This window comes from Bosea sp. 124, assembly GCF_003046175.1.
Lineage (GTDB): Bacteria > Pseudomonadota > Alphaproteobacteria > Rhizobiales > Beijerinckiaceae > Allobosea.
In genome coordinates, this window is the sequence record NZ_PZZM01000001.1 from 729,629 (window position 1) to 786,114 (window position 56,486).

Below are 56,486 nucleotides of genomic sequence, written 5' to 3' on the forward strand. Positions count from 1 at the left end.
CCGGCAAGCTCACCGGCAAGCCCGGCATCTGCTTCGTGACACGCGGCCCCGGCGCCACCAACGCCTCGCCCGGCGTCCATATCGCCGACCAGGATTCGACGCCGCTGATCCTCTTCGTCGGGCAGATCGAACGCGGCATGCGCGAACGCGAGGCCTTCCAGGAACTCGACTACCGCGCCGTCTTCGGCACCATGACGAAATGGGCGACCGAGATCGACGATGCCGCGCGCATCCCCGAGATCATCAGCCGCGCCTTCCATGTCGCGACCGCAGGCCGGCCGGGTCCGGTCGTGATCGCGCTGCCGGAGGACGTACTCACCGACCTCGCCGATGTCGCCGACGCCGAGCCCTATCAGGTCACAGAGACCCACCCCTCGCTGCTGCAGACCATCGACCTGCAGAAACGGCTCTGGGCGGCGAAGGCGCCGGTTGCGATCCTCGGCGGCTCGCGCTGGGACCCGCAGGCGATCGCGCGCTTCACCCGCTTCGCCGAGCGCTTCGACATGCCGGTGGCGGTGTCCTTCCGCCGGCAGATGCTGTTCCCGGCCGACCATCCGAACTTCGCCGGCGATCTCGGCATCGGCCCGAATCCGAAGCTGCTGAAGCGCATCCAGGACAGCGACCTCGTCTTGCTCGTCGGCGGCAGGCTTTCGGAAATGCCGAGCCAGTCCTACACGCTGTTCGGCATCCCCAATCCGGGCCGGCCGCTGGTGCATGTCCATCCCGATGCCGAGGAACTCGGCCGGGTCTACCGGCCTTCGCTCGCGATCAACGCCTCGCCGACCGCCTTCTGCGCCGCGCTCGAGACCGTGCATCCGCCGCAGGACATCCCCTGGGCCGGCGCTGCCGCCGAGGCGCATGAGAGCTATCTCGGCTGGAGCGGCCAGCCGGCCCCGGTCGCGGGCGATTTCCATCCCGGCGAGATGGTGACGTGGTTGCGCCGGCATCTGCCCGAGGACGCCATCATGTGCAACGGTGCCGGCAATTACGCGACCTGGGTGCACCGCTTCCACCGCTTCAACACCTTCGCGACCCAGCTCGCGCCGACCTCCGGCTCGATGGGCTATGGTGTGCCGGCGGCGATCGGCGCCAAGCGGCTGTTTCCGGAGCGGACCGTGATCGCCTTTGCCGGCGATGGCTGCTTCCTGATGAACGGACAGGATTTTGCCACCGCCGTGCAATACGACCTCGCCGTGATTGTCATCGTGGTCGACAACGGCATGTACGGCACGATTCGCATGCATCAGGAGAGGCACTACCCCGGTCGCGTTTCGGCGACGACGCTCAAGAACCCCGATTTCGCCGCCTATGCGAAGGCGTTCGGCGGGCATGGCGAGCGTGTCGAGACGACCGCTGCGTTCGGCCCCGCCTTCGAGCGCGCGGTCGCTTCGGGCAAGCCCGCGATCATCCACTGCCTGCTCGATCCGGAGGCGATCACGCCGGCAAAATCTCTGTCGACGATCAGGGCGGAAGCGCTGGCAGCGAAGGGCTGAGCCGCTCCGGAAGCAGCAGCTTAAAAAATCTTAACCGCGTCGGTGAACCTGCGCTGAACCTTTTGCGACCATCACTCGTTGAACTGACGGCAGGTCGGTGAGCAGAGGACGACGGTGATGGCTGCGCGGCGCGTGATGATGTTCGGGATGGTGGCGGCGATGGCCGTCGCCGGTGCCCCTGGCGCCCAGGCGGCGAACCTGTTCGAAGAACTGGGACGCGCGATCTTCGGCGGCGGCCCCCGCCTGCGCGCGACGCCGATCTACGAATATGAGGAGCCGACACAGCCGCGCATGCAGCGTCCGAAGGCAGCCGAGACTTCCACGAAACCCAAGCTGCCGGTCGTGCAGCTCGACCCGGCGACCGACCCGAGCTGGTATCTGCACGACCCGACTCTGCGGCGCGGCGACATCGTCGTCACGGCCAACGGCGTGATGGTCTACCAGGGTCGCGGCGGCGATACGCTTCGTCACGCCGATTTCGCCGCACTGGGCGGCAAGGACGCCAAGGGCTGGAAGCAGCAACTCGAGACGGCCGCGGCCGGTGGCCGGAGCTTCTTCGACCCGGTATCCGCTCCTCCGAAGCCCGCCGTCACGGCGCAGGCCGAGACAGCGCCGAAGCTCTGAGCCGCTATTCTGTTGTCAGGCGATCGGCCCGGCGCGTGAACCACATCCGGCGCGGCAGACCGTCACGCCAGACGAAGTGATGGACGGCGACGCCGCCAAGGTGGACCAGCACGAGCAGAGTCATGACGTCGAAGACCTGCTCGTGCAGGCGCAGCATCAGCTCATACGTACCCTTGTCAGGGCCGATCGGGTGAGGGATGCCGAACCAGCCGAAATAAAGCGTCGGAATCTGGATTGGAGCCGCTGACACCATCAGCAGCCCGGTCAGCGGCAGGGCAAGAAGGCAGGCGTAGAGTCCGAGATGGACCGCTCGCGCCAGGAAGCCCTGCCACGCGATATGGTCAGCGGGTGCAGGCGCCGGCGTGATCAGGCGCAGCGCAAGGCGCAAGGCGACAAGCCCCGCGACCGTCAGGCCGATCGACTTGTGCCATTGGTAGAGCGCAAAGCGGCCCAGCAGATCGCGTGTCTCATCCCGCATCAGGCGCGAAAGCCCGTACTGCCCCAGAACCAGCAGCGCGGTCGCCCAGTGCAGGATGACAAGCACAGGGTGCCAGCACGAAGGCTTCGTCAGGCTCACCGCGAGATCGTGCCCTTGATCGTGATCTCGACCTGATCGTCGACGACGTTGACGTCGCGGCCGACATCAAAGGCCGACCGTGAGAAACTCGCGGTGGCATGGAACGGCAAGCGTGCGCTGCGCTGCGCCGTTGCAGGCTCGTCGTCCAGAATCGCCGTTGCGGTGACGGGGAGTGTGATCGATCGAATGGTGAGTTGCCCGTGGATGACGAGGTTGCGCTCGTCGCTGCGCCTGACCTCCTCCGAAACGAAGCTGGCTATGGGGAAGCGGGCGGCATCGAGCATCGTTTCGCCCTTGATGAACCCGTCGACGAGCGCCGTGCCGGTTTCAAGCGATGCGGCCTCGATCCGGACGCGCACACGACTCCGCTCGGGCCGCTCGAAATCCAGGGCGACGACGCCCTCATAGCGTTGGAAACGCCCCGACGCGGCCGGCACGCCGAAGCGCCTCGCAACGAAAGCCAGCTCAGCCGCGCCGGGTCGAAACGACCAGGGGGTCTGTGCGAGCGCCGCGCCTCCGGCGAGCAGGGCAAGGCCGATGATCGATCCGCGTATCATGATGTGCAGGCTGCGCCTCGATGATGGCGCAGCGGCGGCGGGTTGCCACGCACACGCAAAGGTGAATGCCAGGCCTTCCACGCCAATGGATCAGGCAACGCCGTCGGCCAACTCGCCGCCCGAGCCCATAGCATTCAGACCAGCTTTCCAGCCACCAGCTTGCGCAGGCCGCGCAGATCCTTGACGAAGCCGCGAATGCCCTCGGCCAGCTTCTCCGTGCCCATCGCGTCCTCGTTCATGGCGAAGCGGAAGGCCTTCTCGTCGAGCGTGAGCCTGGCGGGGGCTTCGCCCGGCGCATCAGCGGTCAGTCGGCGCGGCAGATCGCCCTGCGCAGCCGCAAGCTCGTCCAGTAGCGCGGGACCGATGGTCAGCCGGTCGCAGCCGGCCAGCGCCTCGATCTCGCCGGTGTTGCGGAAGGATGCGCCCATCACCACCGTGTCGATGCCATAGGTCTTGTAATAGGCGTAGATCGCCTTGACCGAGACGACGCCTGGATCGGTCTCGGCGGTGTAGGGGCCACCGCCGGCCTTGACGTGCCAGTCGAGGATGCGACCGACGAAGGGCGAGATCAGGAAAGCCCCGGCATCGGCGCAGGCAACCGCCTGCGGAAGCGCGAACAGCAGCGTCAGATTGCAGTCGATGCCCTCCGCCTGCAGCACCTTCGCGGCCTGGATGCCCTCCCAGGTCGAGGCGATCTTGATCAGGATGCGCTCCTTCCCGATGCCGCGCTCCTTATAGGCGGCGATGATGGCCCGGGCCTTGTCGATCGTGGCCTTCGCGTCGAAGGAGAGGTCGGCATCGACTTCGGTCGAGACGCGGCCCGGCACGATCCGGGTCAGCTCTGCACCGAAGGTGACAGCGAGCCGGTCGCAGACCGCATGCACGGTCTTGTCGCCACCGCCGGCCTTCCTGCCCCAGGCGATCGCTTCATCGACGAGGCCGGCATAGGCCGGCGTCTCGACCGCCTTCAGGATCAGCGTCGGATTGGTGGTGCAGTCGACGGGTTTGAGCCGCCGGACCGCTTCGATATCACCCGTATCGGCGACGACCGTGGTCATCTTGCGGAGCTGGTCGAGCTTGGAAGCGGTCATGACGATCCTGTCGCGATCGGAGGCATGGAGAACCGGAAGGTGGGGCCCGGAGCCGGCAGGGTCAAGCCAGCCAAGGCAGGGCAGCCCCGCACGAACCCGTGCATTTTTCCCGCGCCGTGACCTCACAATCGATGATGCGGACTTCATCGATCTGTCATATGCGCAGACTACCGCCAGCGCGGACCCCGATCCGGGCATCCGCACAGGAGATCCACATGCGTACCAAGGCGTCGATCGCATTCATCGCTGCCGCCCTCACCCTGGGTTCGCTCCCGGCCGTGGCGGCCGAGGGAAAGCTGGTGCTCTATACGAGCCAGCCGAACACCGACGCGCAGCAGACGATCGATGCCTTCAAGGCGAAATATCCCAAGGTCGAGATCAGCTTCGTGCGTGACGGCACGCCGCGCGTCATGGCCAAGCTGCGGGCCGAGTTCGAGGCCGGCGCGCCGCAGGCCGACCTGCTGCTGATCGCCGATGCGGTGACGATGGAAGGCCTCAAGAAGGAGGACCGGCTGCTGGCGCATGACAAGGCCGAGACCTCCGCCTATCCGGCCGGCGTGCATGATCCTGCCAAATTCTGGTTCGCCACCAAGCTGATCACCACCGGAATCGTCTACAACACCAAGGCTGCGCTCAAGCCGACGAGCTGGCTTGACCTGACCAAGCCCGAGGCCAAGAACCTGCTGGCGATGCCGAGCCCGCTGAACTCGGGCGCCGCGATGATCCACACGATCACGCTGACCGGAACCCTGCCCGGCGGCTGGAGCTATTACGAGGCGCTGAAGGCCAATGGCGCGCTCGCCGCCGGCGCCAATGGCGACATCCTGCGCCAGGTCGCGACCGGCGAGAAACTCTACGGCATGATCGTCGACTTCATGCCGATCCGCGAGAAGGCCAAGGGCGCGCCGGTGGAGTTCGTCTTCCCGAGCGAGGGCGTCTCGGCGGTCAGCGAGCCCGTCGCGATCCTCAAGACCACGAAGAACCCGGAAGCCGCCAAGGCCTTTGTCGACTTCCTGCTCTCCAAGGACGGTCAGGCGCTGGCGCTGAAGCAGGGCTATGTCGCAGCCCATCCCGACGTCGCCCTGCCGGCCGGCTATCCCGACCGCGCCGCGATCAAGCTGATGCCGTTCGATGCCGCCAAGGCGCTGGCCGACGAGGCCGCCTCGCGCAAGCGCTTCAGCGCGATCTTCGAGTGACGCTGGCTGCCGGCAGCGCTTGGCAAGAGACCAGGCCCCGCCAGCCGTGGCGGGGCCTGAGCCTTCCTGCGGGCTTCGGCCTGCCGGTTCTGGTGGCGGCCTGCGCGCTGCTGTTCGGCGGCCTGCCCTTCCTGCGGCTGGCCGCCGCGGCCTTCGCTCCGGGCTGGCAGTTCGCGCCCGAGGCGGCGCTGGCCGAGATCGGCAGCCGCGCGGCGGTCAACGCGACCCTGCACACGCTCGAGACGGCCGGTCTGTCGGCGCTGGGCGCGCTGCTGATCGGCGGGACGGCCTCGCTCCTGCTCGGCATCACCGATGTCCGCGGCAAGCGGCCGATCGCCTTCGGGCTGATCTTCTCCATGATGATTGCGCCGCAGGTCGCCGCACTCGCCTTCCTCAGCCTGTTCGCGCCGCACTCACCCATTCTCGGATTGCTCGGCCTGTCGCCCGAGCCTGGAACGCCGAACCCGCTGCTGGGGCGCGGCGGCATCGTGCTGGTGATGGCGTTGCACCACGCGCCGCTGGTCGCGATCACGCTCTGGACGGGCCTGCGCAGCGTGCCGCAATCCCTGATCGAAGCCGCCCAGATGGAAGGCGCCGGGGCCGGCACCATCGTCGCGCGCATCCTGCTGCCGGTGCTCCGGCCGCAGATCGTCGCGGCGGCCTTGCTCGCCTTCGTCGCGGGCATCGGCAATTTCGGGATTCCGGCGCTGCTCGGCCTGCCGGTGAACTACCTGACGCTGCCGACGCTGATCTATCGACGCCTGTCGAGTTTCGGGCCGGCCGGACTGCCCGACGCCGCTGCGCTGTCGATCCTGGTCGCGCTGGTGGCAGGGCTCGGCATCACCGCCGGCATGCTGGCGACGCGGCGAACCGGCGGCAAGGTCGAGATCGAGCGGCCTCTGCAGCCCTTCTGGCAGCTCGGGCGGGCGCGACCCTTCGTCACGGCCGGGCTCTGGCTGCTGCTTGCGATCAAGCTCGGCCTGCCCTTCCTCGCACTGCTCGGCGAGGCGCTGACGCCGGCCCTCGGTGTCGCGCTGAGCTGGCAGAGCCTGACCTTCGACAAATTCGCCGAGGTGCTGCTGCGGCAGGACGTGACCATGCGCGCCTTCCGCAACTCTTTCCTGTTCGCCGGCAGCGCCGCGTTGATCCTCGCCCTCGTCTCGATCGCCTTCGCCTATGCGCTGGAACGGCGCATGAGCAAGTTCAGGCGCGTCGTCGAGGTGGTGATCGAGCTGCCTTACGCCTTGCCCGGCGTGGTGCTCGCGATCGCCTGCATCCTGATGTTCCTGAAGCCGCTGCCGCTGCTGGGCGTCAGCATCTATGCGACGCCCTTCATCATTCTGTTCGCCTATATCGCCCGTTTCCTGCCGCTCGCGCTCAAGGCTCCGGTCGCCGCGATGGCGCAGATCGAGGCGCATCACGAGGAGGCGGCGCGGCTCGACGGGGTCACCCTCTGGCAGATGCTGCGTTTCATCGTCGCGCCGATCCTCGCGCCGGCCGCGACGGTCAGCGCGCTGATGGTCTTCCTCGTCGCCTTCAACGAGCTCACCGTTTCCGCACTGCTCTGGTCGTCGGGGACGGAGACGCTCGGCGTCGTCCTGTTCTCGCTGAAGGAAGCGGGGCTTGCCGGCGAGGCCGCCGCGGTCGCGATCAGCGCCTCGGCGGTGATCCTGCTGGCCATGCTGACGCTGGACCTGCTGGCGAAGCGGCTGCCCCAGAACGTCCTGCCCTGGCGCATCTGACGCATGGCCGCCCGGCGTCCCGCAAGGGCTGGCTGTCTCGGTTAGCACAAGCTAGCGTTAAGAATATCGAGGTTAGAGCACTGTGACGTGACAGTGCAGCGATGGCTGAACGCGGCTGGCGCGTCTGGACCCTGGCGCGGACGCGCCTTGCAGGACGGACCCATGACTCAACGTACTGCGGAACGACAGCCGCTCTTCCGCCCCCAGGACAGACGCAGGGTTCTCGTCGTCGAGGATTCGAAGACCTTTTCGATCGCCCTGCGTCAGATGATCGAGGCGGAGACCGGTCTCAAGGTCACGAGTTGCGGGTGCCTGAAGGATCTCAGCAGCGCCATCCTGCGCGACCAGGAGGGCTATGCGATCGCCGTCGTCGACCTCAACCTGCCCGACGCGCCCAATGGCGAGGCTCTCGACTGGACTGTCAGCCACGGCATCCCGAGCATCGTCTTCACCGGCACCTTCGACACTGCGACGCGCGCCCGCATCATGGAGCGCGAGGTCTTCGACTATGTGCTCAAGGATTCCGAGTTCGCGCTCGGCAACCTCGTCAACTCGGTCAAGCGGGCGCTGACCAATCGCGAGACGCGTATCCTCGTCGTCGACGACATGACGACGACGCGCCGGCTGCTCGGCCAGATGCTGACGAGCCAGCAATACACGGTGGTCGAAGTCGGCTCCGGCGCCGATGCGCTGGCGATGTTGGAAAAGGACCAGGAGATCAGGCTCGTCGTCTCCGACTACAACATGCCGGACATGGACGGTTTCGAGCTGGCCCGCCGTATCCGCCGCCGCTATCCGGCCGAGCAGGTGCGCGTGATCGGCATCTCCTCCTCGACCGACCGTACGACCTCGGCGGGCTTTCTGAAAGCCGGCGCACACGACTTCATCGCGCGGCCCTTCGTGCTCGAGGAGCTGCAGTGCCGGATCGCTTCGAATGCCGAGACGCTGCTGCGGATGCGCCAGCTCCACGACCTCGCCTGGCGCGACTACCTCACCGGGCTGTTCAATCGCCGCTATTTCTTCGAGCGCGGGCCGAAGCTCGTCGCCGAGGCGCGGCGGGCGAGCCAGCCGACCTCCGTCGCCATCCTCGACATCGACCATTTCAAGCTGCTGAACGACGAGCACGGCCATGATGCCGGCGACGACGCGCTGCGCATCTTCGCCGGCCATCTCGGCGAATCGCTCGGCGGGCTGCCTCATCTCCTCGCCCGGCTGGGCGGCGAGGAATTCGCGCTTTTGCTGCCGAATATCGGCGAACCGGAGGCCGCCAGGCTGATCGAAGAGATCCGGATCGGGGTGGCGGGCCGGAGCATGGCGGTCGGTCATCTGAAGCTGGGCCTGACAGTCTCGATCGGGCTGGCCGAAATGGCGCCGAGCGACAGCCTCGACCTGGCGCTGCGCAAGGCCGACCGGGCGCTCTATGCTGCCAAGCAGGCCGGGCGGAACCGCGTTCAGGCCTGAAGACCGGCCACGGCCGAGGTCTCGCCCATCAGCAGCGGGCGGCTCGCCTTCGCCTCGCGCACGATGAAATCGACGATCGCGCGAACGCGGGCAACGTCCTTTAGATCGGCGTGGACCAGAAGCCAGAACGAACGCGTGATCGAGACGGTGTCGGGCAGAACCGGCACCAGACGCGGCTCGCCCTCCGCCATGAAATGGTGGATGACGCCGATGCCGGCACCGCCGACGACCGCATTCATCTGCGCCAGCACGCTCGAACTCTGCACCTGCGCGCGCAGGCCCTTGGCGACCTCATCGAGATAGTCGAGCTCGGGCGTGAAGATCAGGTCGTCGATATAGCCAACGACGCGATGGGCGAAGAGATCCTCCGGCTTCGTCACGGTCGGCATCGAATCCAGATAAGTCTGCGCGGCGTAGAGGCCGAGGCGGTAGTCGGAGAGCTTGCGCGCCACGACCTTGCCCTCCTTCGGCGGGGCGAGCGTAATCGCGACATCGGCCTCACGCTTCGACAGCGAAAGCAGGCGCGGCATGGCAATGAGCTGGATTTCGAGCCCGGGATAGGCTTGGCCGAGCTTCGCCAGCCGCGGCGCGAGGAAGGTCGTGCCGAAGCCGTCCGGCGCGCCGATCCGGACCGTACCGGCCAGCGCCATATCGGCGCCGCCGATATCGCTCTGGATCGCCAGCGCCTCGGTTTCCATGCTTTCGGCCTTGGCCAAAAGCCGCTCGCCATGGGCCGTTAGCGTGTAGCCCTGGGGGCGGCGCTCGAAGAGCTTGGCCTTGAGCGAGTCCTCCAGTGAGGTGACACGGCGCGAAACGGTGGCATGATCGGCGCCGAGGCGGCGCGCGGCGGCTGTCAACCGGCCGGAACGGGCCACCGCAAGGAAGAACCGCAGATCGTCCCAGTCGAACCTCTCCAAGGCCGCCGCCTCCCCTGTTTCCGTTCACCGCTGTTTGCTTCGATCGATATTTGCATTTCTGCACGGCGCTCGATCCAAGGTCGCTATAGCCGTGCGCAAACGTGAATGGTAGGGGAGAGCGCAGTTTCGAGACATCACCATTGGTAGGGAGGGCGCGATGCGTCAGGTTGGGCATTTCATCGGCGGCAAGCATGTCGCGGGAACCTCGGGCCGCACGGCCGACATCTACCAGCCGATGGACGGCAGCGTGATCGGCAAGGTCGCGCTGGCCTCGGCCGCCGAAATGCGCGCCGCCGTCGAGAACGCCGCCGCAGCCCAGCCGAAATGGGCCGCCGTCAACCCGCAGCGCCGCGCCCGCGTGCTGATGAAGTTCCTCGACCTGATCGCGCAGAACAACGACGAGCTGGCCGAGCTGCTCGCCCGCGAGCATGGCAAGACCATCCCCGATGCCAAGGGCGACATCCAGCGCGGCGTCGAGGTCGTCGAGTTCTCGCTCGGCATACCGAACCTGATGAAGGGCGAGTTCACGGACGGCGCCGGCCCGGGCATCGACATCTATTCGCTGCGCCAGGCGCTCGGCGTCTGCGCTGGCATCACGCCGTTCAACTTCCCGGCGATGATCCCGCTCTGGAAGCTCGGCCCCGCGATCGCCTGCGGCAACGCCTTCATTCTCAAGCCTTCCGAGCGCGATCCGGGCGTGCCGATGCGCCTTGCCGAACTCTTCATCGAGGCCGGCGGCCCTCCCGGCATCCTCAACGTCGTCAACGGCGACAAGGTCGCGGTCGACGCCATCCTCGACGATCCCGACATCAAGGCGGTCGGCTTCGTCGGCTCGACCCCGATCGCGGAATACATCTACGCCCGCGGCTGCGCGGCCGGTAAGCGCGTGCAGTGCTTCGGTGGCGCGAAGAACCACATGGTCATCATGCCCGACGCCGATATGGACCAGGCCGTCGATGCGCTGATCGGCGCGGGCTACGGCTCGGCCGGCGAGCGCTGCATGGCGATCTCGGTTGCCGTTCCGGTCGGCAAGGCGACCGCCGACGAGCTGGTGAAGCGCCTGATCCCGCGCGTCGAGGCCCTCAAGATCGGCCCCTCGACCGACATGGCCGCCGATTACGGCCCGGTTGTCACCAAGGCGGCCGAAGAGAAGATCCGGTCCTATATCGAGCTCGGCGTCCAGGAAGGTGCAACGCTCGCGGTCGACGGCCGCGACTTCAAGATGCAGGGCTACGAGAACGGCTTCTATGTCGGCGGCTGCCTGTTCGACAACGTCACCAAGGACATGCGCATCTACAAGGAGGAGATCTTCGGACCCGTCCTCTCCGTGCTGCGCGCGGAGAGCTATGACGAGGCGCTGAAGCTGACCAACGACCACGAATACGGCAACGGCACCGCGATCTTCACGCGAGACGGCGACGCGGCCCGCGACTTCGCCTCCAAGGTGCAGGTCGGCATGGTCGGCATCAACGTGCCGATCCCGGTGCCGCTGGCCTATTACACCTTCGGCGGCTGGAAGCGTTCCTCCTTCGGCGATCTGAACCAGCACGGACCCGACTCGATCCGCTTCTACACCAAGACCAAGACCGTGACGGCGCGCTGGCCCAGCGGTATCAAGGACGGTGCGAGCTTCGTCATCCCGACGATGAGCTGACACGGCGCAGACCGGAGGAGGCATGAGGCGGCGGCTGCGAATGATGGCGCCGATACTGAGCCTCCTCTGCTGTGCCAGCGCGGCGCAGGCGGAAACCGACGCCGCGCTGCGCGTGGCGCCGGAGACGGTCTGCGAGACAGGCACGGTCGAGCTGCTGATCCTGACCGAGGCCGAGAAGGTGCAGTGCCAGCGTCTCTGGCGCGATCAGATCGCGGAAAAGCAAAAGCTTAGCCGCGACCTCGCCCAGCGGATTCGCGAGGAGAACCGGCAGCGGCAGGAGCAGGCGGCAAGCCTGCCTCGCCCCCCGCCACCGCCGGTCACCGTCGAGACGTTTCTGTCATCGGGCGACGTCGCCTATGGCGACGTCGTGGTGACCGATCGCGGCCCGCGGGTCTTCGTCGGCCGCCCCAACGAGGCAGCAGGGCCAGAGGATTTCGTGACACTGGATTCGCCGCGATCCCCGCACCGCACCAACAGCAGCCCCTATGCCGGGGCCTTCCCCGAGCTTCGCACGACGCGACCAGCCGCGCCGCAGCGCGCCCACCAACGTCAGGAGCGCCGACCGTGACGCCGTTTTCCCTGAGCGAGGACCAGATCGCGATCCGCGACATGGCCCAGGAGTTCGCAACCGAGACGCTTGCCCCCCATGCGATGCGCTGGGACGAGGACAAGCATTTTCCGGTCGAGGAGATGCGTGCGGCCGCCGCACTCGGCATGGGCGGTATCTATATCAGCGAGGATGTCGGCGGTTCGGGTCTGACCCGGCTGGATGCGGCACTGATCTTCGAGGCGCTCTCGACCGGCTGCCCGACGGTCGCTGCCTATATCTCGATCCACAACATGTGCGCGTGGATGATCGACCGCTACGGCTCCGAGGACCAGCGCAAGGCCTTCCTGCCGAAACTCTGCACGATGGAGCATCTGGCGAGCTACTGCCTGACCGAGCCCGGCGCGGGCTCGGATGCCGCCGCGCTGAAGACGAAGGCGGTGCTCGACGGCGACCATTACGTGCTCGACGGGCAGAAGCAGTTCATCTCGGGCGCCGGCGTTTCCGACATCTATGTCGTGATGGTCCGCACAGGCGAGGCCGGCCCGTCCGGCATCTCGACCCTCGTCGTCGAAAAGGGCACGGCGGGCCTCTCCTTCGGGGCGAACGAGAAGAAGATGGGCTGGAACGCCCAGCCGACGCGCGCTGTGATCTTCGAGAACTGCCGGGTGCCCGTGGCCAACCGGCTGGGCCCCGAGGGTATCGGCTTCAAGATCGCCATGGCCGGGCTCGATGGCGGGCGGCTCAATATCGGCGCCTGCTCGCTCGGCGGGGCACAGGGCGCGCTCGACAAATCGATCGCCTATGCCCAGGAGCGCAAGGCCTTCGGCGCACGCATCGCCGATTTCCAGGCGCTGCAGTTCAAGCTCGCAGACATGGCGACGGAGCTGGAGGCGGCGCGCAGCTTCCTGTGGCGGGCGGCGGCTGCGCTCGACGCCAAGGCGCCGGATGCGACGAAGCTCTGTGCCATGGCCAAGCGTGTCGCGACCGACACCGGCTTCGAGGTCGCCAACCAGGCGCTGCAGATCCATGGCGGCTATGGCTATCTCGCCGATTACGGCATCGAAAAGATCGTCCGCGACCTGCGCGTCCACCAGATCCTCGAAGGCACCAACGAGGTGATGCGGATGATCGTGGCGCGCGGGCTGGTCGGCCGGGCGAAGGGGAATTGAGCGTTATCATTCTCGGGCCTGCGCTGCGCTTCGCCCGAGAATCGCAAGCAAGAGAGGGTCGGCTCAAGACCGACCATGACGGCTGAACAAAACGAGAGGATACGACCATGAGCAGCATCGCCTTCATCGGCCTCGGCAATATGGGCGGCCCCATGGCCGGCAATCTCGTCAAGGCCGGGCATGAGGTCCGCGCCTTCGATCTCGTGCAGGCATCGAAGGATGGCGCCGCCGCGCTCGGGGTCGGCATCGCAGGTTCGGCGAAAGAGGCCGTCGCCGGGGCGGATGTCGTGGTCACGATGCTGCCGGCCGGCAAGCATGTGCTCTCCGTCTGGGCCGACATCCTGCCCGATATGAAGAAGGGTGCGCTCCTGATCGATTCCTCGACCATCGACGTCGAGAGCGCCCGCAAGGCGCATGGGATGGCGGAGCAGCATGGCTGCCTGTCGCTCGACGCGCCGGTCTCGGGCGGCGTCGGCGGGGCCACGGGCGGCACGCTGACCTTCATGGCCGGCGGCTCCGACGAGGCCTTCGCGCTGGGCGAGCCGATCCTGAAGGCGATGGGGCGGCGAATCGTCCATTGCGGCGCGGCCGGCAACGGCCAGGCGGCCAAGATCTGCAACAACATGATTCTCGGCATCTCGATGATCGGCGTCTCGGAGGCCTTCGTGCTGGCCGAGAAGCTCGGCCTCTCGCATCAGTCGCTGTTCGACGTCGCCTCGACCTCGTCGGGACAATGCTGGTCGCTGACGACCTATTGCCCGGTGCCGGGCCCGGTGCCGACCTCGCCGGCCAACAACGACTACAAGCCCGGTTTCGCCTCCGCACTGATGCTGAAGGACCTCAAACTCTCGCAGGAAGCCGCCCAGGCGGCCGGTGCCTCGACGCCGCTCGGAGCGGCCGCGACGCAGCTCTACGGGCTTCACAATGCCTGGGGCGAAGGCGGAGCGGACTTCTCGGCGATCGTCCATCTGCTGCGCGGCCGGGGCGCCTCGTGAAGCGCGCTTGCGTGAAAGCCTAGCGCGGGTTTAGGACGGTTGGCATGAACGACGCCTCCCGCCCTCGCGAACGCTCGGCCCTCACCGGCTTCGCGGTCAACAAGCTCGATCGCCGCGAGGATCTGCGCAACAAGCCAGACGCCGTCAGTGCGCTGCGCCATCGCTCCGATACGCGGATCGCTGTCGTCGCCGGCGAGACGCCGATCCTGAAGCGGCTCGACGGCGAGGCGCTGTCGGTCTGGTTCAGCCATGGCGAGACGCAGTTGCTGGGCGACGGGCTGGAGGAGGCTTTCCTCGGCCTCTCCCCTGACGGCGCCCCGCGCTTCGCCAGGCTGCTCGACCGGGCCCAGGCCGAACCGCTGCGGGAGCGGCCGGAGCTGTTCGTCACCGACCTGCGCTCGGTGGCGCTGAAGCGCCTCGTGCCCGAAGACGAACTCGGCCCGCTCGGCGAAGGCAAGGCGCTGCTCGACTGGCATGCGCGCCACCGCTTCTGCGCCCAGTGCGGCCAGCCGACCACGCTCGGCGCCTCGGGCTGGAAGCGCGAATGCAGCGCCTGCGGTGCCCAGCACTTCCCACGGACCGATCCGGTCGTGATCATGCTGGTGACGCGCGGCGACAACTGCCTGCTGGCGCGGCAGGCCCGTTTCGCGCCGGGGATGTATTCCTGCATCGCCGGCTTCATCGAGCCCGGCGAGACTTTCGAAGATGCCGTGCGCCGCGAGAGCTGGGAGGAAGCGGGTCTGCGCGTCGGCACCGTCCGCTACATCGCCTCGCAGCCCTGGCCGTTCCCGTCCTCGCTGATGATCGGCTGCATCGCAGCGGCGCTCAACGAAGACATCGTGCTCGACATGACGGAGCTCGAGGCGGGCCGCTGGTTCTCACGCGACGAGGCTCTCCAGATGCTGGAGGGCGCCCATCCGGACGGCTTCACCAGCCCGCAGCACCTCGCCATCGCCAACACGCTGCTGAGGGCCTGGGCGGTCGAAGGCGAAACCGTCTAGGTCAATTCCTTCAGGCCTGCGGGCGTTTCGATCCGCGCCCGATAACGCAGGCTCGGCCCCGTCACGATGTCAGGCGGACGGTCGATGGTCAGTTCCCGATACAACCGCGAGACAGCCGCCGGCTCGGGATGCTCCAGCACCAGAGACCGCAACCTTGCGCCAAGATCGGCCATCGTCGCCATCGCGCGCGGCTTGCCGCGCCGGTCGATGAGCGAGGGCAGCGCTCCGTCGAGCGGCAGCGAGCCATCTTCGGGGATCGAGAAGTCGAAAGACGGATTAAGGACGGGGAGCGCGACCTTCCTGCCGAAGACGGTTTCGCGGCCGGCCAGGACCGCGTCGATGCCGTCGACCCGCGCGACCCAGCCGCGCAGGCGCCGCCCCTCATCCCAGGCTGCCCTCACATTCGCCCGATCGTCCAGACCGAACCAGCGCGAACGGCCGGGGGCGCGACCGTCGGGGTCGAGGGCAACGATCTCCAGATAGACCGAGCCCCCAAGCTGCAACAGGTGGTTGTGGGTGCCCATATAGCCGTGGTGCTGTCCGAACGGGACATCCAGATCCAGGCAGGCCCTGACATGCGACACGCCCTCGGCCAGGGTCGGCGCGACGACGCTGATGTGGTCGAGCTGCAGCAGCAGGCTTGCCTCGCCGGCACGGGGCGTCGCTTGCGGCATGACCCCGGGCTCCGCCGCTACTCCCCCGTCTCGGCGAAGCTCTCGCGGAAGGGGTTGGCCGGATAGACGCCGAGGATCTTCACTTCCTTCGAGAAGAAGGCGAGCTCGTCGAGCGCGCGGCGGAGCGCCGGATCGTCCGGATGCCCTTCGACATCGGCATAGAACATCGTCGCCGAGAAATGGCCGTCGACCATGTAGCTCTCGAGCTTGGTCATGTTGATGCCGTTCGTCGCAAATCCGCCCATGGCCTTGTAGAGCGCAGCCGGCAGGTTGCGGACCTGGAAGATCAGCGTCGTCACCGTCTTGGCGGCGCCCTGGCGCACGAATTCCGGGTATTTCGACAGGATCACGAAGCGGGTGGTGTTGTGCTTCTCGTCCTCGATGTCCTCCATCAGGATCTCGAGCCCGTAGACCTCGGCTGCGATGCGGGGCGCGATGGCCGCGCGGCTGAGATCGGCGGCCTCGGCGACCTGACGGGCCGAGCCTGCCGTATCGGCGGCGACCTCGGCCTTGAGGCCGAGCTTGCGGATGATCTTGCGGCACTGTCCGAGCGCATGGATGTGGCTCTGCACGGTCTGCAGCGTCGCCAACGTCGCGCCCTTCACCGCCATCAGGTGGAAGCGGATCGGCAGGAAATGCTCGCCGATGATGTGCAGACCCGAGCGTGGCAGCAGATGATGGATGTCGGCGACGCGGCCGGCGATCGAGTTGTCGATCGGGATCATGCCGTAACGCGCCGTGCCGTCGGAGACCGCGGCCAGCGCATCCTCGAAGGTCGCGCAAGGCAGAAGCTCGCAATCCGGGAAGACCTGCAGCGCGGCCTGCGACGAGAAGGCGCCGGGCTCGCCCTGGTAGGACACGATCACTGACATGGGCTTCAGGCTCCGGCGCGGGCTTCGAGGACCGCGCGGGCGCGGTCGAGATCGGGAGGGGTGTCGACGCCGCGAGGTACGTGGTCGATGATCATCGCGTCGATGCGCATGCCGTCCTCGAGGGCGCGCAATTGCTCGAGGCTCTCGCGCTTTTCGAGCTCCGACTGGGGCAGACTGACGAAACGGTCGAGCGCCGGGCGACGGTAGGCATAGATTCCGACATGGTGGTACAGCGGGCCCTCGCCGTAAGGCGCGGTCGCGCGCGTGAAATAGAGCGCCCGGAGCCGGTCCGGCGCGACATGGCTGCCGACCAGCTTGACCACGCTCGGCGCAGCCTTCTCCTCGTCATCGGTAATGAGGCCGACGAGCGTGGCAATGTCGACCTCGGCATCGGCGAGTGGGGTGATGGCTGCCGCGATCGCCACAGGTTCGAGCGTCGGGAAATCGCCCTGGACGTTGACGATGACGTCGTGGCGCCCCTCCGGATCGAGGATGTCGGCAGCCTCCTTGATGCGATCCGAGCCCGAGGGGTGGTCGGTGCGCGTCATCACGGCACGGCCCCCGGCCGCCTCGACGACGGCGCAGATGTCGGCCGAATCCGTCGCGACCGCGACGGGGCCGATATCGGCCGCGACGGCGCGCCGCCAGACCCGGACGATCATCGGCTCGCCATGAATGTCGGCCAGTGGCTTGCCGGGAAAGCGCGTGGCCTTCATGCGAGCGGGGATCAGGATCAGCGGGTCTGACATCGGAATCGGCGAAACTCGTCGGTGAACGGCTGCAGCGTGGGTCTTGCGCGCGCAGCGCCGTAGCAAGCGTCAAAAGGTCTCAAAGCGGAGCGTGCTTATACGAGTTGCAATGAAGCGCGCAAAGCGGTTAAGCAACGCTCGGGTGTCGGCGCTTCCAGGCCCGGCCTAAAGCTGTCTTGCTTCCTGCGCCAAGGGCGTCGGCGGCCGAGGGTTCGGATACGATGGATATCGAAACCAACAAGATCGCCGGTGCGGCTCTCTCCACGCTGCTGGTGGTGATGGGCCTGAACATGATCGCCGGCATCGTCTTCGCACCGCACAAGCCGGCCGTGCCGGGCTTCGATCTGCCGACTCCCGAGCTCGCGGCAGCTGGCGGCGCTGCGGCGGCCCCCGTCGCCGACGAGCCGATCGCGGTGCGTCTCGCCAAGGCCGATCCGGCCAAGGGCGAAAAGGCCGTCGGCGCCTGCAAGGCCTGTCACACCTTCGAGAAGGGCGGCGCCAACAAGATCGGCCCGCATCTCTTCGACGTCTATGCCCGGCCCAAGGCCAGCGTCGACGGTTTCGCCTATTCGGCCGCGATGAAGGCCAAGTCGGGCGAGAAGTGGGAGGCCGAACAGCTCGACGGCTTCCTGAAGAACCCCAAGGCCTACATGCCCGGCACGATCATGGCCTTCGCCGGCCTCGGCAAGCCCGATACCCGCGCCGATGTCGTCGCCTATCTCAACACGCTGGCCGACGCTCCCAAGCCCTTGCCCAAGCCCTGAGCCCTGGCCCAAGCCCTGAGCGGCATTTTCGACAGCGCTGATGAATTCGTGAAGCCGGGCCTTGTGCCCGGCTTTTGCTTTGTCGGGGTTTCGCTTGCGTGCGCCACGGTGTTGCCGCCACCATGACGTCGAGTGGCATGGTTGCGCCCGCTCGCCGGGCGAGTCAGATGACGCAGGGCGATTCGCTGAAAGCCCGACCGACGAGGAGACGCGACACGATGACGACCCGCATCACCCGCCGCAGAGTTCTGGAAGCCGGCGTGCTGGCGGCAGCGGGAGCGGCATTGCCGGGTCTGGGCGGGCGTGCCTTCGCGCAGGCCGGCGAAGTCCACGGACTCTCGACCTTCGGCGAGCTGGGGCTGCCGCCGGACTTCTCGCATTTCCCCTATGTGAACCCCAAGGCGCCCAGGGGCGGCACGCTGACCGTCCAGATCAAGCGCGGCAGCGGCAACCAGAGCTTCGACACCTTCAACACACTGAACACCTTCGTGCTGCAGGGCGACGGCGCGGCGGGCATGGATGCCTGCTTCGACAGTCTGATGGCGGGCTCGGGCGACGAACCCGGCACGCTTTACGGGCTGCTGGCGAAGAGCGTCACCGTCTCACCGGACAAGCTGAGCTACCGCTTCCGGCTCCGGCAAGAGGCGCGCTTCCATGACGGAAGCCGGCTGACGGCCGCCGATGTCGCCTTCAGCATGAACCTGCTCAAGGCCAAGGGGCACCCTTCCTACCGGCTGATGCTGAACGAGCTGGCTTCGGCGACGGCGGAAAGCGCCGACATCTTCGTCGCGCAACTCTCGCCGAAACGCAGCCGGGACCTGCATCTGATCGTCGCGGGCCTGCCGGTCTTCTCCGAGAAATTCTGGTCGACCCGGACTTTCGAGGCCTCGACGCTGGAGCCACCGCTGGGCTCAGGCCCCTACAAGGTCGGTCGGCTGGAGCAGGGCCGCTTCATCGAATTCGAGCGTGTGGCCGATTACTGGGCCAAGGATCTGCCGGTGAATATCGGCATCAACAATTTCGACCGGGTACGCTGGGAGTACTTCCGCGACCGACAGGTCGCATTCGAAGCCTTCAAGAGCGGCGTCATCACTTTCCAGGAGGAGTTCACCTCACGCATCTGGGCGACGGGATACGATTTTCCGGCTATCCATGAAGGCAAGGTCCGGAAGGAGGGGCTGCCGAAGACGGACCCGACCGGCTCGCAGGGCTGGATCTTCAATCTGCGCCGCGAGAAATTCGCCGATCCGCGCATCCGCGAGGCGCTCGGGCTGTGCTTCGACTTCGAGTGGACCAACCGGAACATCATGTTCTCGTCCTTCTCGCGGATGACATCCTATTTCGAGAACTCCGATTCCAAGGCGCTCGGCCGGCCCTCCCCCGAGGAATTGGCGCTGCTGGAGCCATTTCGCGGGCAGGTCCCCGACGAAGTCTTCGGCGAGCCCTTCCTGCCGCCGGTCTCGGATGGCTCCGGCAGCGACCGGGCGCTGTTGCGCCGCGCCGACGAGATGTTCCGTGCCGCCGGCTGCAAGCGCGACGGCCATGTGCTGAAGCTGCCCAACGGCCAGCCTTTCGAGATCGAATTCCTCGACTCGCAGCCGGCCCTGCAACCGCACACCCAGCCCTTCCAGGCCAATCTCAAGCGGCTCGGCATCACCGCGACCTCCCGCATCGTCGATGCGGCGCAGTATCAGCGCCGGCTCGACGAGTTCGATTTCGACATCATCAGCCGGGCGCTGGGCGGCAGCTCGATCCCGAGCGACTCGCTTCGCATCGTCTATGGCTCGGAGGCTGCCCGGACGCGCGGCTCGCGCAATGTCGGCGGCGTGAGCCACCCCGCCATCGACGCCCTGATCGAGCGGATCGGTCAGGCCGAAAGCTATGCCGAGGTCGTGGTCGCGGCCAAATGCCTCGACCGCGTGCTGCGGGCCGGGCGCTACTGGATTCCGATGTGGTGGAACCCGACCGAATGGCTGGCCTATTGGGACATGTTCGACCGGCCGCAGACAAAGCCGAAATTCGGCTCGGGCGCGCCTTCGATCTGGTGGTACGACGCCGAGAAGGCGAAGCGGATCGGAAAGGCGTAAGGCGGCATGCTGAGCTACATCGCCCGGCGTCTCGCCCTGATGGTGCCGACGCTGTTCGGCATCCTGCTGATCTCCTTCGTCATCGTGCAGTTCGCGCCGGGCGGGCCGGTCGAGCGCGTGATCTCGCAGCTCCAGAACCCCAATAGCGGCGCCTCCGACCGGGTCGGCGGCGGCTCGGGCGGCGATGCCGGGGCCCAGGCGGCCGGGGATGCCGGTTCGGCCTATCGCGGCGCGCAAGGGCTGGACCCCGCCTTCATCAAGGAGCTGGAAAAGCAGTTCGGCTTCGACAAGCCTGCGCATGAGCGCTTCCTCAAGATGCTCGGCGACTATGCCCGCTTCGATTTCGGCCGCAGCTATTTCCGCGACGCGCCGGTGCTGCAACTGATCAAGGAGAAGTTGCCGGTCTCGATCTCGCTCGGCCTGTGGATGACGCTTTTGTCCTATGCGATCTCGATCCCGCTCGGCATCCGCAAGGCGGTGAAGGACGGCTCGCGTTTCGACACCTGGACCAGCGCGGTCGTCATCGTCGGCTATGCGATCCCGGGCTTCCTGTTCGCGATCCTGCTGATTGTGCTCTTCGCCGGCGGCTCGTTCTGGCAGATCTTCCCGCTGCGCGGGCTCCATTCCGACAATTTCGAGCAGCTGAGCTTCTTCGGAAAGATCGCCGATTACCTCTGGCATATCACCCTGCCGGTCACGGCGATGGCACTCGGCGCCTTCGCCACCTCGACGCTGCTGACCAAGAACTCGTTCCTCGACGAGATCCGCAAGCAATACGTCCTGACCGCGCGGATGAAGGGCCTGTCCGAGCGCAGCGTGCTCTACGGCCATGTCTTTCGCAACGCCATGCTGATCGTGATCGCGGGCTTCCCCGGCGCCTTCGTGCATGCGCTGTTTGCCGGCTCGCTTCTGATCGAGACGATCTTCTCGCTCGACGGGCTCGGGTTGTTGTCGTTCGAGGCCATCGTCAACCGCGACTACCCGGTCGTCTTCGCCAATCTCTACATCTTTTCGCTGATCGGCCTCGTCGTCCATCTCGTCACCGACCTGACCTACACCTGGGTCGATCCCCGCATCGATTTCGAGACGCGGGAGACCTGAGATGAGCGATACGCTGATTGCCCCACCGCCGGCCGCCCTGCGCAGCGACGCACCACTCGCCCCGATCGAGGCCGAACAGGGCTGGCTCAAGCTGTCACCGATCAACCGGCGCCGGCTCAACAACTTCAAGGCGAACCGGCGCGGCTGGTGGTCGCTCTGGATCTTCCTGACGCTGTTTGCGCTGACGCTGTTCGCGGAATTCCTCGCCAACGACCGGCCGCTGATCGTCCGCTACAAGGGCGAGTGGCTGTTTCCCGTCGCCATGAACTATCCGGAGGAGAAGTTCGGCGGCTTCCTCGCAACGACCGACTATCGCGACCCCGTCATCGCCAAGGAGATCGCCGAGAACGGCTTTTCGATCTGGCCGCCGATCCGCTATTCCTACCGCACCCACAACCTCGACCTGCCCGTGCCGGCGCCGGCGCCGCCGACCTGGATGCTCAAGGACGAGCAGTGCCGCGGCATCGCCGAGCGAATCGGCGGCACGGGCTGCCGCGACCTGGAATGGAACTGGCTCGGCACCGACGACCAGGGCCGCGACGTGGTGGCGCGGCTGATCTACGGCTTCCGAATCTCGATCCTGTTCGGGCTGATCCTGTGCGGCATCTCCTCGGTGATCGGGATCGCGGCCGGCGCGATCCAGGGCTATTTCGGCGGCTGGACCGACCTGATCTTCCAGCGCGTGATCGAGATCTGGACCTCGATTCCGGCGCTCTACCTGCTGATCATCGTCGCGGCGATCATCACGCCGAGCTTCTTCGTGCTGCTCGGCATCCTGCTCTTGTTCTCATGGGTCGCGCTGGTCGGTGTGGTGCGGGCCGAATTCCTGCGGGCGCGAAACTTCGAATATGTCCGCGCGGCGCGCGCGCTCGGCCTGACCAACCGCGCCATCATGGTCAAGCACCTGCTGCCGAACGCCATGGTCGCGACGCTGACCTTCCTGCCGTTCATCCTGAACGGCTCGATCACCACCCTGACCTCGCTCGATTTTCTCGGCTTCGGCCTGCCGCCTGGCTCGCCCTCGCTGGGAGAACTGCTGGCGCAGGGCAAATCGAACCTGCAGGCGCCCTGGCTCGGCCTCTCGGGCTTCGTCGTGATCGCGCTGATGCTGTCGCTGCTGATCTTCATCGGCGAGGCGGTCCGGGATGCGTTCGACCCGCGGAAGACGTTCTCGTGACGCTCTTTCCCAGCTTGGTGACAGCTATTGTCGGCCAGTGCAGCAACGTCGAGGGAGTTGGCTGATGCGCGAACCGTTCCAACGACGTGTTGTTCACGGATATCCGTCCGACAAATTCGAGACGGATATTTCCAGGAATTTTCCGAATGGAACTCCGGTGATGGTCACGCTCGAAAGCTTCGAGGGGATTGCCGCCGGCGACACAATCATCGAAACACACTTTGAATACGTCAGCGAGCGACTGGTGAAGGTCGCAGAGAAGTCCGTCATCCATCAATGACCCCCTCCCCCCTCCTCTCCGTCCAGGATCTCTCCGTCGCTTTCCGCCAGGGCGGACGCGAGACGTTGGCTGTCGACCACGTCTCGTTCCAGATCGCCAAGGGCGAGACGCTGGCGATCGTCGGCGAGTCCGGCTCCGGCAAGTCGGTTTCGGCGCTCTCGATCCTCAAGCTGCTGAACTACCCCTCGGCCTACCATCCGTCCGGCAAGGTCATGTTCGAGGGACAGGACCTGATTGCAGCCGACGAGGACGCGATGCGCAAGGTACGCGGCAACGACATCACCATGGTGTTCCAGGAACCGATGACCTCGCTCAACCCGCTGCATACGATCGCGCGGCAGATCGGCGAGATCCTCGAACTGCACAAGGGGCTGCGCGGCGACGGGGCGCGGGCGCGCACCCTCGAACTGCTCGACCTCGTCGGAATCCGCGATGCGGCCAGCCGCCTCGACGCCTACCCCCACCAGCTCTCGGGCGGACAGCGCCAGCGCGTCATGATCGCGATGGCGCTCGCCAACGAGCCGCATCTGCTGATCGCCGACGAACCGACCACGGCCCTCGACGTCACTGTGCAGGCGCAGATCCTGAAGCTGCTCAAGGAGCTGCAGAACCGACTCGGCATGGCGATGCTGTTCATCACGCATGATCTCGGCATCGTCCGGCGGATCGCCGACCGGGTCGGCGTCATGCTCAAGGGGCAGATCGTCGAGCAGGGTCCGGTCTCCGAGATCTTCGGCAATCCGCAGCACGAATACACGAAGCGCCTGCTCGCCGCCGAGCCCAAGGGCCGCCCGGCTCCCGTGCCGGCCGACGCCACGACGCTGGTCGAGGCCGGGCCGATCAAGGTCTGGTTCCCGATCAAGAGTGGCTTCCTGCGCAAGACAACCGGGCATGTGAAGGCGGTCGACGGCATCGCGGTGAAGGTCCGGGAGGGCGAGACGCTGGGCGTCGTCGGCGAATCCGGCTCGGGCAAGACGACACTCGGGCTCGCCATCCTGCGGCTGATCTCTTCGGAAGGGCCTATCGTCTTTCTCGGCGACCGCATCGACGGGCTGACGAGTTCGGCCGTGCGGCCGAAGCGCAAGGACCTGCAGGTCGTGTTCCAGGACCCTTACGGCTCGCTCTCGCCGCGCATGTCGGTGGCGGAGATCGTCGCCGAGGGGCTGACCGTCCAGGCGGCGCAGCAGAGCTATGCCGAGCGCCGGGAGGTCGTGGCGCAGGCGCTGAGCGATGTTGGGCTCGACCCTTCCGCCATGGACCGCTATCCGCACGAGTTCTCGGGCGGCCAGCGCCAGCGCATCGCGATCGCGCGCGCCATGGCGCTCGATCCGAAATTCGTCGTGCTGGACGAGCCGACCTCGGCGCTCGACATGTCGGTCCAGGTCCAGATCGTCGAATTGCTGCGCGACCTCCAGGCGCGGCGCAGGCTCGGCTACCTCTTCATCAGCCATGACCTCAAGGTCGTGCGGGCCATGGCCCACCGGGTCCTGGTGATGCAGAACGGCAAGGTCGTCGAGGAAGGCCCGGCCGAGGCAATCTTCTCGCAGCCGCGCGAGGCCTATACGCAGGCGCTGCTGGCGGCAGCGCTCAACCTCGAACCGGCGGGAACCGCCGCGGTGAGAGACTGAGCATGGCCCGCGCGATCCTGATCGTGCTCGATTCGGTCGGCTGCGGCGGAGCCGAGGATGCACATCTGTACGGCGATGCCGGCGCCGACACGCTCGGCCATATCGCACAGGCTTGCGCCGATGGCCGCGGCGATCGTGAAGGGCTGCGCAAGGGGCCGCTCGCCCTGCCCAATCTCGTCCGGCTCGGCCTTGCCCATGCCTATGAAGCCTCCACGGGCCAGCCCCTCGCCGCCGCCGTGAAGCCGGCAGTGCCGGGCGGGCGGCCGGGCTATGGCGTCGAAAGGAGCCAGGGCAAGGATACGCCTTCGGGCCATTGGGAGATCGCAGGCTGCCCGGTGTCGTTCAAATGGGGCTATTTCACCGCGCTGGAGAACTCGTTTCCGCCCGATCTGATCGCCGCGATCATCAAGGCCGGCGCACTGCCCGGCATCCTCGGCAACAGGCACGCCTCGGGCACCGCGATCATCGACGAGCTGGCCTCGGAGCACATCGCGACGGGCAAGCCGATCTGCTACACCTCGGTCGATTCCGTGCTGCAGATCGCCGCGCATGAGGAGCATTTCGGGCTGGAGCGGCTTTATGCGCTGTGCCGCAAGGTGCGGGTTCTGGTCGATCCGCTGAGGATCGGGCGCGTCATCGCGCGGCCCTTCATCGGCACGGCGGAGACCGGCTACACCCGCACCGGCAACCGCAAGGACTTCGCCATTCCGCCACCGGACGAGACGCTCCTTGATCGGCTGGCGGCGCGCGGACGCAAGATCGTCACCGTCGGCAAGATCGGCGACATCTTCGCGCATCGCGCCACGGCCGAGGAGATCAAACCCTTCGGCAACGCCGCGATGTTCGATGCCGCGCTCGGCGCCTGGGAGCGGCTGCCGGATGGCGGCTTCTGCTTCGTCAATCTGGTCGATTTCGATACGGAATACGGCCATCGTCGCGATGTGCCGGGCTATGCGGCGGCGCTCGAGGCGTTCGATGCGATGCTGCCGCGGCTGGAGGCGGCGCTGCGGCCGGGCGATCTCGCGGTCCTCACCGCCGACCATGGCAACGACCCGACCTGGCCCGGAACGGACCATACCCGCGAGCATGTCCCGATCCTCGCCTTCGGGCCGGGCCTCGCCACGACGCCGCTCGGCCGGCGGGACAGCTTCGCCGACATCGCCGCGACGCTCGCGGCCTGGCTCAGCATCGGCGCGGTGGGGCCTGGCCGGGGCTGGTAGCCGTCAGGCCGCCGCGACACGCTCGCAGAACGCCGCGACCTCGTGCCGGATTCCCCGCGCCTGTGCCGCGAGTTCGTCGGCCGAGCCCTGTACCTGGCGCGCGGCCTGATGGGCGCTTTCACCCATCGCCTCGAAGCTGCCGACCATGTCGGCACCGCGCCGGGCGCCGTCGAAGGACAGCCGCACCTGATGCGCGATCTCGGAGGTCGCCTGGCCCTGCTGCTGCACGGCGATCTCGATCGCCTCCGCCACCCGCTCGACGTCGCCGATCGACGCCACGATGTCGCGGATCGCCTTCAGCGAGCGCTGGGAGGCATCCTGCATCGCGCCGATCTGGGCCGAGACATCGTCGGTCGCCTTCGCTGTCTGGGCCGAGAGGATCTTGACCTCGCTCGCCACGACGGCGAAACCGCGCCCCATGTCACCGGCGCGGGCCGCCTCGATCGTGGCGTTCAGGGCCAGCAGGCTGGTCTGCGCAGCGATGCTGCGGATCAATTCGACAACGGCTCCGACATTCTCGCTGTTGCGGGCGAGCACCTCGATCTCGCTGCTGGCCTTGCGCGCCAGATCGGCAGCGACCGTGGTGCCCGAAGCGGCATGGGCGACGTTGCGGCCGATCTCGCTGATCGAGCCCGCCAGTTCGTCGCTCGCGGCCGAGAGGTGATCGATTCCCATCATTGTCTCGTCTGTCGCGCCGGATACTAGCACGGTTTGGCGCCGTGCCTGATCCGAGGTCCCGATCAGGGCCACGGCCTCGCCCTGCATGATGTCGGCCGAGCGATCGAGCACCGCCATCTCCAGCTCCATCTTGGCCCGGAACCCGGCGACGATTTCGCGCAGCACCTGCGCGCGCCGGCTCTGCTCCTCGGCCAGGCGCTTCTCGCCCTCGCCGGCGATGCGCTCGCGCTCGGCGGTCTGGCGCGCCAAAGCGAGGCTCTCGGCGTTCATCCGGAACATGCGCTCCATGATCACGGCGATGGTCGCGAGGAAGGCCGTCTCCATGATGACGACGACGGCATGCAGCAACACCCGCAAAAGGCTTCCGCCCTGGTAGAAGACGGCGGAGGGCAGCACATATTGCAGCACGAGATGGTGGACCGCCGTCAGCGCCGCGCCCATGACGATGGGGCGCCAGTCGCAGAAGCCGGCGAGCAGCGCCAGCACCGCGAAGTAATACATGTGCATGTCCGGCTGCCAGGGATGACCGGCGAAGCTGAACACCATGATCGAGACCTGACCGATCAACACCAAGGCCATGAAGAGCTGCGTGACCGTGGCGGCACCCCGGCTGGCGTAGAGCAGCAAGGCGCCCGCCGCCAGCATGAACGTCAGTGCGACCGGCAGCGAGCCGTCCTCGCCCCGCAACCAGTACGACAAGGCCAGCAGCGGCACATGGAGGAAGGCCAACCCCAGCAGCACGCAGGCCACGCGCTGGCGGACGACATCGAGGGTCCAGATCATGAGGCCGCCTGGTCAGCCGTGGCCGCGTCGAGGCAGCCCGCCAATCCGGCCAGCGCCAGCACCATGACGGCACCCTGCGGCCTGGCGGCCGGAGCCGCATCCGTCCGGGCCGGCGCGGCGATCACCACGAAGGGCGAGCGCCCGGAGCGCAGGACCGGATAGCCGGCGGAGAGACTGCGGGCGACAGCCTCGTCGCGCGACACCCAGGGTGGAAAGACGATCGCCACCGGCTCTCGCCGCGCCGACGTTTCGCCCGGCAAGGCGACCAGTGCGACGAGGACACTGACGATGGACATGAAACACAGCGCGGCACAGTCGCGGCCGGAAAGCGCCCGGCTGCGAGGCGCCCCCATCGTCATTCTCGATTCCATGGATTGCCCGAACGCTAGACGACCGCCCGCAAGCCCCCCAGCAGACAGGCCCACCTAAATCGACGGGAGTTAATGCTCCCCTTACGAACGCTGGCCAAACGAGGACGTGATCGACACGCGCCAGTCGGCGCGAGACCTGCCGCAGGCGATGCCAGTTCAGCCCGTGAGCCGATCCTTGATCCGCCGCATCAGCCCGTCGCGTACCTCGCGATAGGCGTCGAGCATCTGCTCGCGCGAGCCCTGGACTGCGGTCGGGTCGACCGTCGGCCAGTATTCGACCTCGGCGGCAACCGTGCGCGTCAGGTCGAGAGCCTTGTGGTGGGCCTCCGGCGAGAGCGAGATGATCAGGTCGAAGTTCAACCCTTCCCACTCCTCGAGATCCTCGATCGATTTCGGCCTGTGCTTGTGGGCGTCGATGCCGATCTCGTCGAGAACCGCGAGCGCGAAGGCGTCGACCTCGCCACGCCGCGCTCCGGCGGACTGGACATAGACCGACTTGCCGAAGAAATGCTTGGCCATCGCCTCGGCCATCGGCGAGCGCACCGCGTTGTGCGCGCACATGAAGAGCACGCTCTGGACCTTGCGCGCGGCGGGCGGCTCCAAGCGCTCAGCCCTTCCAGTGCAGCGCGTAGATCAGGGTGAAGAGCCGCCTGGCGGTGTCGAAGTCGATCTCGACCTTGCTCGCAAGACGATCCACCAGAATGCCGGCCGCCTCGTCGTGGAGGCCGCGGCGGCCCATGTCGATCGCCTCGATCTGCGAGGGGGTCGCCGTGCGGATGGCCGCGTAATAGCTTTCGCAGACCATCGCATAGTCCTTGACGATGCGGCGGAAGGGCGTGAGCGAGAGGTGGTGGGTGACGACGGGGGCGCCATCGTCCTGCCTGATCTCGAAGACCAGCCGGCGCTCGACCAAAGCGAGGTGGGCGAGATAGGGCCCGCCATCATGGCCCGGCAGTGCGAAGTGGTTGCGCTCGATCAGGTCGTAGATCGCGACCGCGCGCTCATGCTCCTGATCGGGCGAGCCGCCGCCGAGCGAGGACGGGTCTAGCGTGACGCCGACCAGGCACTGCTTCGCGGGTGTATCGGTCTTGGGCATCACACCTCCGGTCCCTGTCGCTGCGGCGATGCGGCTCCAGGAGATTTGCCGCTCCATGAGATTTGCCGCGCTCCGAGGTCTGCCGCGCTCAGAGATTGAGCCTGATCGTCACGGAACGGCCATGCGCCTGCAAGCCCTCGGCTTCCGCCAATTGCGTCGCGGCCGGCGCCAGGGCGCGCAGGGATTGCGGGCTGCATTTCAGCAGCGAGGTCCGCTTCATGAAGTCGAGCACGCCAAGGCCCGAGGAGAAGCGGGCCGAACGGGCCGTCGGCAGCACGTGGTTGGGTCCGCCGACATAGTCGCCGATCGCCTCGGGCGTATGCCCGCCGAGGAAAATCGCACCGGCATTGCGGATCAGGCCGGCGAGACGGTCGGGATCGGTCGTCATGATCTCGAGATGCTCCGGCGCCAGCCGGTCGACCAGCGGAACCGCGGCCTCAAGATCCGACACCAGCAGGATCGCACCATAATCGGCCCAGCTCTTTGCGGCGATCTCCGCGCGCGGCAGCGTCTGCAACTGCGCCCGCAGCGCCTTCTCGACTTCCGCAGCGAGGCCGGCGTCGTCGGTCATCAGGATCGACTGGGCGGAGACGTCATGCTCGGCCTGAGCGAGGAGATCGGCGGCGATCCAGTCCGGATTGGCGGTGCCGTCGGCGATGATCAGGACCTCGGAGGGACCGGCGATCATGTCGATGCCGACCTGGCCGAAGACCCGGCGCTTGGCGGCAGCGACCCAGGCGTTGCCTGGGCCGACGATCTTGGCGACCGGAGGAATGCTGGCCGTGCCATAGGCGAGCGCCGCCACGGCCTGCGCCCCGCCGATGCGGTAGATCTCGTCGACACCGGCGAGCCGCGCCGCCGCGAGCACGAGCGGGTTCGTCTCGCCGCGCGGCGTCGGGGCGACCATCACGACGCGGTCCACACCCGCGACCTTCGCAGGCACGGCGTTCATCAGCACGGAGGACGGGTAGCTCGCCGTGCCGCCCGGCACATAAAGTCCGACAGCCTCGATGGCGCTCCAGCGCCAGCCGCTTTCGACGCCGGCAGCGTCGGTGAACCAGGCATCCTGCGGCTTCTGGCGGATGTGATAGGCTTCGATGCGGTCGCGCGCCGTCTCCAGCGCGGCCATCTGCGCCGGCGGACAAGCGGCAACCGCGGCATCGATTTCCGCGGCCGAGACGCGCAGCGTCTGCGGGCTCAGACCCAGATGATCGAAGCGCTGCGTGCAGGCGATGACCGCCGCATCGCCACGCTCGCGCACATCGGCGATGATGTCGGCGACGACGCGGTCGACCTCCTCCGAGACCTCGCGCTTGGCCGAGAGCAGGTCACGGAATTCGCGCTCGAAAGCGGCGCTGCTGTCGTCGAGCCTGATCGGCATCGCAATCCCCGGATCTCTTGTCGCAGAAACGGTTCAGGGACCGTCTGGATGCCCCGGCGTCGCCAGCGCTTCCCAGACCGGACCGAGATCCTTCATCTGGGCCTCGATGCATTCGACCTCGAGCCGGATCGCAGCCCCGTCCGAGAAATGCAGCGTGATGTCGCCATCGGGACCGTCGCGTCCGGCAAAGCCGATCGCCAGCAGGCTCAGCACCTGATCGGGCGCAGCCTTGTCGATCTTCGTGCTGCGAACGGCGAGGACGCGGTCGAAATGCAGGGCGGTCAGGCGCCGGCGGCGCTGGCCGCGCGACACGCCTTCCCAGTCGAAGCGGCGCGCGGCCAGCGCGAAGCGCTTTTCGGCCGGCAGCCAGACGATATCGGCCAACTTCAGGACGGCGTCCTGGAGGTGGGCCGACACGATCTCCAGATCATCCGCGTCGAGCGCGATGAGTTTCAGCGGGTCTGCGGCATCATCCGACATGCGGCTGTTCTGGCGGGGCCGCCTGCGAACGTCAACCGCTGATGCGCTCGACCAGAGCGCCGCAGCGCGTCAATTTCGCCTCCAGCGCCTCGAAGCCGCGATCGAGATGGTAGACGCGGTTGATCATGGTTTCACCCTCGGCCGCGAGGCCGGCGATGACGAGCGAAACCGAGGCGCGCAGATCGGTCGCCATGACGGGGGCGCCGGTGAGCTTGGCGACGCCCTCGACATGGGCGGCGTCGCCCTCCAGCCGGATCTTCGCGCCGAGCCGCGCCAGTTCCTGCACATGCATGAATCGGTTCTCGAAGATGGTCTCGCGGATGCGCGAGGTGCCCTTGGCCTTCGTCATCAGCGCCATGAACTGCGCCTGGAGATCGGTCGGGAAGCCGGGGAACGGATCGGTATCGATATCGACGGATTCGAGCGCCTGGCCATTGCGGCGCACGCGGATGCCCTCATTGGTCGAGGAGACCTCGACGCCCGCCTTGATCAGCACGTCGAGGGCCGCCTGCAGCAGATCGGGCCGCGCGCCTTCCAGCAGTACGTCGCCGCCCGTCATCGCGACCGCCATGGCGTAGGTGCCGGTCTCGATGCGGTCCGGCAGAACGGCATGATGCGCGCCGCCGAGGCGCGAGACGCCGGTGACGACTATCCGGCTCGTGCCGGCGCCCTCGATCTTGGCGCCCATCTTGGACAGGCAGGCGGCGAGATCGACGACCTCGGGCTCGCGCGCCGCGTTCTCGATTACCGTCGTGCCCTGGGCCAGCACGGCAGCCATCAGCGCCGTGTGGGTGCCGCCGACCGTCACCTTGGGGAAGGCGATCTCGGCACCCCTCAGGCCCTTTGGCGCGCGGGCAAGCGCATAGCCGTTCTCGATCTCGATCTCGGCGCCGAGCTTCTCCAGCGCCATCAGCAGGAGATCGACCGGGCGCGTGCCGATGGCGCAGCCGCCCGGCAGCGAGACCTTGGCCTCGCCCATGCGCGCCAGGATCGGCGCGATCACCCAGAAACTGGCGCGCATTGTCGAGACGAGCTCATAGGGCGCGCAGACATCGACGATCTGGCGTGCCGTCAGCGCGATCGTCTGGCCGGTCTCGGCGGACTGGCCGATGCGCTTGCCCGCGATGGAGCGGTCGACGCCATGGTTGGAGAGGATGCGCGAAAGCGCGCTGACATCGGAGAGGCGCGGCACATTGGCGAGCGTCAGCGTCTCGTCTGTGAGCAGGCTCGCGATCATCAGCGGCAATGCGGCATTCTTCGCGCCCGAGATCGGAATTGAGCCATTGAGGCGCTGGCCGCCGGTGATGCGGATCTTGTCCATCGTCAGGTCCTGCTAAGCCGCCGGGGCCGAAGGCCGGCGGCGCATGGGAAACGTCATCGGTCAGGACCGGGTGGATTCGGCCTGGGCTTGCGGCGCCGGCTCCTGCGCGGGCGCCTCGTCCGTGCGGCGAGCCCGGGCCTGTGCCTTGCGGCGCTTCAGGTTTTCCCGGAGGGCGGCCGCGAGGCGCGCCTTCTTCTCGTCGTCTGCGGCTGTCTGGCTGTTCACGGCATCAACTCGGTACCGGGGTTCAACGCTCGGATCGCGGCGAATTCGCGGCGCATGGTTAGCCGCATGTGAGAATTTGGACAAGCACGGCTCGATCCGGCGGAAACCGGCCATGAAGGGCCGTGCCGCCACGGAGCAGGCGACCGCTCCCGGCCGCTGTCGCCGCTTGCGAAACGGCGCCTGCGACAGATCCCGGGGGAAGCCCCTCGCGCAGATCGGCAACCCGGGATGAACCGGCAGCGGCGGCATCTCGCTTGCTCTCCAAAGCCACAGAATTCTCCGCTGATCAGCGCCGGCACAAGTCCGGGCGCCGCCATGACGTTAGGGAATAAAGATTAATGTAATTAACCATTTCGAAGGGATTTCGTTTACAGTTTGTTAACTTTGCCTACCGTGTCCCCATCGCTTTCGACGGGCGACAACACGGGATCAGCGGCATGTTTCAGTCATCTGCTTCGGTCATGGACGCCATCCCAGCGGCAGTGCTGGAAAGCTGCGAGGTGATCGATGCGATCCGGCACAGGGCGGGGTTCCTGCCCGAGACGCAGCTCTCCTACGAACCCGAGATCAAGACGCTCTGGGTGACGATCCGCCCCGAGCTGAAGCCCGTCTTCACGCTTCAGCTGCTCGACAGCCTCGTCAAAATCCAGAGTGCGATTTCGGCGCTCTGGGGCGCGCCCGACCAGTATCACCGCGCGCCGGTGCGTTTCCTCGCCTTCCGCGGGGCCGGCCCGTTCTTCACGCTCGGCGGCGATCTCGACTTCTATCTCGACTGCCTGGCCAAGAACGACCGCGCCGCCCTGGCCGAATATGCCCGCCTGTCGAGTGCAGGCGCGGTGCTGAACGCGAGCGGCCTGAACGGCCTGGTGGTGACGCTGTCGACGATCCATGCCAAGGCCATCGGCGGCGGCATCGATGCGCCACGTTCCTGCAACGTCATGATCGCCGAGGAGCAGGCCTCCTTCGTCTACCCGGAAATCAAGTTCAATCATTTCCCGATCACGGCCGTCGCGATCCTGTCTCGCCGCATGGGTGAACGCGCCGCCGAGCAGATGCTGCTCTCAGGCGAGGAGATGAGCGCCCAGGAGTTCATGGCTGCCGGCGGGCTGGAAGCCGTCGTGCCGACGGGAACGGGCGAGGCCTGGATCCGCAAATATGCGCATGACTCGCTGCCCCTGCATGCCGCGAAGACCGCGCTGTTCTCGGCCTTCAACCGGCGGGCGGGCAATCTGCAGGAGGAACTCGAACATCTCGGCCAGATCTGGACCGACTGCATGCTGAGGCTCAACCCGAGCGCGATCTCCAAGCTGCAGCGGATCGCCCAGACCCAGGACCGCATGCTCGCGCGGGTGTATCAGCGCAGCGCCCCCGCCCCTCTGGCGCTGGGCCGTTGAGGCGACGAAGCCCCCCTTTCCGACCGGGAAGCGCCTCCAAACACGAAACATTTACCTCTGGCACCCTAAATCGTCCAAGCGGCGGAGAATGCGAGCACGGTCAGTGCGCCTTCTCGACGGCCGCGAGGGCAGGATCGGATGGCGGGCACGCTCAAGCGAATGTGGAACGCCAGAACACGTGGTCCGGGCGAGGGTTTCGACCTGCCCAGCTACGTGCTGCTGGTCAATTCGCTGTTTTCGTCACCCGCCTCGATCATCCCGGGCGGGGTGGCCGGCATCCTGACGCCGTTTCTGTGCTGGGTCTCCACGGGCCTCGACCTGTTCCTGGATCTCACGGTGCTGGTCGCGATCGTCGTCGTCCTGCGGCTGCTGACCTTCATCTCCTATCACCGGAGCGACCGCTCGAAGGATGGCTACGAAGAGACGCGGCGCTGGGACCGGGATTACTTCCTGGGAGCAACGGCATTCAGCGCGGTGCTGGGCTATAGCTGCTATGCGGCGCTGACCCATACGGACGATCCCGCGGCCCATATCACCTCGGTCGCCTCGACGATCGCGATCGCCTCCGGCTACGTCTCGCGCAATGCGGGCCGGCCGAAATTCGTCGCGGTGCAGTTGCTGACCTTCTGCGTGCCGATGGCGATCGGCCTGATCCAGGCCCACAATGTCTATTACCAGTACATCGGCTATTTCGCGTTTCTCTATGTGGCGGCGAACATCGCCATCACGAACTCGCTGCATCGCAATCTTCTCGCGCTGAGCGACGCGACCAAGCAGTCGAAGGCTCTGGCTTCTGCCCTGCATTCGCAAAACCTCACGCTCGACGCCGCGCTCAACACCATGATCCACGGGCTGGCGATGTTCGACCGCGACCTCAAGCTCGCGGTCAGCAACGCGCCGCACCGAGCGCTCTATGGGCTGCCGGAGACCCTCGCCCTGCCCGGGACCCCGATCACCGCGATCGGCCGCTTTCTGGTGGAACGACAGGTCGTCGCCGCCGGTCAGCTCCGCGATCTGAGAGAGGCGCTGGCCGAGATCCAGAGCACGCAGCAGACCACGAGCCGCGAGATCCAGACTCGCGGCGGCCGGGTCCTCGTCGTGACCTTCGCCCCGGCCGCCGAGGGCGGCGTGCTGATGTCGACGGAGGATGCGACCGAGCGCAAGGCGACCGAGGCGCGCATCGAACAGATGGCGCGTTTCGACGAACTGACGGGGCTCGCCAACCGCTTCGAGTACAACCGCAACATCGCGGATTCCTTCGGCCGGATGGAGCGCACCGGCGAAGCCTTCGCCCTGCTCTATGTCGATCTCGACGGCTTCAAGCAGGTCAACGACAATCTCGGCCACGACATTGGCGACCGCGTTCTGACGGAGACCGGCAACCGTCTGCGGGCCGCCATCCGCGGCAGCGATCTGCTGGCCCGCTTCGGCGGCGACGAGTTCCTGCTGATCCTGCCGGGGGCGAACCACGCCATCGTCACCGTCATCGCGCAACGCATGATCGACGCGATGTCCAAGGCCTTCATTCTTGACAACAAGACGGTCTACGTCACCGCCAGCATCGGCATCGCGATGGCGCCCTCCGACGGCGCGACGCCGGCCGACCTGCTGCGCCATGCCGATACGGCGCTCTACAAGGCCAAAGCCGCGGGCCGCAACACGCTGATGTTCTTCAACCCGGCCATGGCCGAGGAGATGCTCGAGCGGCACGAGATCGAGGTCGATCTGCGCAAGGCCTGCGAGAGCGGCTCGCTGGAGCTCTACTACCAGCCGATCATCGACCTGCGGACCGGCGAAACCGTCTCGCGCGAGGCGCTGATGCGCTGGCGCCACCCGACACGCGGCATGGTGCCCGCGGGCCTGTTCATCCCGGTCGCGGAACAGTCCGGCCTGATCGCCGCCATCGGCGACTGGGCGATCCGGCAGGCCTGCAAGGACGCAGCCGCCTGGGAAGAGCATGTCGGCGTCTCGGTCAACGTCTCGCCGCTGCAGTTCCGCGAGCCCCGCCGCATCGTCGAGACGGTGAAGGACGCGCTGATCGCCTCCAATCTCGGCTCCCGCCGGCTCACGCTGGAAGTGACGGAATCGCTGCTGATCGAGGACAACAAGACGACGCTCGGCGTGATCGACGAATTGCGGACGCTGGGCGTCACCTTCGCGCTCGACGATTTCGGCACCGGCTATTCCTCGCTGGCCTATCTCTCGACCTATCCCTTCGCGCAGGTGAAGATCGACCAGAGCTTCACCCGGACCGTGCATTCCAGCGAAGCCTCGAAGGCGATCATCGAGGCGGTCTGCCAGCTCGCCCGCCGCCTTTCGATGAATGTCGTCGTCGAAGGCATCGAGACGGAACAGCAGCGCATCGCCGTGCAGCTTCTCGGCGCGCAGCGCGCGCAGGGCTACCTCTTCGGCAGGCCGGAGCCGCTGACGAACTCCCAGCCGCGCAAAGACCGCAACGTCGCCTGAGCCCGCGCGGCAAGCGGCATGCGGGGCTCTCCGCAGCGGAAACATCCGGCCGGCCGGGCGCTTCCAATCCATGATAGGGCTGATGCGGTCTTGATTCCGCTGATCCGGCAACGCATCAGCAGCATTGGAATTCGTCACGGACCGGCGGGGCGGGAGGAGCAGCGTGAGCCCGAATACGGCATCGACCCCGAAACCCGCAGCACTGACGCCGGATCTCTGCGTGATCGGCGCGGGAGCGGCCGGGCTTGCATTGGCGACGGCGGCAGCCGCCTTCGGAGTCTCGGTCGTCATCGTCGAGCGCGAAAGGATGGGCGGTCCGGCCGGCGGCTCCGCGGTATTGGCGCTGGCCGCCGCCGGCGCCCGGGCCCAGGCTGTTCGGGAGGCCCATCGCCTCGGCATCGCCGCCAGCGAGCCCGAGGTGAACTACGCCCGGGTCCACGATCATATCCAGCGCGTCCTGTCTGCGGCTGCGCCCAATGTCTCGGCCGAGCGCATGACGGCCCTGGGCGCGACTGTGTTGCGGGGCGAGGCCCGTTTCGTCAGCCGCAGCACCGTCGCGGTCGGCGACCAGGCGGTGAAGGCCCGCCGCTTCGTCATCGCCACCGGAGCCGAGAGCGTCGCCCCGGCCATCCCGGGGCTGGAAGAGATCTCCTGCCTCACCGATGAGAGCCTGCTGACGCTGACGCGGCGGCCCGACCGCCTCGTCGTGCTGGGCGGCGGTGCGACCGGCGTTGCCGTGTCACAGGCGATGCGGCGGCTCGGAAGCGAGGTCACGCTCGTCGAATCCGCGAGCCTGCTCGGCCGTGACGATCCGGAGGCGGTCGCGCTCCTGCGGCGGGCGCTGCTGCGCGACGGCGTCGTCCTGCATGAAGGGGCGCAAGTGCTGCGGGCGCAGTCCGTCCGGGGCGGCGTGCGGCTCGTCCTCGCCGGAGGCGAGGACAGCTCCGAGCAGATCGTCGAAGGCACGCATCTGCTGGTCGCCACCGGCCGGAGGCCCGCCATCGAGAGGCTCGACCTCGAGCTCGCCGGAATCGCGAGTGATGCGGATGGAATCCGCGTCGACCGGGGCCTGCGCAGCACGAACCGGCGCGTCTATGCCATCGGCGACTGTGCCGGCGGCGCGGCCGGCAGGCATGGTGGCGGGCAGGTTGCCGAAGAACATGCCAGGCTCGTGCTGCGCAACGCCCTGTTCCGGCAGCCCGGCCGATTCGACGCCGGGCTCGTGCCCGGCGTCACGCAGACCCAGCCGGAGCTCGCCAGCGTCGGCCTGTCGGAGGACGAGGCGCGCGCCAAGGCGGGCGCCATCCGCGTGCTGCGCTGGCCTTATGCCGAGAGCGCGCGCGCCCAGGCCGAGCGCGAGACCGAAGGCTTCGTCAAGCTCGTGACGGACGCCAGGGGACGCCTGCTCGGCGTCACCATCGTCGGCGCACGGGCTGGCGAGCTGATCGCGACATGGGCGCTGGCGCTGAAGACCGGCATGAGTGCGGCGGACATGGCCGAGCTCGTGATGCCCTATCCTGCCCTGTCCGAGATTTCGAAGCGGGCGGCGACCTCGTTCCTCGCGCCTCTGGCCGCCAGGCCCGGCCTGCGCCGCCTCATCGGCTTTCTGCGCCGTTTCGGGTAGGATCGGCGTCGATGCAGCCTCACGACCCCGACAGGGACCAGCTCTCGATCAGCCTGCCGCGTGGCCTGACCCGGCTTGGCCTCTCGGCCAAGCTGCTCGTCCTGACGGTTCTGTTCGTGATGCTGGCGGAAGTGCTGATCTATCTGCCTTCGGTCGCCAATTTCCGGCGCAACTGGCTGAACGACCGGCTGGCGGCGGCGCAGATCGCCGTGCTCGTGCTCGAGGGCGCACCGCAGGACGGCCTGCCAGAGGGCAGCGAGAACCGCCTGCTGATGGGCGTCGGCGCCCGCGCCATCGCGGCGCGTGTCGGTGGGGCGCGCCGCCTCCTCAGCCTCGATTCGATGCCGCCCGCCGCCGTCGCCCGGACGGTCGACCTGCGCAACCTCGGCTGGGTCGCAGCCATCGGCGAGGCCCTCGAGACCTTGGTGATGCCGCCCGCCCAGATGCCGATCCGGGTCATCGGCGAGGCCGTCGGCGGGGCGGATTTCGTCGAGCTCGTCATCGACGAGGCGCCGCTGCGGCGCGCCATGCTGAAATTCTCGACCAATCTGCTGCTACTCTCGCTGCTGATCTCCGGGCTGACAGCGGTCGCGGTCTATGTCGCGCTCAACTGGATGATCGTCGGGCCGATCCGCCAGCTCGCCGCCAACGTCATGGAATTCGAGGTCGACCCGGAAAACCCGCATCGGATCATCGAGCCGACGCAGCGGGCCGACGAGATCGGCGAGGCCCAGCGCGCGCTCGGCCGGATGCAGATGACGCTCGCCGGCGAATTGCGGACCAAGAAACATCTCGCCGAACTCGGCCTCGCAGTCAGCAAGATCAACCACGACCTGCGCAACATGCTGGCGGCGGCGCAATTGATGTCGGACAGGCTCGTCGAGACGCGCGATGCCAAGATCAAGCGCTTCGCGCCGCGGCTGATCGCGACGCTCGGCCGCGCCATCGATTTCTGCCAGGCGACGCTGGCCTACGGCCGGGCGGCCGAGGCGACGCCCGTCCTGAGGGATGTGGCGCTGCGCCAGCTCGTCGCCGAACAGGCCGACATGCTCGGCCTGTCGGAGACGGCGCAGTTGAGCTTCAGCAACGAGATCCCGGCCGACCTGATCGCCCCTGCGGACCCGGATCAGATGGCGCGTGTGCTGCTCAATCTGATGCGGAACTCGGTGCAGGCCCTGACCCAGGCCGGGGCGGAGGACGGTGGACGGCCGACGCTCACGGTCAAGGCCGAGGGGGACAACGGCTCGGTCATCCTTCGCGTCGCCGATAACGGCCCCGGCGTGCCCGAGCGGGCGCGGGCGAACCTGTTCCAGGCCTTTCGCGGCTCGGTCACTCCCGGCGGCACCGGGCTCGGCCTTGCCGTAGCGGCGGAGCTGGTCCGGCTGCATGGCGGAACGATCGCGCTCGAACCGTCGGAGACCGGCGCGGTGTTCAAGGTGACGCTGCCGAGACGACGGCAGACTGCGGCCTGAGACAGAGCCGAATCCGAGAGCAGGACCTGCCCTACTGGCTCGCCCAGATCACACGAGCCATGAAGGCGATCTCGGAGAGACCCAGAACCCGGTCGCCATGGTCGGGATTGAGCGAAGCGAGTTCGACCGTCTTCGCCGTCTGGCGTTTGAGCTGCTTGGCCAGCACCTCGCCCTCGACGGTTTTGACCACGACGCGGTCGCCACGCCGGACGGTCGCCGTCGGCGAGACGATGATGGTGTCGCCGTCGCGGTAGAGCGGCAGCATCGAATCGCCCGAAATCTCAAGCGCATAAACCTTCTCGTCAGCGACTCCGGGAAAGGCGACCTCGTCCCAGCCGGTGCCGACCGGGAAGCCGCCGTCGTCGAAGAACCCGCCCGATCCCGCCTGGGCGAAGCCGATCAACGGGATGGTGCGGGCCGGCGCCGCGCTACGCTGCATCACCACGCTCATGAATTCGTCGAGCGAGGCGCCCGTAGCCGCGAGGATCTTCGCGATCGATTCGGTCGAGGGCCAGCGCTCGCGTCCGTCCGGCCCGATGCGCTTGGAGCGGTTGAAGGTGGTGGCGTCGAGCCCCGCCTTGCGCGCCAGCCCCGAGGCGGTGAAGCCATAGCGCCGGGCGAGCACATCGATCGCGCTCCAGATCTGGTCGTGGGACAGCACCGCGGAGACCTCGCAGGGATGTTGCCGGTTGGCGGGGGCAAAAATAGGAAATATCCCCTATATCATAAGATTTCAATCTGATTTCCGCTGCGCTGGGGATAAAAATCGTCCAAGGCTCCTGACAGCCACCAGATCACGCAGCACCCGGGCGGAAACGTCCGAATGCGGAAAAGCGCGCTTCACGCCTCCCAAGATCTGCAGCATCGCTCACGCGAAAACCCGTTCCCACTTTTTCGCGCAATGCTCTATGCCGTCCGCAGTCCCCGTCCGGCGAGGTTTTGCGTGCCGCTCATCTACAAGATCTGCCCCGAGCCCCTGTGGCGCGAAGCCGAGGCCGCCGGGCGCTTTGCCGGCGCCGCGATCGATCTCGCCGACGGCTACATCCACTTCTCCACTGGGGGGCAGTTGCGCGAAACCGCGGCGAAGCATTTCTCCGGCCAGCGCGGACTGCTGCTGATCGCGGTCGACGACGCCGGGCTCGGGTCGGCCCTGCGCTACGAGCCGTCGCGAGGCGGCGCGCTCTTTCCGCATCTCTATGCTGCGCTCGAACCGAAGTCCGTGCGCTGGGTGGCGCCCCTCGCCGAGGGCCATGACGGGCAGCACATCGTTCCGGAGGACATCGCGTGATCGGCTCCCTGTTCAACCTCGCCCGGCCGCTGATCCACCGGATGGATGCCGAGACCGCGCATCGGCTGACGGTGGCGGCGCTGGCGGCCGCTCCGCCGCTCCGGCCGGCTCCGGACGACCCGGTTCTCGCGACGGAGGCCTTCGGGCTCAGCTTCAGCAATCCGGTCGGTCTCGCAGCCGGTTTCGACAAGCATGCGGAAGCCATCGACGGCGCGCTCGGTCTCGGCTTCGGCTTCGTCGAGGTCGGCGGCGTCACGCCCCTGCCCCAGCCCGGCAATCCACGCCCCCGCGTGTTCCGGCTGACCGAGGACGCGGCGGTGATCAACCGCTACGGCCTCAACAGCGAGGGCATGGAGGCCGTGGCGCAGCGGCTTGCGGCCCGGCGCTCGCGCGGCGGGATCGTCGGCGTCAATCTCGGCGCCAACAAGGATTCCATCGACCGCGCCGCAGACTATGCCGTGCTGGCGCGACGGCTCGCGCCCTTCGCCGACTTCCTGACGATCAACGTCTCTTCGCCGAATACGCCGGGCCTGCGCGACCTGCAGGCCGAATCGGCGCTCGACGACCTGATCGCGCGGGCCCTGGAGGCGCGCGACGAGGCTGCGGCCGGCGGGCGCGCCACCCCCATGCTGCTCAAGATCGCTCCCGACCTGACGTTGCCCGAACTCGACGGCATGGTCGCGGTCGCGCGCCGGCGCGGCATCGACGGCATGATCGTGTCGAACACGACCGTCGCGCGGCCAGAGAGCCTGCGCAGCGCGGCGAAGACCGAGACGGGCGGGCTGTCGGGCAAGCCGCTCTTCGGCGCCTCGACCAGAATCCTCGCCGAGACGTTCCTGCGCGTCGAGCGCCAGTTCCCGCTGATCGGCGTCGGCGGCATCGATTCAGCCGCGACCGCCTTCGCCAAGATCCGGGCCGGTGCCGATCTCGTGCAGTTCTATTCGGCGATGGTCTTCCAGGGACCGGGGCTGGTGAAGACGGTCAAGGCCGGGCTCGCGGCCGAGGCGCGCAGGGCCGGGCTTCCGAAGCTCAGCGCGCTGGTGGGGCGCGATGCCCAGGCGATCGCACGCGGGGAGCGGCTATAGCTCAGCGCCGGGACGCGAAGAGCCGCGACAGCAGCCAGATCGGCACGACGAGCAGCGCGCCGGCAATGACCCATTGGCCGACCTCGCGCACCGCGCCGAAGCCGAGATCGCCGAGCGAGCGCACGAACCGCGCCGCCGTCTCGTAGAGCGCGCGCGGCGACAGGCCGAGAAAGGCCATGGCCGCGCCGACCAGCAGCGAGATGAAGAGCAGGCGCACAAGAACGCTGAGCAGCGGACCGCCGAGAAAGCGTTCGATATTGCCGTTGGCCATAACAGATTTTATCCCCAATACGCATCCAACACAGCACCATGCGGTTGAACCGGAGCTGAATGCCGCCGCCTCACCAAGCCCGTGCTCACCCAATCCGTGCTCACCAAGCCTGCCGCTGCTACAGCGTGGCGGAGGCTCCGGTCGTGGCCCAGGCCGTGCCGGCGATCTTGGCGGCGGCGATCACGGCCTGCGTGCGGCTGTCGACGTCGAGCTTGGTCAGGATGGCCGAGACATGGGCCTTGACCGTCGCCTCCGAGACGCCGAGCTCATAGGCGATCTGCTTGTTCAGCAGCCCCTCCGACAACATCATCAGCACGCGCACCTGCTGCGGCGTCAGCGTCGAGAGATTGCGGACCATGGTCGCGGTTTCGGCATCGACCGGAGCGTTGAGATCGACACCGGGCGGGGTCCAGACGCCGCCTTCGAGCACGGCACGGATCGCCTCGCCCATCTGCTCGACATCGGCGGTCTTGGGCAGGAAGCCAAGCGCCCCGAACTCGATACAGCGGCGGATGACCGCGGGGTCGTCATTGGCCGAGACGACGATCACCGGCACCTCGGGATGATCGGCGCGCAGGAAGAGCAGGCCCGAGAAACCCTGCACACCGGGCATGGTCAGATCGAGCAAAACGAGATCGGCGTCGCCGCCGCTGTCGAGCGCCTCGGTCAGCGCCTCGAGCGAGCCTACCTCGCTGACGTCGGCACCCTCGATCGCCGTTGAGACGGCCTGCCGCAAGGCGCCGCGGAAGAGCGGGTGATCGTCCGCGATCACGATCCGCGTCGAAGGCTGCCGTTTCATTGGAACCAATCCCCATGGGCGCACAGGTATTGTGCCCCAGTTAGCGCTCAAACCTCAACCCTCGGAGCAGCAGGCGGAACGCCGCCGGCGCGCACCGCGCAAGGCCATTGCTGCAATGCGGCAAGAAACGCAAGACGAACGCCCGGTCGTACGTCTTAAGTTCACATTCTTTCTACGATCGCCTTGGCTTAACCTGTCGCCGGGCAGCGGACTCAAACGGGCGCAACCTCTGCAAGACCCGAAAGCCGCACAAAGGTCCGGCAACGATAAAATTCACGCTGAGGGAGCGAAATCATGAATTCATCTCCAGATGACGAACATTGGCGTAAAACCAGTCGCCTCATGATCATCATGATGTCGCTATGGTTCTTCTTCGGCTATGTCATCCATGCCTTTGTCACGCCGCTCAACAGCATCAAGATCTTCGGTTTCCCGTTGGGTTTTTATATGGCGGCGCAGGGCTCCCTGATCGTCTTCGTTGCGATGCTGTTCTGGTTCGCCAAGGCCCAGGACAAGATCGATACCGAAGCCGGCTTCGCCGAAGACGAATGAACCCGGGGGCAACTGATCATGGCAACGCAAGCGCAATCGGGCGGCGGTGATTTCACCTCCAACCTCGGCCGGATCTACGGCATCTACACCGGCGGCTTTGCCGCCTTCATCATTCTTGTCGCCATTCTGGAACGGGTCGGCGTCCCGAACCAGATCCTCGGCTACATGTTCGTCGGCTTCACCATCCTGGTCTATGCCTTCATCGGCATCGTCTCCCGCACCGTTCAGGTGTCGGAGTATTATGTCGCGGGCCGCAAGGTTCCCGCCTTCTACAACGGCATGGCGACGGGCGCGGACTGGATGTCCGGCGCATCCTTCGTCGGCATGGCCGGCTCGCTCTTCCTGCTCGGCTATGACGGCCTCGCCTTCGTGCTCGGCTGGACCGGCGGCTATGTTCTGGTGGCGGTGCTCGTCGCACCGTTCCTGCGCAAGTTCGGCGCCTATACCGTGCCGGACTTCCTGGCCGCGCGCTATGGCGGCAACGCCGCCCGCATGCTCGGCGTCATCGTGCTGCTGGCCTGCTCCTTCACCTATGTGGTGGCGCAGATCTTCGCGACGGGCCTGATCGCCCAGCGCTTCCTCGGCATGGACTTCGTCGTCGCGGTCTATGTCGGCCTGCTCGGCATTCTGGTCTGCTCCATGCTCGGCGGCATGCGCGCCGTCACCTGGACGCAGGTGGCCCAGTACATCGTGCTGATCGTGGCCTATCTGATCCCGGTCGTGATCCTCTCGGCGCAGAAGTTCGGCCTGCCCATCCCGCAGCTGACCTATGGTGCGGCGCTGGAGCAGATCGCCCAGCTCGAGCAGAGCTTCATCCAGAACGGGCTCGCGCCCGCGACGCAGAAGCTGCACACGGCCGCCTTCACCTCCTACAGCCCGGCGAACTACTTCGCCCTGATCCTGTGCCTGATGGTCGGCACAGCCTCGCTGCCGCACGTCCTGATGCGCTACTTCACCACCCCTTCGGTGCGTGACGCGCGCATGTCGGTCGCCTGGTCGCTGCTCTTCATCTTCCTGCTCTACTTCACCGCCCCGGCCTATGCCGCGTTCTCGAAGCTCGAGGTCTACTCGACCCTGATCGGCAAGAACGTCGCGGACATGCCGGCCTGGGTGTTCACCTATGGCAAGCTCGGGCTGGTCACGATCTGCGGCAAGGCAGCCGACAGCGTCGCGACCATCACCGCCGCCTGCCAGGGCCTCGCCGGGAACACCGGCGTGCTGCGCCTGCAGGATTTCGGCATCAACACCGACGTGGTCGTGCTCTCCACGCCGGAAATCGCGGGCATGCCCTATGTCATCGCCGGCCTCGTCGCCGCCGGTGGCCTCGCGGCCGCGCTCTCGACGGCCGACGGCCTGCTGCTCGCCATCGCCAACGCGCTCTCGCACGACATCTACTACAAGATGATCGATCCGAAGGCGCCGGCGGCGCGCCGCCTCATCATCTCGCGCATCCTGCTCGTGGTGGTGGCGCTCGCGGCGGCTTGGACAGCGTCCAAGCGCCCGGCCGACATCCTGGCGATGGTGTCCTGGGCGTTCTCGCTGGCGGCCGCGGGTCTCTTCCCGGCGCTGGTGCTCGGCATCTGGGACAAGCGGACCAACAAGGCGGGCGCGGTCGCGGGCATCATCGCCGGCTTCGGCGTCTGCCTGTTCTACCTCGTCGTGACCCGCTATTTCCCGGGCTTCGGCGTGGCCTATGCCGGCATGACGTCGCTGCTCAACCCCGTCACCAATGCGCCTCTGGTCAACCTCCAGACGGCAATGGCGGCGCCGGGCGCGATGGAGGGCTGGGTCGCGGGCACGCATGCGCTCGCGTCCAAGGTCGGCTGGCTCAACATCAACAACATCTCCTCGGCGATCTTCGGCCTGCCGGTCGGGTTCGTGGTGATGATGGTGGTGTCACGCATGACCACCGCGCCCTCGCAGGAACTGCAGGACTTCGTCGATGCCTGCCGGCGCCCGCGCGGCGGCACGATCATGGAAGAGAAGACCGCCTGATCGCGGCCTGACCTTACGACAAGCGAAGGGGCGGGACCTTGCGTCCCGCCCCTTCGTCTCTCAACCATCCCGCACACTGCCCCGGCATCACAGCCATCATCCGCCTTGGAGTATTCGCGCGTGGCTCAGGAAGCCGGGTTCTGGCTGTTTCACATCCCCAACATCATGCTCGCGGCGGCGATCTACACGCTGCTGGGGCGCTACATTCTCTCACTGATGTTCCCCGCCGACAGCGACAAGGTCGTCTGGCGGGTCTTCAAGCAGATCACCGACCCAATCCTGAACGCGGTCCGCATGGTGACACCGGCGATCGTGCCGCCGCCGCTGCTGAACCTGTTCGCGATCATCTGGCTCCTGCTTCTGCGTGTCGCCTTCTACTTCCTGATCCGCTCGCTCGGCCTGCTGCCCATCGTGCCCGGAGCCTCATCATGACGGACGACCGCGAAACCCTGCTTCGCCAGGACGGGCTGCTGATCGGCATCGCGGGAGCCTCGCTGCTCTCGGGCATGCATTTCTCGCCCTTCTTCGATCCGGCCTTCATCATCGTGAAGTTCCTGATCGCGCCGACCTTCTTCATCTCCTCGCCGATCCTGCTGTTTTATTTCACCTCGCTGCTGGTCTCGATCTCTTGCCTGATCATCGCCGGTGCGGGGGCGGCGATCTTCGAGCGCATCACCGGCCGCACCAGGAGCGACCCGGTCTCGCTCGGCGTCTGGCTGGCCGGGCTTCTGCTGCTGGCCATCCCCGTCTTTTTCGGGATGGCCGGCTGAGCCGCCTGCCGTGCGGGCCCAGGCGCTCACGAGACGGTGATTTCGGCGTTGCCGCGATGTCGGACAGTGTGGTGAGCGTGCCGAGCCCCACCGTCATGATGATCGATCCTTCTCGCGATCTTGGGCGCCGCCTGCGCCTCCTGGCCGAAATCTCGACCGCGCGAGGGTGCGGCTTCGCGGGGCTGGCCACGCTCTGCCTGATGATCGGGCTTTCGGCCAACCTGGCCGCGACACTGAAGGCTGGAGGCTACAGCGCATTGCTGGTGACGAGCGTGCTGCTGATGATGGCGCAGCGCGCACCGGGCAAGCCCTTCCGCCACACGGAGGTCTGGCTGATGCTGGACGAGGCGGAGCGACCGCCCGAGCCAATGGCGCAGCGCCTGCTGGCCGGCGTCAGACGGGCGGTGTTCCTGCGCTTTGCCGCCTATCACGCCGTCGCCGCCGCATTGCTGCTGACAGGCGGGTTCATCGCCGGCCTGCCGGGACGCATCTGAGGCAGCCTATCAGACGCCTGCCGGGAGCAACGCTTCCAGCGCCTCGATGCGGTCGGCCTCGCGCGACGGCTTGTCCCAGCGGATGCGGCTGATGCGGGGGAAGCGCATGGCGAGCCCGGATTTATGCCGCGTCGAGCGCTGCAACCCCTCGAAGGCGACCTCGAAGACAAGGCCGCTCTCGATGTCGTGCCTCACCTCGCGCACCGGCCCGAAGCGGTTTTGCGTATGCTTGCGGACATAGCGGTCGAGTTCGAGCAACTCTTCGTCGGTGAAGCCGAAATAGGCTTTCCCCACGGGGACGAGTTCGTCCGCGCCGCCCTCCCCGACCCGCCAGACGCCGAAGGTGAAGTCGGAATAGAAGGAGGAGCGCTTGCCGTGGCCGCGCTGGGCATACATCAGCACGCAGTCGACGAGCCGGGCCTCGCGTTTCCATTTCCACCAGTGCCCCTTGGGGCGGCCCGGCAGATAGGGCGATTCCAGCCGCTTGATCATGCAGCCCTCGACCGCCTCCGCATCCGCTCCGGCGCCGGCCGCGGCAGGGTCGGCCCGGGCGACGGCCAGTTCCTCCCAGGTCGAGAAGGCGATGGGCGGCGAGAGATCGACGATCGGGCTTCCCAGCCTCGCGACGAAAGCCTCCAGACGCTGGCGGCGCCCCGACAGCGGCATCTCGCGCAGATCCTCGCCGCCATCGACGAGCAGATCGTAGGCGCGGATATGGGCTGGGTACTCGACCAGCATCTTCGCGGTGACGCTCTTGCGGTTGAGCCGCTGCTGCAGCGTATTGAAGCTCTGCACCGCCTCCTCGCGACGCACGAGCAGTTCGCCATCGAGCGCTCCATCCAGCGTCAGCGCCTCGACGACATCGGGAAAGGCGGCGGCGATGTCCTCGCCGGTGCGCGAGAACAGCCGCGTGACGCGCGAGCCGTCCGGCCGCGTGCCGCTGACCGCCTGAACGCGGATGCCGTCCCATTTCCACTCCGCCTGGAATTCGGCCGGGCTCATCTTTTCGAAATCGCCGTCCTCGACCGGATGCGAAAGCATGACCGGCCGGAACGGGGCGGGATCGGTCGCTTCCGGCCGGGCTCCGCGTCCTTCGAGCCAGGCGAAGAGCTCCCGATAGGGCGGCTCGAGCCCATGCCAGACCTGCTCGACATCGTCGGGCACGACGCCGCCCAGGCTGGCGGCGGCCGTCTTGGCGAGGCGCGCCGAGACGCCGATGCGCAGCGAGCCGGTGATGAGCTTGAGCAACGCCCAGCGGCCGGTCTCGTCGAGCGCATCAAGCCAGGAGGCGACGAGGCGCGGCAGATCAGTCTTGCCGGCGTTGCGCAGGCCGGAGACCACATCGGGCAGATGCGGAACGTCGTTGGCGCCATGTTTCGCCGGCCACATCAGCGCGACCGTCTCCGAGAGATCGCCGACATAGTCGTAGGAGAGCGCAAACAGCACCGGGTCGGTGCGCTCGGCGATCAGCGCCCGGATCAGACCGGCCTTGGCGTTCGGGAAGACGAGGCCGCCCGTCATCGCCGCCAGCGCCAGGCCGCGATCGGGATCGGGCGTGGTGCGGAGATAGTCGGCGATCAGCGCCAGCTTCGCATTGCGGCGTGGCTCATAGGCCAGGCGGTCGAGCAGCCAGGCGAAGCGGTTCATGGCTGCCCTCGCCGGTCGTTACGGTCCGAAATCACCTGAATCGCCCTGCTGCGCCGCATCATTCAGTTTCCGTTCATGAACGGATTGCCAGACAGGATCATCAGACCGGAGATAGACTGCCGATGCGCGCCGCGATGCGGATCCTGGCCTTGAATCTCATCGTGGCGGCGACACTGGCGGGAGCGGCTCAGGCCGGCCCCTTCATCTGCCGCGAGACGCCCATCGTTCAGGCCACCGAGCGACTTGCCGCGCTCGCCCCGCGGGTCGTGGCCGGCGGCAAGCTCGACATTCTCGCGATCGGCTCCTCCTCGACCGAGGGCGTCGGCGCCTCGACCCGCGACAGGAGCTATCCGGCGCGTCTGCAGAACCTGCTGGCGACCGCCTGGCCACGCGTTCAGGTCAATATCGCCAATGCCGGCATCGGCGGCGAAATCGCGCCGCAGACGCTGGCCCGGCTGAAGCAGGCGCTGAGCGAGCGGCGCTATGACCTGGTGATCTGGCAGGTCGGAACCAATGACGCCGTCAACGGCGGCGATCTGGCGGCCTTCAAGGCGATGGTCGCGGACGGCATCGCCATGGTGCGCCAGGCCGGGCCGAGCCTCGCTTTGCTCGATCCGCAATTCTTTCCGGGCATTCGCGAGCCGGCGCGCTACCGAACCTATGTCGATGCGATCGGCGAAGTCGCGAAGGGGCAGAGCGTGCCCGTCTTCACGCGCTACGACACGATGCGCGAATGGCACGAAGCCGATGCACAGGCCTTCACCGCCGCGCTCGCCGCCGACAGCTTCCATATGAGCGATGCCGGCTATGACTGCCTCGCCCGCGACATGGCCGCCGGTCTGCTCTCGCTGACCGCAGCGGGGCGCCCCGTCATGGCGCAGAGCAAGTAACACGTTCTCAGCCGGCAGCACGCACTCAGACCACAGCCGCATCGGTACCCTCCGCCGCCAGCTCCGCCTCGCCTTCGTCACCGTAGCCGACGAGATGCAGCGGCTTGGCCTTGAGCCCGACCGTGCCGCACCAGTGGACGAGCGCCTCGGCCTCGCCATGAGTGACCCAGATCTCGCCCGCCCCGGTCTCGCGGATGGTGGCCTGGAGATCGCCCCAATCGGCATGGTCGGAGACGATCAGCGGCAGTTCCACGCCCTTCTGCCGGGCGCGGGCGCGGATGCGCATCCAGCCCGAGGCGAAGCTCGTCACCGGATCGGGGAATTTCCGCGCCCAGAGGTCCTGGATCGCGCTGGGGGGGCAGATCACGATCTCTCCTCCCAGTGCCTTCCGCTCGGCGGCGACGACCTTGCGGATCTCACCGAGCACCGCGCCTTCCGACTGATAGAATTCCGTCAGCTTCTCCATCGCGCCATGGATGTAGAGCGGGCGCTCGTAACCGGCCTCGCGGATCAGGGCCATCACCCGCTGCGCCTTGCCGAGCGAATAGGCGCCGACGAGATGCGTCCGCTCCGGAAAGACGCGGACCGATTCGAGCAGCTTGCCGACCTCGGCATGGGCCGGCGGGTGCCGGAAGACGGGCAGGCCGAAGGTCGCCTCGGTGATGAAGATGTCGCAACGCACCGGCTCGAAACCGGCGCAGGTCGGGTCGCGCTCGCGCTTGTAGTCACCGGAGACGACGATGCGTAAGCCCCCCGCCTCGACCACGATCTGGGCCGAGCCGAGCACATGCCCCGCCGGGACGAAGGTGAAATCGACCGTGCCGATCCGCGTCGTCTCGCCCGGCACAGCCTCCTGCCGGTCAGTCGTGAAGCCTTCGCCATAGCGCAGCGCCATGATGGCCAGCGTCTCGCGCGTCGCCAGCACGGCGCCGTGGCCGGCGCGGGCGTGGTCGGAATGGCCATGGGTGATCAGTGCCCGCGCCACGGGCCGGACCGGATCGATATGGATGTCGGCCGGCGGGCACCAGAGGCCGGCCGGCGTCGGGATCAGCAGTTCGGACGGACGCATCGTCCTAGCCGGGCGCTGTCTGGCCAGTGTCATCCTCCTCAGATAGACCCGCAGGCATGATCGAAAAGGGCTCCACCGCGCATTCCGCCAGCTCCGGCGATCCGACGCTCGACCGGCGCTATGCCTGGGCGGAAGCGGCGCTGAAGGATGGCGATGCTGCGGCTTGCGTTGAGATCCTCGACCAGACGCTGGCGCAAGCCTATCACTTCACCGCCGCCTGGCATCTTTACGGGCTGGCGCAGGAAGCGCTCGGCCACAAGGAAGAGGCTGCGACCGCCTGGCGGCAATGCCTGACGCTGGACCCGAACGATCATTTCGGCGCCCGGCTCGACCTCGCCCGCATCGGCGCGATGGCGGCAGAGGACGCCACCTCCGAGAACTTCTCCGGCACGCTGTTCGATGCCTATGCCGAACGCTTCGACAGCCATCTGACACAGGCCCTGCATTACACCGCTCCCGCCCTGCTGAAGGCCGCGATGGCCCGCCTCTGCGACAACGCGGGCCGGCCCTTCCGGTTCGACACCGTGCTCGATCTCGGCTGCGGCACCGGGCTGATGGGCGAAGCGGTCCGCACTGAGGCCGGCTTCCTCGCCGGCTGCGACCTCTCGCCCCGCATGATCGAACGGGCGCGGGCGAAGACACGTGCCGATGGAGAGCCGCTCTACGACAAGCTGGCGGTGGCAGGCCTGACCGCCTTCCTGACCAGCCGGCCGGATGTCTGTGCCGATCTCGTCGTCGCCGCCGACGTCTTCGTCTATCTCGGCGAACTCGCACCCGCCTTCGCCCAGTGCGCGCGGGTGCTGAAGCGCGGCGGCCTCTTCGCCTTCACGGTGCAGAGCCATGACGGCGAAGGCGTCGTCGTGGGGGTGGATCGGCGGTTCGCGCATGCGGAGGGCTGGTTGCGGCGGAGGCTGAAGGAGGCAGGGTTGACACCCATAGCCATCGACCCCGCCAGCACGCGGCAGGATCGCGACGTGCCGGTGCCGGGACTGCTGGTGGTGGCGCAGAAGGGCTGACCGTCGCGTCTTGGGCGGTTCGAATTATGATCTCCGCCCGGCTGGCGCGCTCGTCCAGGTTTCCTGCGTATCTCGATCGGGCCAAGACGAGCCGACAGGTAGCAATGATATCCAGGTCTCGGCGAGTTTGCCGCCTTCGATACGGTAGCATTGCAGGCCCGCTTGCGTCTTCGCCTCGCCCGTTTCCGGATCCGTCCACGTGAACTCAAATCGATACCATGCGCTCTTGCCCTGGAACGCGTGGTCGTAGACTGCAACGCGAAGGCCCGGCCGCCCTGCCTGCACCTTCGCCAGTTCCGTGGCATAGGATTCCGGGGTGACCGTCCGGTCGCCAAGGTGATCGTGTCGGACATATGCGGGCGCAACGCAGCTCGAAATCAGGTCAAATTCGCCGCCATGCCAGACCCGCTCCCATCGATCGAACAGGTCTCGCGTCACGTCCTCATCGGTCATCGTGCGTGCCTTCTTTGGCCAAGCGGCTTCTATCGGGGGTAGCTCAGCGTAAGAAGGACCACGCGCCGTTTGCAAGGCGCCAGGCGATGTCGCAATCCGAGGCGGGCCATTTTTCCGGCCGATTTAGTGCCGGCCCGCGCCCCGATGGCGATAAGGACTCACGGCCCGCCATTCCCCCGCCTGCCCCAACTCCCTATCTTGGGCGCAACATGTCTACCCTCCCCGCCCTCCCGCCTGCTTTCGACGCCTGGTTTTCCAGCCGCGGCTGGAGCGCGCGGCCGCATCAGCTTGCCCTGCTGGAAGAAGCGCGAGCCGGGCGCTCGACGCTGCTGGTGGCACCGACCGGCGCCGGCAAGACGCTCGCCGGCTTCCTGCCCTCGCTGGTCGAACTCTCCGAGCGTGGTGGCAAGCGCGAAGGCCTGCACACGCTCTACATCTCGCCGCTGAAGGCGCTCGCCGTCGACATCGCCCGCAATCTGGAGGCGCCGATCCGCGAGATGGGGCTGCCCGTCACCGTCGAGACCCGCACCGGCGACACCTCCGCCGCCAAGCGCACGCGCCAGATCGCCAGGCCCCCCGACATCCTGTTGACGACGCCGGAGCAGCTGGCGCTGCTGGTCTCTCATCGCGATGCCGCGCCATTTTTTTCGTCGCTGCGCCGGATCGTGCTCGACGAATTGCACGCGCTGGTTACCTCGAAGCGCGGCGATCTGCTCTCGCTCGATCTTGCAAGGCTACGCACGCTCGCACCGCAGGTCAGCGCGGTCGGCCTGTCCGCGACCGTGCGCGAACCCGCTGATTTGCAACGCTTCCTCGGCGGCAGCGACACGCCGGCCGGGCTCGTCACCGTCACCGGCGGCGCGCCGGCGCGCATCGGCATCCTGCAGACGCAAACCCGGCTGCCGCTGGCGGGCCACACGACGGCCCACGCGATGGGCGCGGTCTATGACGCCATCCGCGCCCACAAGCTGACGCTGGTCTTCGTCAACACGCGCATGCAGGCGGAATTCGCCTTCCAGGCGTTGTGGACCATCAATGACGATAATCTGCCGATCGCGCTGCATCACGGCTCGCTCGATGCCGGCCAGCGCCGCAAGGTCGAGGCGGCGATGGCGGATGGCCGGCTCAAGGCCGTGGTCTGCACCGCGACGCTCGATCTCGGTATCGACTGGGGCGATGTCGATCTCGTCGTCAACATCGGCGCACCCAAGGGCGCCAGCCGCCTGATGCAGCGCATCGGCCGCTCGAACCACCGCATGGACGAGCCCTCGCAGGCGCTGCTGGTGCCCTCCAACCGTTTCGAGCTGCTGGAATGCCGCGCGGCGCTCGATGCGGTCGCGGAAGCCGCGCAGGACACGGCGGACGCCCGCCTCGGAGCGCTCGACGTGCTCGCCCAGCATGTCCTCGGCGTCGCCTGTTCGGACGGGTTCGATCAGGACGCGCTCTATACGGAGGTCCGCACTGCCTCGCCCTATGCCGGTCTTGCTCGCGAGGATTTCGATGCGGTGGTGAACTTCATCGCCACCGGCGGCTATGCGCTGCGCTCCTACGAGCGCTTCGCCAAGCTCCGGCAGGACAAGATTGGACACTGGCGCGCCAGCAACGCCCAGGTGATCCAGCAATACCGCATGAATGTCGGCACAATCGTCGAATCGACCATGCTCAAGGTCCGGCTCGGCCGGGCGCGAACGGCCAAGCCCGGCCAGCCTTCGACGATCACACGCGGCGGGCGGGTGCTCGGCGAGGTCGAGGAGTATTTCGCCGAGACGATGACGCCGGGTGACACCTTCATCTTCGCAGGCGAGGTGCTGCGCTTCGAGGGCATCACCGAGAACGAGGCGGTCTGCTCGCGGGCCGCGCCCGGCACCGATCCGAAGATTCCCTCCTATGCCGGCGGCAAGTTCCCGCTCTCGACCTTCCTCGCCGCCCGTGTCCGCGCCATGCTGGCAAATCCGAAGGAATGGTCCAGCCTGCCCGACGAGGTTTCCTCCTGGCTTCACGCGCAACGCCTGAAATCGCGCTTGCCGAAGCCGGGCGAATTGCTGGTCGAGACCTTCCCGCGCGGCGGGCGCTTCTATCTCGTCGCCTATCCCTTCGAGGGCCGCCTCGCCCACCAGACGCTCGGCATGCTGCTGACGCGGCGGCTGGAGCGGGCCCGGATGCGGCCGCTCGGCTTCGTCTGCAACGATTACGGCATCGCCTGCTGGGGGCTGGGCGACATGAGCGCGGCGGTCGCGCGCGGCGCCCTCAGCCTGGACGATCTCTTCGCGCAGGACATGCTCGGCGACGATCTCGAGGAATGGCTGGCGGAATCGGCCCTGATGAAGCGCACCTTCCGGCAATGCGCCGTCATCGCCGGGCTGATCGAGCGGCGCTTTCCCGGCCAAGAGAAGAACGGGCGGCAGGTCACGATCTCGACCGACCTCGTCTACGATGTGCTGCGCCGGCACGAACCGGACCATGTGCTGCTCAAGGCCGCACGCGCGGACGCCGCAACCGGCTTGCTCGACATCCAGCGCCTGGGCCAGATGCTGACACGAATCAGCGGCAGAATCGTGCATCAGCCGCTCGACCATGTCTCGCCGCTCAGCGTCTCGGTGATGCTCGAGATCGGCCGCGAGGCGGTTTTCGGCGAGGCGGCGGACGAGATCCTGGCGGAGGCGGAAGCGATGCTGATCGAGGAGGCGATGGCGTGAACGCAGCGGCGGCAACCGGCAGGACGGCCCTCCCCGCCTTCATGCTGGGGCGGCTTGCGATCGTGCCCGATCTCTCCGGCGCGCTCTGGCTGCCCGAGGAGCGCACGCTCGTGGTCGCAGACCTGCATCTGGAGAAGGGCTCGGCCTATGCCGCGCGTGGCGTCTTCCTGCCGCCCTATGATTCCACCGCGACGCTGGCTTCGCTGACGGCGGCGATCCTGCGCCATGCGCCGGCCCGGGTGATCGCGCTCGGCGACAGCTTCCATGATCGCGGGGCGGAAACGCGGATCAGCGAGACCGACCTCGCCACATTGCGGGGACTGCAGGCAGGCCGCGACTGGCTCTGGCTGACAGGCAATCACGACCCGCAGATCAGCCGCGCGATGGGGGGCGACACGGCCGAAACGGTCAGCCTCGCCGGCGTCAGCCTGCGGCACGAGCCGGATGCGCGCGAGGCCGGCTTCGAGATCGCTGGCCATCTTCACCCGGCGGCCAAGGTCAGGATGCGGGGCCGTGCCCTGCGGCGGCGCTGCTTTGCCCTGTCGCCGCGGCGCTGCGTGATGCCGGCGATGGGCGCCTATGCGGGCGGGCTGAACCTCTGCGACGATGCCTTCCGGCCCTTGCTGGGCGCTAGCTTCAGCGCCCATCTGCTCGGCGATGCCAGGCTGTTCCGGATCGACCCGCGCCTGCTGCTGCCGGACTGAGCCCGCCGAAACGCCGCCTCCGCCCACGACGACGGTAATGGGCGCAAGCGCAATGAGCGCTCGCAGCGAGCGGCCTCCGGATGACGAAATCCACCGCCTTCGCGAGATCGCTGTGGCGGCGATGACGAGATGGGTTGCGTCTGCGAGGGGCTTGTGGCATCAGGACGCCGCTTCGGAACGACGCCCGCGCTGACCCTCGCCCTTGGCGACCGCCAGACGCCATGGCCGACGATCCTGCTGCGGTAGCTCAGTGGTAGAGCACTCCATTGGTAATGGAGAGGTCGAGAGTTCAATCCTCTCTCGCAGCACCAGCCTTTTCCCTCGACATCACTCAAGCCCGTGACACTGCGGGCTTTTGCCCGTGATGCTTCCGCCCACGGAACACGACGCATCGTCTGGCGCCGCATCTGTGCATGGATTTGCAGCGCCGACACGGATGGCGTGTCGCAGGGCTGACGGACGCTCCGGGTGCAGGCGCAGCTCTCGCGCATCGTGCCACTGCGCCCCTCGCCGCCTGCCTGGAGCAAGGCGACGGAGGCATCGAATCCACCCCTTAAGGCGTCTATAGCGCCGGCGTGCAGCGCGGGAGCGCCTCAGTACTTGATCACGCCGAAGCGCCGGAAGGCGTCGTGGATGCGGTCCGCATAGGCGTTGAAGCTCGGGTAATCGCCGAGATGGGCCGGGCGGGGGCGCGGCAGTTCGATGGTGATCTCGTCGACGACGCGGCCCGGCGTCGGCGACATCACCAGCACGCGGTCCGAGAGGCCGATCGCCTCCTCGATCGAATGGGTGATGAAGACAACGGTCTTGCCGGTCTCGAGCCAGAGCATTTCGAGGTCGTGCCGGATCTGCGTGCGGGTGATCGCGTCGAGCGCCCCGAAGGGCTCGTCCATCATCAGCACGGAGGGGTCGTGGATCAGCGCGCGCGCGATCGAGACGCGCTGGCGCATGCCGCCCGAAAGCTGCTTCGGGTAGCGGTCGCGGGCATGGCTGATGCCGAGCTTGGCGAAGAGTTCCAGCGCGCGCTCCCGGGCCGGCGCGAGCGGAAGGCCGCGAATCTCGGCCTGCAGCATCACGTTCTCCAGCGCCGTCCTGAATTCGAGCAGGAGATGGTCCTGGAAGACGATGCCGATATCGGTCAGCGGCGAGGTCAGGGCCTTGCCGTCGACCAGGAGTTCGCCGGCGGTGACCGGGATGAGCCCGGCCGCCATCAGCATGAAGGTGCTCTTGCCGCAGCCCGACGGGCCGATCAGGCTGACGAACTCGCCGCTCCTGATGTCGAGATCGAGACCGTCGACGGCGGTGAAGCCGCCGAAGCTCTTGACGATGCCGCGCCCGGTGATGGACGCGGCCCCGGTGTCCGTGCTGACGGCGCTGGCTGTCACGTCGTCCTCACGAGCAGGACGCGGCCGATGCCGGCAGCAACTCGGTGCTGTAATAGTCGGTGACCGGCTTGTCCTTGGGCAGGCCGAGATACTGGGTCAGAAGGTCGAAGCTGACAGCCCAGTTCTTCTCCGGCACCTTGCCGAGCGAGACCGCACCGGGCGCGCAGAGCAGCTTGTTGACGACGTCGAACTGGGCCAGCACCTGCGCCTTCTTCACCGCCGGGAACTGCGCCACGACGGCATCCGCTGCCGCATCGGGATTCTTCCGCGCCGCGTCCCAGCCCTGCAGGCTTGCCTCGACGAATTTCCGGAACAGCTCGGCGTCGGCCTTGATGCGGTCGTCGCGGGCGATGATCGAGAGGCCGACCGTCGGCACGCCGACATCGCGGTAGAAGATGTCGGTGACCTTGAAGCCGCGCTCGCGGATCTGGATCGAGTGGAAATCGGCGCCGCCGAGAATCGCATCGACTTTCTTTTCCAGGAGCGCGCCGACGAAGGCGGC

55 protein-coding genes and 1 tRNA gene (2 of these 56 running past the window's edge) are annotated in these 56,486 nt (G+C 67.2%); 33 read left to right on the forward strand and 23 right to left on the reverse strand.

The genetic code is table 11. From position 1 onward, the window contains the following. Both C8D03_RS03425 and C8D03_RS03430 read left to right on the forward strand, forming a co-directional pair. Positions 1-1,493 carry the 3' portion of a thiamine pyrophosphate-binding protein gene (locus C8D03_RS03425; protein WP_108045014.1) on the forward strand. 184 nt of this gene lie to the left of the window's left edge, so only the last 1,493 of its 1,677 coding nucleotides appear in the window; its start codon lies off the left edge, out of view; it ends in the stop codon at positions 1,491-1,493. Between the two features lie 117 nt (positions 1,494-1,610). After that, on the forward strand, positions 1,611-2,117 hold the full coding sequence (locus C8D03_RS03430; RefSeq protein ID WP_146170057.1) for a hypothetical protein: 507 nt from the start codon (positions 1,611-1,613) through the stop codon (positions 2,115-2,117). A gap of 4 nt (positions 2,118-2,121) precedes the next feature. Here C8D03_RS03430 and C8D03_RS03435 read toward each other — a convergent pair whose 3' ends face one another. The 3 genes from C8D03_RS03435 to tal are packed head-to-tail and all read right to left on the reverse strand — an operon-like array spanning position 2,122 to position 4,342. After that, complete coding sequence (locus C8D03_RS03435) at positions 2,122-2,694, reverse strand: cytochrome b (protein ID WP_108045016.1); 573 nt, start codon at positions 2,692-2,694, stop codon at positions 2,122-2,124. Then, positions 2,691-3,332, reverse strand: a complete 642-nt coding sequence (locus C8D03_RS03440) for a YceI family protein (RefSeq protein WP_146170059.1) — start codon at positions 3,330-3,332, stop codon at positions 2,691-2,693. The genes C8D03_RS03435 and C8D03_RS03440 overlap by 4 nt, the downstream gene beginning before the upstream one ends. 53 nt (positions 3,333-3,385) lie before the next feature. Continuing rightward, positions 3,386-4,342, reverse strand: coding sequence for a transaldolase (gene tal / locus C8D03_RS03445; protein ID WP_108045018.1), 957 nt, complete (start codon positions 4,340-4,342; stop codon positions 3,386-3,388). Between the two features lie 215 nt (positions 4,343-4,557). Between tal and C8D03_RS03450 the strand changes: the two genes are divergently transcribed. The 3 genes from C8D03_RS03450 to C8D03_RS03460 all read left to right on the forward strand — a co-directional run bounded on the left by C8D03_RS03450 (position 4,558) and on the right by C8D03_RS03460 (position 8,741). After that, positions 4,558-5,538: an ABC transporter substrate-binding protein gene (locus C8D03_RS03450; protein WP_108045019.1), complete on the forward strand. Its 981-nt coding sequence runs from the start codon at positions 4,558-4,560 to the stop codon at positions 5,536-5,538. Beyond that, a complete protein-coding gene (locus C8D03_RS03455) occupies positions 5,535-7,280 on the forward strand; it encodes an ABC transporter permease (RefSeq protein ID WP_108045020.1) in 1,746 nt (581 codons plus the stop codon). The genes C8D03_RS03450 and C8D03_RS03455 overlap by 4 nt, the downstream gene beginning before the upstream one ends. 162 nt (positions 7,281-7,442) lie before the next feature. Continuing rightward, positions 7,443-8,741 carry a GGDEF domain-containing response regulator gene (locus tag C8D03_RS03460; protein WP_108045021.1) on the forward strand — a complete coding sequence of 433 codons (1,299 nt, stop codon included), beginning with the start codon at positions 7,443-7,445 and terminating at the stop codon, positions 8,739-8,741. On the opposite strand, the gene C8D03_RS03465 is transcribed toward C8D03_RS03460, so the two are convergent. Continuing rightward, positions 8,732-9,658: a LysR family transcriptional regulator gene (locus tag C8D03_RS03465; RefSeq protein ID WP_108045022.1), complete on the reverse strand. Its 927-nt coding sequence runs from the start codon at positions 9,656-9,658 to the stop codon at positions 8,732-8,734. The genes C8D03_RS03460 and C8D03_RS03465 overlap by 10 nt on opposite strands. Positions 9,659-9,815: 157 nt before the next feature. Here C8D03_RS03465 and C8D03_RS03470 point away from each other — a divergent pair, with 157 nt between their 5' ends. From C8D03_RS03470 to nudC, 5 genes are all read left to right on the forward strand, one after another. Further along, positions 9,816-11,312 carry a CoA-acylating methylmalonate-semialdehyde dehydrogenase gene (locus C8D03_RS03470; protein WP_108045023.1) on the forward strand — a complete coding sequence of 499 codons (1,497 nt, stop codon included), beginning with the start codon at positions 9,816-9,818 and terminating at the stop codon, positions 11,310-11,312. A gap of 40 nt (positions 11,313-11,352) precedes the next feature. Then, a complete protein-coding gene (locus C8D03_RS03475; protein WP_108045024.1) occupies positions 11,353-11,880 on the forward strand; it encodes a hypothetical protein in 528 nt (175 codons plus the stop codon). Then, complete coding sequence (locus C8D03_RS03480) at positions 11,877-13,031, forward strand: isobutyryl-CoA dehydrogenase (protein WP_108045025.1); 1,155 nt, start codon at positions 11,877-11,879, stop codon at positions 13,029-13,031. The genes C8D03_RS03475 and C8D03_RS03480 overlap by 4 nt, the downstream gene beginning before the upstream one ends. A gap of 107 nt (positions 13,032-13,138) precedes the next feature. Next, on the forward strand, positions 13,139-14,026 hold the full coding sequence (gene mmsB, locus C8D03_RS03485; RefSeq protein ID WP_108045026.1) for a 3-hydroxyisobutyrate dehydrogenase: 888 nt from the start codon (positions 13,139-13,141) through the stop codon (positions 14,024-14,026). Positions 14,027-14,070: 44 nt separating this feature from the next. After that, a complete protein-coding gene (gene nudC / locus C8D03_RS03490) occupies positions 14,071-15,027 on the forward strand; it encodes an NAD(+) diphosphatase (RefSeq protein ID WP_108045027.1) in 957 nt (318 codons plus the stop codon). Here nudC and C8D03_RS03495 read toward each other — a convergent pair. The 3 genes from C8D03_RS03495 to C8D03_RS03505 are packed head-to-tail and all read right to left on the reverse strand — an operon-like array spanning position 15,024 to position 17,322. Then, positions 15,024-15,701, reverse strand: coding sequence for a VOC family protein (locus C8D03_RS03495; protein WP_248308333.1), 678 nt, complete (start codon positions 15,699-15,701; stop codon positions 15,024-15,026). The two genes, nudC and C8D03_RS03495, sit on opposite strands and share 4 nt — an antisense overlap. Before the next feature lie 17 nt (positions 15,702-15,718). Beyond that, entirely contained in the window at positions 15,719-16,573 is an 855-nt protein-coding gene (locus C8D03_RS03500; protein ID WP_108045028.1) for a prephenate dehydratase, read from the reverse strand. 5 nt (positions 16,574-16,578) lie between these two features. Beyond that, positions 16,579-17,322: a 3-deoxy-manno-octulosonate cytidylyltransferase gene (locus tag C8D03_RS03505; protein ID WP_108045029.1), complete on the reverse strand. Its 744-nt coding sequence runs from the start codon at positions 17,320-17,322 to the stop codon at positions 16,579-16,581. A gap of 221 nt (positions 17,323-17,543) precedes the next feature. On the opposite strand from C8D03_RS03505, the gene C8D03_RS03510 reads away from it, so the two are divergent. From C8D03_RS03510 to C8D03_RS03535, 7 genes are all read left to right on the forward strand, one after another. Then, positions 17,544-18,086 carry a c-type cytochrome gene (locus C8D03_RS03510; protein WP_108045030.1) on the forward strand — a complete coding sequence of 181 codons (543 nt, stop codon included), beginning with the start codon at positions 17,544-17,546 and terminating at the stop codon, positions 18,084-18,086. Between the two features lie 218 nt (positions 18,087-18,304). Beyond that, positions 18,305-20,173 carry an extracellular solute-binding protein gene (locus C8D03_RS03515; RefSeq protein ID WP_108051161.1) on the forward strand — a complete coding sequence of 623 codons (1,869 nt, stop codon included), beginning with the start codon at positions 18,305-18,307 and terminating at the stop codon, positions 20,171-20,173. A gap of 6 nt (positions 20,174-20,179) precedes the next feature. Beyond that, positions 20,180-21,274, forward strand: a complete 1,095-nt coding sequence (locus C8D03_RS03520; RefSeq protein WP_108045031.1) for a microcin C ABC transporter permease YejB — start codon at positions 20,180-20,182, stop codon at positions 21,272-21,274. Continuing rightward, complete coding sequence (locus C8D03_RS03525; RefSeq protein ID WP_465246462.1) at positions 21,252-22,451, forward strand: ABC transporter permease; 1,200 nt, start codon at positions 21,252-21,254, stop codon at positions 22,449-22,451. The genes C8D03_RS03520 and C8D03_RS03525 overlap by 23 nt, the downstream gene beginning before the upstream one ends. 64 nt (positions 22,452-22,515) lie before the next feature. Further along, positions 22,516-22,731 (forward strand): hypothetical protein, encoded by a 216-nt coding sequence (locus C8D03_RS25985; RefSeq protein WP_146170063.1) that lies wholly within the window; start codon positions 22,516-22,518, stop codon positions 22,729-22,731. Beyond that, on the forward strand, positions 22,728-24,359 hold the full coding sequence (locus C8D03_RS03530; RefSeq protein ID WP_108045033.1) for an ABC transporter ATP-binding protein: 1,632 nt from the start codon (positions 22,728-22,730) through the stop codon (positions 24,357-24,359). Before C8D03_RS25985 ends, C8D03_RS03530 begins: the two co-directional genes overlap by 4 nt. 2 nt (positions 24,360-24,361) lie before the next feature. Continuing rightward, a complete protein-coding gene (locus tag C8D03_RS03535) occupies positions 24,362-25,579 on the forward strand; it encodes a phosphopentomutase (protein ID WP_108045034.1) in 1,218 nt (405 codons plus the stop codon). A gap of 3 nt (positions 25,580-25,582) precedes the next feature. On the opposite strand, the gene C8D03_RS03540 is transcribed toward C8D03_RS03535, so the two are convergent. From C8D03_RS03540 to C8D03_RS25990, 8 genes are all read right to left on the reverse strand, one after another. After that, on the reverse strand, positions 25,583-27,040 hold the full coding sequence (locus C8D03_RS03540; RefSeq protein ID WP_108045035.1) for a methyl-accepting chemotaxis protein: 1,458 nt from the start codon (positions 27,038-27,040) through the stop codon (positions 25,583-25,585). After that, on the reverse strand, positions 27,037-27,336 hold the full coding sequence (locus C8D03_RS03545) for a hypothetical protein (protein WP_108045036.1): 300 nt from the start codon (positions 27,334-27,336) through the stop codon (positions 27,037-27,039). Before C8D03_RS03545 ends, C8D03_RS03540 begins: the two co-directional genes overlap by 4 nt. Before the next feature lie 231 nt (positions 27,337-27,567). Continuing rightward, entirely contained in the window at positions 27,568-27,972 is a 405-nt protein-coding gene (locus C8D03_RS03550; RefSeq protein WP_108051163.1) for an arsenate reductase/protein-tyrosine-phosphatase family protein, read from the reverse strand. Between the two features lie 46 nt (positions 27,973-28,018). After that, positions 28,019-28,507, reverse strand: a complete 489-nt coding sequence (locus C8D03_RS03555) for a UPF0262 family protein (protein ID WP_108045037.1) — start codon at positions 28,505-28,507, stop codon at positions 28,019-28,021. Between the two features lie 88 nt (positions 28,508-28,595). Continuing rightward, a complete protein-coding gene (hisD, locus tag C8D03_RS03560; RefSeq protein ID WP_108045038.1) occupies positions 28,596-29,888 on the reverse strand; it encodes a histidinol dehydrogenase in 1,293 nt (430 codons plus the stop codon). Between the two features lie 33 nt (positions 29,889-29,921). Next, complete coding sequence (locus tag C8D03_RS03565) at positions 29,922-30,368, reverse strand: DUF2948 family protein (RefSeq protein ID WP_108045039.1); 447 nt, start codon at positions 30,366-30,368, stop codon at positions 29,922-29,924. Positions 30,369-30,399: 31 nt separating this feature from the next. Beyond that, the gene (gene murA, locus C8D03_RS03570; protein ID WP_108045040.1) at positions 30,400-31,689 is read right to left on the reverse strand and encodes a UDP-N-acetylglucosamine 1-carboxyvinyltransferase; all 1,290 of its coding nucleotides are present in this window, start codon (positions 31,687-31,689) and stop codon (positions 30,400-30,402) included. A 60-nt stretch (positions 31,690-31,749) separates the two neighbouring features. Beyond that, the gene (locus tag C8D03_RS25990; protein ID WP_146170065.1) at positions 31,750-32,163 is read right to left on the reverse strand and encodes a hypothetical protein; all 414 of its coding nucleotides are present in this window, start codon (positions 32,161-32,163) and stop codon (positions 31,750-31,752) included. 188 nt (positions 32,164-32,351) lie between these two features. Between C8D03_RS25990 and C8D03_RS03575 the strand changes: the two genes are divergently transcribed. The 4 genes from C8D03_RS03575 to C8D03_RS03590 all read left to right on the forward strand — a co-directional run bounded on the left by C8D03_RS03575 (position 32,352) and on the right by C8D03_RS03590 (position 38,870). Further along, positions 32,352-33,308, forward strand: coding sequence for an enoyl-CoA hydratase-related protein (locus C8D03_RS03575; RefSeq protein WP_108045041.1), 957 nt, complete (start codon positions 32,352-32,354; stop codon positions 33,306-33,308). Between the two features lie 138 nt (positions 33,309-33,446). After that, positions 33,447-35,774: a putative bifunctional diguanylate cyclase/phosphodiesterase gene (locus C8D03_RS03580; RefSeq protein ID WP_108045042.1), complete on the forward strand. Its 2,328-nt coding sequence runs from the start codon at positions 33,447-33,449 to the stop codon at positions 35,772-35,774. Positions 35,775-35,937: 163 nt separating this feature from the next. Further along, complete coding sequence (locus tag C8D03_RS03585; protein WP_248308334.1) at positions 35,938-37,398, forward strand: dihydrolipoyl dehydrogenase family protein; 1,461 nt, start codon at positions 35,938-35,940, stop codon at positions 37,396-37,398. Positions 37,399-37,409: 11 nt separating this feature from the next. After that, positions 37,410-38,870, forward strand: a complete 1,461-nt coding sequence (locus C8D03_RS03590; protein WP_108045043.1) for a sensor histidine kinase — start codon at positions 37,410-37,412, stop codon at positions 38,868-38,870. A 31-nt stretch (positions 38,871-38,901) separates the two neighbouring features. Here the strand turns inward: C8D03_RS03590 and C8D03_RS03595 are convergent, their stop codons facing one another. Beyond that, entirely contained in the window at positions 38,902-39,531 is a 630-nt protein-coding gene (locus C8D03_RS03595) for a S24 family peptidase (protein ID WP_108045044.1), read from the reverse strand. Between the two features lie 240 nt (positions 39,532-39,771). Here C8D03_RS03595 and C8D03_RS03600 point away from each other — a divergent pair, with 240 nt between their 5' ends. Together C8D03_RS03600 and C8D03_RS03605 are read left to right on the forward strand one after the other, a co-directional pair. Then, a complete protein-coding gene (locus C8D03_RS03600; protein WP_181300639.1) occupies positions 39,772-40,158 on the forward strand; it encodes a DUF952 domain-containing protein in 387 nt (128 codons plus the stop codon). Continuing rightward, on the forward strand, positions 40,155-41,243 hold the full coding sequence (locus tag C8D03_RS03605) for a quinone-dependent dihydroorotate dehydrogenase (RefSeq protein ID WP_108045045.1): 1,089 nt from the start codon (positions 40,155-40,157) through the stop codon (positions 41,241-41,243). Before C8D03_RS03600 ends, C8D03_RS03605 begins: the two co-directional genes overlap by 4 nt. Position 41,244: 1 nt before the next feature. On the opposite strand, the gene C8D03_RS03610 is transcribed toward C8D03_RS03605, so the two are convergent. Next, entirely contained in the window at positions 41,245-41,514 is a 270-nt protein-coding gene (locus tag C8D03_RS03610; RefSeq protein ID WP_108045046.1) for a DUF6460 domain-containing protein, read from the reverse strand. Between the two features lie 118 nt (positions 41,515-41,632). Next, positions 41,633-42,313 carry a response regulator gene (locus tag C8D03_RS03615; RefSeq protein WP_108045047.1) on the reverse strand — a complete coding sequence of 227 codons (681 nt, stop codon included), beginning with the start codon at positions 42,311-42,313 and terminating at the stop codon, positions 41,633-41,635. A 294-nt stretch (positions 42,314-42,607) separates the two neighbouring features. On the opposite strand from C8D03_RS03615, the gene C8D03_RS03620 reads away from it, so the two are divergent. From C8D03_RS03620 to C8D03_RS03640, 5 genes are all read left to right on the forward strand, one after another. After that, positions 42,608-42,865, forward strand: coding sequence for a DUF4212 domain-containing protein (locus tag C8D03_RS03620; protein WP_108045048.1), 258 nt, complete (start codon positions 42,608-42,610; stop codon positions 42,863-42,865). Between the two features lie 18 nt (positions 42,866-42,883). Continuing rightward, positions 42,884-44,860 carry a sodium:solute symporter family protein gene (locus tag C8D03_RS03625; protein ID WP_108045049.1) on the forward strand — a complete coding sequence of 659 codons (1,977 nt, stop codon included), beginning with the start codon at positions 42,884-42,886 and terminating at the stop codon, positions 44,858-44,860. Between the two features lie 120 nt (positions 44,861-44,980). Beyond that, on the forward strand, positions 44,981-45,292 hold the full coding sequence (locus C8D03_RS03630; protein WP_146170067.1) for a YggT family protein: 312 nt from the start codon (positions 44,981-44,983) through the stop codon (positions 45,290-45,292). Continuing rightward, the gene (locus C8D03_RS03635) at positions 45,289-45,630 is read left to right on the forward strand and encodes a hypothetical protein (RefSeq protein ID WP_108045051.1); all 342 of its coding nucleotides are present in this window, start codon (positions 45,289-45,291) and stop codon (positions 45,628-45,630) included. The genes C8D03_RS03630 and C8D03_RS03635 overlap by 4 nt, the downstream gene beginning before the upstream one ends. Before the next feature lie 71 nt (positions 45,631-45,701). Next, on the forward strand, positions 45,702-46,124 hold the full coding sequence (locus tag C8D03_RS03640) for a hypothetical protein (RefSeq protein WP_146170069.1): 423 nt from the start codon (positions 45,702-45,704) through the stop codon (positions 46,122-46,124). A gap of 9 nt (positions 46,125-46,133) precedes the next feature. On the opposite strand, the gene C8D03_RS03645 is transcribed toward C8D03_RS03640, so the two are convergent. After that, complete coding sequence (locus C8D03_RS03645; protein WP_108045053.1) at positions 46,134-47,771, reverse strand: cisplatin damage response ATP-dependent DNA ligase; 1,638 nt, start codon at positions 47,769-47,771, stop codon at positions 46,134-46,136. A 149-nt stretch (positions 47,772-47,920) separates the two neighbouring features. Between C8D03_RS03645 and C8D03_RS03650 the strand changes: the two genes are divergently transcribed. Further along, positions 47,921-48,661, forward strand: a complete 741-nt coding sequence (locus tag C8D03_RS03650) for an SGNH/GDSL hydrolase family protein (RefSeq protein ID WP_181300641.1) — start codon at positions 47,921-47,923, stop codon at positions 48,659-48,661. Between the two features lie 25 nt (positions 48,662-48,686). Here C8D03_RS03650 and C8D03_RS03655 read toward each other — a convergent pair whose 3' ends face one another. Then, positions 48,687-49,730 carry a ligase-associated DNA damage response exonuclease gene (locus C8D03_RS03655; protein ID WP_108045055.1) on the reverse strand — a complete coding sequence of 348 codons (1,044 nt, stop codon included), beginning with the start codon at positions 49,728-49,730 and terminating at the stop codon, positions 48,687-48,689. A 56-nt stretch (positions 49,731-49,786) separates the two neighbouring features. Here C8D03_RS03655 and C8D03_RS03660 point away from each other — a divergent pair, with 56 nt between their 5' ends. Beyond that, complete coding sequence (locus C8D03_RS03660) at positions 49,787-50,746, forward strand: class I SAM-dependent DNA methyltransferase (RefSeq protein ID WP_108045056.1); 960 nt, start codon at positions 49,787-49,789, stop codon at positions 50,744-50,746. A 24-nt stretch (positions 50,747-50,770) separates the two neighbouring features. Here C8D03_RS03660 and C8D03_RS03665 read toward each other — a convergent pair whose 3' ends face one another. Beyond that, the gene (locus C8D03_RS03665) at positions 50,771-51,199 is read right to left on the reverse strand and encodes a nuclear transport factor 2 family protein (protein WP_108045057.1); all 429 of its coding nucleotides are present in this window, start codon (positions 51,197-51,199) and stop codon (positions 50,771-50,773) included. Positions 51,200-51,408: 209 nt separating this feature from the next. Between C8D03_RS03665 and C8D03_RS03670 the strand changes: the two genes are divergently transcribed. From C8D03_RS03670 to C8D03_RS03680, 3 genes are all read left to right on the forward strand, one after another. Next, positions 51,409-53,895 carry a ligase-associated DNA damage response DEXH box helicase gene (locus C8D03_RS03670; protein WP_108045058.1) on the forward strand — a complete coding sequence of 829 codons (2,487 nt, stop codon included), beginning with the start codon at positions 51,409-51,411 and terminating at the stop codon, positions 53,893-53,895. Between the two features lie 41 nt (positions 53,896-53,936). Continuing rightward, complete coding sequence (gene pdeM, locus C8D03_RS03675) at positions 53,937-54,599, forward strand: ligase-associated DNA damage response endonuclease PdeM (RefSeq protein WP_108051169.1); 663 nt, start codon at positions 53,937-53,939, stop codon at positions 54,597-54,599. Positions 54,600-54,835: 236 nt separating this feature from the next. Continuing rightward, positions 54,836-54,910: transfer RNA gene (locus C8D03_RS03680), tRNA-Thr, on the forward strand. A gap of 282 nt (positions 54,911-55,192) precedes the next feature. Here the strand turns inward: C8D03_RS03680 and C8D03_RS03685 are convergent. Both C8D03_RS03685 and C8D03_RS03690 read right to left on the reverse strand, forming a co-directional pair. Further along, positions 55,193-55,984 (reverse strand): ABC transporter ATP-binding protein, encoded by a 792-nt coding sequence (locus C8D03_RS03685; RefSeq protein ID WP_108045059.1) that lies wholly within the window; start codon positions 55,982-55,984, stop codon positions 55,193-55,195. A 7-nt stretch (positions 55,985-55,991) separates the two neighbouring features. Then, positions 55,992-56,486, reverse strand: partial view of an ABC transporter substrate-binding protein gene (locus tag C8D03_RS03690; RefSeq protein WP_108045060.1) — the 3' end only. Its footprint extends 498 nt past the window's final position; 495 of the gene's 993 nt are visible here — the last part of the coding sequence; its start codon lies beyond the right edge, outside the window; it ends in the stop codon at positions 55,992-55,994.

Coding starts and splice junctions, on each gene's coding strand:
- C8D03_RS03600 (WP_181300639.1), top strand. CDS start 39,772: ATGCTCTATGCCGTCCGCAGTCCCCGTCCGGCGAGGTTTTGCGTGCCG.
- C8D03_RS03450 (WP_108045019.1), top strand. CDS start 4,558: ATGCGTACCAAGGCGTCGATCGCATTCATCGCTGCCGCCCTCACCCTG.
- C8D03_RS03665 (WP_108045057.1), bottom strand. CDS start 51,199: ATGACCGATGAGGACGTGACGCGAGACCTGTTCGATCGATGGGAGCGG.
- C8D03_RS03645 (WP_108045053.1), bottom strand. CDS start 47,771: ATGAACCGCTTCGCCTGGCTGCTCGACCGCCTGGCCTATGAGCCACGC.
- C8D03_RS03635 (WP_108045051.1), top strand. CDS start 45,289: ATGACGGACGACCGCGAAACCCTGCTTCGCCAGGACGGGCTGCTGATC.
- C8D03_RS03460 (WP_108045021.1), top strand. CDS start 7,443: ATGACTCAACGTACTGCGGAACGACAGCCGCTCTTCCGCCCCCAGGAC.
- C8D03_RS25985 (WP_146170063.1), top strand. CDS start 22,516: ATGCGCGAACCGTTCCAACGACGTGTTGTTCACGGATATCCGTCCGAC.
- C8D03_RS03660 (WP_108045056.1), top strand. CDS start 49,787: ATGATCGAAAAGGGCTCCACCGCGCATTCCGCCAGCTCCGGCGATCCG.
- nudC (WP_108045027.1), top strand. CDS start 14,071: ATGAACGACGCCTCCCGCCCTCGCGAACGCTCGGCCCTCACCGGCTTC.
- C8D03_RS03610 (WP_108045046.1), bottom strand. CDS start 41,514: ATGGCCAACGGCAATATCGAACGCTTTCTCGGCGGTCCGCTGCTCAGC.
- C8D03_RS03655 (WP_108045055.1), bottom strand. CDS start 49,730: ATGCGTCCGTCCGAACTGCTGATCCCGACGCCGGCCGGCCTCTGGTGC.
- C8D03_RS03535 (WP_108045034.1), top strand. CDS start 24,362: ATGGCCCGCGCGATCCTGATCGTGCTCGATTCGGTCGGCTGCGGCGGA.
- mmsB (WP_108045026.1), top strand. CDS start 13,139: ATGAGCAGCATCGCCTTCATCGGCCTCGGCAATATGGGCGGCCCCATG.
- C8D03_RS03580 (WP_108045042.1), top strand. CDS start 33,447: ATGGCGGGCACGCTCAAGCGAATGTGGAACGCCAGAACACGTGGTCCG.
- C8D03_RS03545 (WP_108045036.1), bottom strand. CDS start 27,336: ATGTCCATCGTCAGTGTCCTCGTCGCACTGGTCGCCTTGCCGGGCGAA.
- C8D03_RS03670 (WP_108045058.1), top strand. CDS start 51,409: ATGTCTACCCTCCCCGCCCTCCCGCCTGCTTTCGACGCCTGGTTTTCC.
- C8D03_RS03540 (WP_108045035.1), bottom strand. CDS start 27,040: ATGATCTGGACCCTCGATGTCGTCCGCCAGCGCGTGGCCTGCGTGCTG.
- pdeM (WP_108051169.1), top strand. CDS start 53,937: ATGCTGGGGCGGCTTGCGATCGTGCCCGATCTCTCCGGCGCGCTCTGG.
- C8D03_RS03520 (WP_108045031.1), top strand. CDS start 20,180: ATGCTGAGCTACATCGCCCGGCGTCTCGCCCTGATGGTGCCGACGCTG.
- C8D03_RS03550 (WP_108051163.1), bottom strand. CDS start 27,972: ATGTGCGCGCACAACGCGGTGCGCTCGCCGATGGCCGAGGCGATGGCC.
- C8D03_RS25990 (WP_146170065.1), bottom strand. CDS start 32,163: ATGCCGCCGCTGCCGGTTCATCCCGGGTTGCCGATCTGCGCGAGGGGC.
- C8D03_RS03515 (WP_108051161.1), top strand. CDS start 18,305: ATGACGACCCGCATCACCCGCCGCAGAGTTCTGGAAGCCGGCGTGCTG.
- C8D03_RS03495 (WP_248308333.1), bottom strand. CDS start 15,701: ATGCCGCAAGCGACGCCCCGTGCCGGCGAGGCAAGCCTGCTGCTGCAG.
- hisD (WP_108045038.1), bottom strand. CDS start 29,888: ATGCCGATCAGGCTCGACGACAGCAGCGCCGCTTTCGAGCGCGAATTC.
- C8D03_RS03575 (WP_108045041.1), top strand. CDS start 32,352: ATGTTTCAGTCATCTGCTTCGGTCATGGACGCCATCCCAGCGGCAGTG.
- C8D03_RS03470 (WP_108045023.1), top strand. CDS start 9,816: ATGCGTCAGGTTGGGCATTTCATCGGCGGCAAGCATGTCGCGGGAACC.
- C8D03_RS03620 (WP_108045048.1), top strand. CDS start 42,608: ATGAATTCATCTCCAGATGACGAACATTGGCGTAAAACCAGTCGCCTC.
- C8D03_RS03510 (WP_108045030.1), top strand. CDS start 17,544: ATGGATATCGAAACCAACAAGATCGCCGGTGCGGCTCTCTCCACGCTG.
- C8D03_RS03625 (WP_108045049.1), top strand. CDS start 42,884: ATGGCAACGCAAGCGCAATCGGGCGGCGGTGATTTCACCTCCAACCTC.
- C8D03_RS03500 (WP_108045028.1), bottom strand. CDS start 16,573: ATGTCAGTGATCGTGTCCTACCAGGGCGAGCCCGGCGCCTTCTCGTCG.
- murA (WP_108045040.1), bottom strand. CDS start 31,689: ATGGACAAGATCCGCATCACCGGCGGCCAGCGCCTCAATGGCTCAATT.
- C8D03_RS03475 (WP_108045024.1), top strand. CDS start 11,353: ATGATGGCGCCGATACTGAGCCTCCTCTGCTGTGCCAGCGCGGCGCAG.
- C8D03_RS03590 (WP_108045043.1), top strand. CDS start 37,410: ATGCAGCCTCACGACCCCGACAGGGACCAGCTCTCGATCAGCCTGCCG.
- C8D03_RS03430 (WP_146170057.1), top strand. CDS start 1,611: ATGGCTGCGCGGCGCGTGATGATGTTCGGGATGGTGGCGGCGATGGCC.
- C8D03_RS03555 (WP_108045037.1), bottom strand. CDS start 28,507: ATGCCCAAGACCGATACACCCGCGAAGCAGTGCCTGGTCGGCGTCACG.
- C8D03_RS03530 (WP_108045033.1), top strand. CDS start 22,728: ATGACCCCCTCCCCCCTCCTCTCCGTCCAGGATCTCTCCGTCGCTTTC.
- C8D03_RS03565 (WP_108045039.1), bottom strand. CDS start 30,368: ATGTCGGATGATGCCGCAGACCCGCTGAAACTCATCGCGCTCGACGCG.
- C8D03_RS03505 (WP_108045029.1), bottom strand. CDS start 17,322: ATGTCAGACCCGCTGATCCTGATCCCCGCTCGCATGAAGGCCACGCGC.
- tal (WP_108045018.1), bottom strand. CDS start 4,342: ATGACCGCTTCCAAGCTCGACCAGCTCCGCAAGATGACCACGGTCGTC.
- C8D03_RS03615 (WP_108045047.1), bottom strand. CDS start 42,313: ATGAAACGGCAGCCTTCGACGCGGATCGTGATCGCGGACGATCACCCG.